We start from the raw sequence: 40,996 nt of genomic DNA, 5'->3' as shown, positions 1-40,996 counted from the left end.
TTCTATTTATAAAGTTTTTATTTACATTTTTATGCATACGCTTAGAAATGTAATAGGGGATGACGCAATGTGTAATCCATTGAATGTGGTTCATACCCAAAAATTTTACCCATGAAAAATGAGTAAAAGGACCACCGCTACAATCTGTGCTACTGTTGTTGTGACAATTCGACGTGTATAGGCATAACTGAAACCTAAAATAAGTTGGCATATGAAGATAAAAAGAACAATCCACCAACGATCAAGGTAAATAAAGAATGAGCTAGATAATATTGCGCTAGTAACAATACCTATCCAAGGTCGTTGTGTTAATAAAGTAAGTTCTTTTTGTAAAATTGTACGTATGTATAATTCATGACATGGCATGACACATAGTAACGTTATCAACATTTGCCATTTGAAATAGACGCCTGTTCGAGACAGTTGCTTAATGAGTGATGTATAGCTGAGATCTGAGGTGATTAAAGCAATAATGACCTGAACAAGTACAAGCAGTACACCGGCTGCTAAACCAATTGCGATTGACGTGAGTAATCGTTTGGAAGCAATATCACGTTGGTAAAAGACGTAGCTAATACCTGCGATAAGCATAATGCCTGTATATAATTGCCAGTAAACATTATATTCTCCCCACATTATGAATAAAATAATGTGAAAACCAATAAAACTTAATATAAACCAAAGTAGCGGTTTGTTTAATTTTTTCATCATAGATTAACCTTCTTGTTCAACAATCTTATATCTTTTATGATTAATGACTGTTTTTTCTGGCAAGTCAAGAGAAGCAAAATTCTCCATTATTGTTAAATCTACTATAACAGAGTTGTCATTGATTTTCTCAACTTTACCTCTAATACCATCGTAAAATTCTACGATGTCTCCAACTTCAGCAATCGTCATGTTTACGCCCCCTTAGAAATTTAACTAGCATATATTGTACTAAAATTTACAATTTAAATAAACAATTTGCGTTAATTTTAATGTTTTTGTCATCTCTAAGTGTAAACAGTAGCTTTTGAAGATGTATCGTGCGATATTTAAATTGTTCAACCTTATTTCAAAGGAGAGAGTTTAAATGAAATTCATTAGCAACAATAATATCACGGATCCTACAATGAATTTAGCAATGGAGGAGTACGTTTTAAATACAGTTCCAATGGATAATGAAGATAGTTATTTCTTATTTTATATTAATAGACCTTCTATCATTGTTGGAAAAAATCAAAATACCATTGAAGAAGTCAACCAACCTTATATCGATGCGCATCATATTGATGTTGTACGTCGTATTTCTGGTGGCGGTGCAGTGTATCATGACTTTGGTAATTTAAATTTTAGTTTTATTACGAAAGATGATGGTCAAAGTTTCCATAACTTTAAGAAATTCACGCAACCGATTGTCGATGTTTTAAATCAATTGGGTGTGGATGCGGCGTTAACGGGTCGTAATGACATACAAGTTGGACAAGCCAAAATATCAGGCAATGCGATGGTTAAAGTGAAAGACCGCATGTTTAGTCATGGCACGCTCATGCTTAACAGTGAATTGGATGAAGTACAAAACGCGTTACGTGTTAATCTAGCTAAAATTCAATCTAAAGGTGTGAAATCCGTGCGCAAGCGTGTGGCTAATATTCAAGAGTTTTTGGATCAACCTTTAGATATTGAAGACTTTAAGCAAATTATTTTAAAACAACTTTTTGGTGAAAATGAAGTAGAAGCATATGTATTAACAGATGAAGACTGGGACAATATTGAAAAGTTGAGTCATGAAAAATACCGCACTTGGGAATGGAATTATGGTAAAAACCCTAAATACAATTTTGAAAGAGAACATAAATTTGAAAAAGGTTTTATTCAAATTAAATTGGACGTTAAAAAAGGACGCATTGAACATGCGAAAATATTCGGTGATTTCTTTGGAGAAGGCAACGTAACCGAACTTGAACATGCTTTGGAAGGCGTGTTACATCAAAAAGAATCAATAAAAGAAGCACTCGTTGATTATGACTTTTATTATTACTTCGGTGATATTTCAAAAGAAGAAATTATTGATTTAATGGTATAAAAATAACAGGTCGCTCATTGTATCCATGCAATGTGTCGACCTGTTTTAATGATGATTATGAAATGATTTCAACTTCAAGCTCCTCCAATTTTAAATATTCAGCAGTATACTTGTTGAAGTTAGCTTCGTTTTTATTTTGTAGCGCTTCATCAATTAAATGTTTGAGTTGTTGCTTACGCTGATATTTTAGCGCGTCTTCAATTACTAATTCTACACCAAGCTGATGAATCATATGCATTGCGTTAGTATTATTATACGTTTTCGTATCAAGTTGATGTTTCATAGCATATCACTCCTTGTATGTTGTTTAAATAGTTATTTATCAGTATAACGAAACATGAATACAAATGCAATGAATATTCTGAATTTTTAAAAGTTTTAAAGGTGGTGTTTTGAGGTGCTTAAAATTAAATTTAATAAAACATCAAATTTAGATTGACATTTAGTTTGGTTTGTATATAATAGGAGGTACATAGAGAAATAAAATAAATCTAAAAAGGGGGAACCGAATGAAAAATTCAGTTAACCAAAACAATTATATTATTATGAAAGGAGACATGTTTTTACGTCCGACAGATGGCCCATATGGCATCAATCAAAGTACGGAAATCCTGAAGTACGATGAACCACCAATCATTGTTCACGAACCATTGATACAAATCATTGAAAACAGTTGTAAATGTTATGGTGAAACGTATCAATCTAGAAAAGCACAAACGCGTCGCATTTCGAACCTCAAAAGTAAACTTCCAATTAATATCACTCCGATATTTCCTTCATTTTATTTTCCATCACATTCCGATCGCGCTACTGAAAACAGCTGGATGAATATGCATTTTGTTGAACGAATTAAAAAATTAAAAGGTGCTAAAGTAAAAATTACTTTTGTAAATGGTCAATCTGTCATTTTAAATGTTTCAGAACACACTATCTCTACGCAGTATCGCAACTGTATTACTTTTTCGTATCTCTTAGACCGTAAAGCGAAAGCACTCACTACGAATCCTGAAAAACCTATCGATTATAATAAAGACAATTTCAATATTTATGAAGCACTTTCGAGATATGCTATTTTAGAAAAACAACGTACTAACTATCAACCTGGCCCTGATGCCTCAAAACCATTTCCAAATCTTCCTGAAGTATAGATCCTTCAAAGTAATATCTTTTTAAATTATCCCAATGTTTATATGATATATCGACTCTTGCACATAACGTGAAATATAAAGGGTATAGTTGAATAACTATTGATTTTAAGGAGGCCCATGATGAGTCGTAACTTTAAAGTTTTCTTTACAACATATTTTCTAATTAATATTTTATTAAAATCCTTAGGTAATTTTTGTAAATGCTCAAATGATAGGATTGAATATGTTGACGCAAATGAAAGTGCGCAATGTAATGGTATTCCGAATGTAATTTAAAATGGATTCATATTTTGATGTATTAACACTTATACTTCTATTAAGTATGCTACTGTAGAAGTATAAGTGTATTTTTATGTTAAAGGGTGTGACCGTCATGTTTGTAGTTATGGATACAATCGAAGAAGCTCCAATGGATTTATTATTACTCGCGGATCCTTCTTATCAGAGAGTAAAGGCGTACTTAAATTCAGGTATATGTGTGGCATACAAAGAAGATGATGGTATTGTAGGAAGTTACATTTTAGTGGCGCTTGATACTGAACGTATCGAATTAGTTAACATTGCTGTTAAAGATTCAAAACAAGGTGTAGGTATTGGGAAAAAGTTACTTAATCATGCAATAGCTTTTGCAACTGAAAACCATTTTAAAGAAATGATTGTCGGTACTGGTAATTCAAGTATCAATCAAATTGCTTTTTATCAAAAAGCAGGTTTTAGATTAGTAGATGTGTTATTTGATTTCTTTAGTCAAGATAATGAAGCACCTATTTATGAAAATGACATTTGGTGCAGAGATATGTTGCGTTTTAAAAGGCAATTATAGTGTGTTAACTCAAAATAGAAGTGGAATATATTATTATTGTAGTGTAAAATAATATATAACACTATTAAATATTAGTCGTTTGACTAATTATAACAAAGATCGTCTTACTATTATTCTGAATATTGTCTAATCATTTTGAGATAGGTATTTTATAACCTCAATGGTTTGTGTGGTATTCAAAAGTGAGTTAAGGGATGGGGGGAGTGTCTTTTGAATAAAAAATTGAAACAGCAACTGTCATTTCTATTAACAGTAGGTGTTTTCGTGATTGCTGCGCTATTGTTTATTATGACGATTATGGGTATTTAATCCGATATTCAACGGTTTGAGCTCTTTTCTTAAGCCGTTTTTTAATTGGTCAAACGTTGAATCTTTAAAAAATCACTTCACAAACACGAACGTATGTTCTATAATGAGTGCGAGGTGATGAATATGTTGGACCGTACACTTCCCCCTAAGTATCAAACAGAAACGGATTATCGGAAAATACCACGTCAATATTTAAATGCACGCATACCGATGGGACGCGGTATTGTTAAATGGGCGCCTTTTGCGACGCTTCCAGAACAGTTCGAAAGAATTAAACAGTTTGAAGCGAATCAACTCAAAATTGACCGTCCTGACTTGAGTGAAGACCAAATCATCGAAATCAATCATATGTTGCATTTTAAAATTTCTAAAAATGAAAGTGCTAAAATCAGTTATTGGCGTTCGGGCTATATTCATACGATAGAGGGATATATTACTTCAATCAATACATTGAATAATGAACTTACAATTGCTAATAAACGCCAAACAGACCGGTTAACGATAGGTTTAAATGAACTTTATGCATTGGAATAGGGAAATAGTGCGATTACATTGTGCAAAACGTAAAGTTGGCGGAATTTCAGCTCCTATAGTGTAAATATTCCGTTAACTTTTTTAATTTTAGCTCTTGATTTCTTCAACCGAATTGATATAATAGTATCTGTGCTTACAAAAAAATAATATGAATCCACAGTAGCTCAGTGGTAGAGCTATCGGCTGTTAACCGATCGGTCGTAGGTTCGAGTCCTACCTGTGGAGCCATTAGGAAACGTACTCAAGTTGGCTGAAGAGGCGCCCCTGCTAAGGGTGTAGGTCGCGAGAGCGGCGCGAGGGTTCGAATCCCTCCGTTTCCGTTTAAAGAACATTGCAATCGCAATGTTCTTTTTTTATACATTAAACGTCGTTGTATTAGTCTGTTATAAAGGGATTTTAATAAATTTAGATACCTTTCTTATAATTGTTTTTGCAAGCTGAACGTCCCCGAAAACGTGGTGTTACTTCTTTTAATGTTCATGTTTATATTTTACTCTATACCTACAGATGTGCATTTATTCCATAAAATGATATATTCCTCTAAAATAAAGTTAAAAGGGGGAATTGTATGATACGAACAGCTACCATAAATGATGCCACAGCCATTGCAGAACTAACATATATGATTTGGAAAGATATGGAACTTGAAATAGTTGAAAACTATGATAAGTCTGAAGTAATTAAAGTAATCGAAGAAAGTGTCGCTTCTGAATCATATCGAAATAGTTATCATCATATTGATGTTTATGATGTTGAAGGGCAAGTAGCGGGTATGATCGTTACGTATGATGGAGATAAAGAGTTATATTACGAAGAAAGTTGGAGCACGATAAAGCGTGCCAAAAGTCTACCTTTATCGACTAAAACCCCTTTACCTGTTAAAGAAGCTGAAGATACGGATAGATATATTGAATCTATCGCGACATTTCCACAATACAGAGGGCGTGGTATTGCGAAAGCATTGATGATACATGTTTTTGAAAAATATAGAGGTCAAACCTTTAGCTTGAATTGTGATCGTGACAATGTACGTGCGAAAAAATTATATGAAAATATGGGTTTCAAACCACATATTGAAAAAACGTTATATGGCCATGTATATGATTATATGATATATACAGAATAAGGAGGGGTGCTATGCTTGATTTAAATAATGTAAGCTATCATGTAGATGATCAACGCATATTAAATCAAATTAATCTTAACGTTAAACAGGGCGAAGCAATTGCAGTTGTAGGGGCATCAGGCAGTGGGAAAAGTACATTGTTACGTGTCATTGCGGATTTAATATCGCCAACAGAAGGAGATATTTTATTTCAAGGGCACTCATACCAGGACTATGAGCCTGAAATATTAAGACAGCGTGTTAGTTATTTACCACAACGATTAGAGCTATTTGGTGAAACGATATATGATAATCTTGCTTTTCCATCATTGGCGCGTCAAGAGACATTTGACAAGGCGCGTGCGAAGGCGTTATTAGAGGCTGTTGGACTTAAAAAGTATAAATTGAATGCGCGAGTACAGCACATGTCAGGTGGGGAACAACAACGTGTGACTATCGCGCGACAATTAATGTATCGACCGGAGTTGTTATTATTAGATGAAGCGACCAGCGCATTAGATGATAAGAACAGTCAATCCATTGAAAAATTAATTTTTGAAATGGTTGAAGCAGGTACAGCAGTGTTATGGATTACTCATAATACGGCGCAAAGTCATCGCCATTTTCAGCGTATTATTACAATACATAACGGTGAACTTGTGAAGGAGGAGGCGATATGACCACAACATCTTTGCTTTTAACTTCACTATTATTGTTGATTCCGATTATTATTTCTTATAAAGAAAAACTACGTATCGCAAAAGATTTAATTATCGCAGCTGTAAGAGCAGTCATTCAATTAGTTTTGATTGGTTATTTGCTTGAATTTGTATTTAAAGTAGAAGATACATGGATTGTACTAGCACTTATTCTTGTGATTATGATTAATGCAGCAGCAAACACTAAAAAGCGTGCATCTACCATTATGCATCATGTCTTTTGGGTTTCATTTGTAGCGATTATGACTGGAGCCGTTTTATCTTTAGGTGGGGTTTTACTGACAGGTGCGATAGATTTTACACCTAACGAAATCATACCTGTCGCAGGGATGGTAGGCAGTAATGGGATGATTGCGATAAATTTAAGTTACCAAAATCTTAACCGTATTTTTACTAAAGAAACGGAATCAATTGAAGCTAAGTTATCATTAGGTGCAGCGCCCTCACTTGCGGCTAAAGAAGCGATACGCGAAAGTATTAAAGTGGCCATTGTGCCAACGATTGACTCGGTAAAAACGTATGGGCTGGTGTCCATACCAGGGATGATGACAGGATTAATTATTGCAGGTGTTCCGCCATTACAAGCGATTAAATTTCAACTTATGGTTGTATTTATTCATACGACGGCAACGATTATTTCAGCACTCGTAGCCACATATTTGAGCTATCGTCAATTTTTCAATTATCGTCATCAACTCATACAAATTAAAAAAGACAAAACAGAACCCACTTAACAGCATAAGCGTTAAGTGGGTTTTCATTTAAATATTACCTAATAGGGCGCTAATATAAATGCCTAATGCGTAAAGTAAGCCGAAAAATGTGTTGGTTTTTCCAGCTGCAATCATCGCTGGCATCATTGTCTCAGGTGTATCATTCTTTTTAAAACGGCGATACACCTTTATAGGCCATGGGAAACTTAATAAGATAAGTAAAAAGAAAATAGAACCGCCTGGAACGAAAAAGACAGTGTAGATAACCCATACATAGGCAAGTACATACATTGCCGCTAAAACAAGTAATGACAAACGTTTACCAAGAAGAATTGGTAATGTACGACGTCCACTGCGTTTATCTTTAACGCGGTCACGAATATTATTTGCCATATTAATTAAGCCGATGGTAATCACAATTGGAATACTCATCCAAACCACGGTACTATTAACATGTCCTGCCTGAATAAAAAAGGCAATTAAAATGATGAACATTCCCATAAAAACACCAGAAAATACTTCACCAAACGGTGTCCAAGAAATTGGGAACGGGCCGCCTGTGTATAAATAGCCAATGGCCATACACAATAAGCCTATAGGGATGAGCCAAAATGACGTTTGTGCTGCGATAAATAACCCTAAAATCGTAGCAACTACATAAAATGCGATGGCCAAATTGAACACGGATTTAGGTGTCATCCCATGACGTACAATGGCACCACCAATTCCCACTGATTCATGATCATCAAGGCCTTTTTTGTAATCGTAGTACTCGTTAAACATATTCGTCGCTGCTTGAATTAAAAGGCAAGCGAGCAACATTGCGATAAACAAGCCCATATTGATATGATCTTCACTACCAAGTTGGAAAATTTTTGCAATAGCTGTACCCACTAAAACTGGTACGATAGCAGCAGTTAACGTGTGAGGTCGCATTAATTGCCAATACTTATGAAAGGTTGAATGTTGCTGAAATTGATTCACCATATAGATCAAAACCTCGATTATTTATATTATTAATACAAAAACAGTATAGAAAAGTTTAGAAATGAAATCAATAACAAACTCTATGATTTAAGCAATGTCTCTCACATTTACTATTAAAAAATGTTAAAATGAATGTTAATGGGATTATGATTATGAGAAAGAAGTGAGAGACAGATGACTGTTGACGTTGGTGAGCAAGAAATCATTGACGCAATATCGAGCACATCTAAAACTTGGATCTCCATAGAGGTGCGTTTACCGCGTACATTGGATCCAGTGACATTATTTAGAAAAACTAATCAAGAAGCGGGTAACCGCTTTTATTTTCGGCTTAATGATAATGAAACAGCTTTTTTTGGATGTCGCATTGCGAAGGAATTTAAAAATAACCATAAAAACAAACGATCTATATTTAAAGATTGGGATCGTTTTAAAGAAGATATTGCACTAATACATCCATCCACGACGAAACATCATTTGCGTATATATGGCGGATTTCAATTTTCTACACAACGTACGAGTGTGGAATGGCGACAATTTGACATGAATCATTTTATTTTACCTGAAATATTAATATCTTATATTGATGGTGACACGTATTTCACATATACAAAACGTAGATCAGATTTTTCATTTGAAGAATTTAAAGCGATTTATACGTGTTTGAGTCAATTTGATTCAACCGCTTACACATCTGATGAAGCGGATTTGTACGTATGTACTCAACGGGATCTGGACATTGATGCGTGGGAACACTTGGTTGATCAAACGATTCAAAACTTAAAGTCTGATGAAAAGGTTGTATTATCGAGACGTCGAGAAATTAAATTTAATACAACCATCGACATTGCTTCTGTATTAGAACGGGCTTTGAAAAATGAAAAGAATAGTTATTTATTTTTAATAGAGTCAGGCGATGATTGTTTTATTTCTCAAACGCCTGAACAACTGTTTAAAGTTCAAGATAATATGCTTTCAACTAAAGCTGTGGCAGGAACAATTAAAAGAACGCAACACGCAGAGCAAGATCAAGCACAAGTTAAAGCTTTCTTACAGGATACTAAAAATTTAGGTGAGCATCACATTGTTGTCGAAAGTATTCTGGAAGATATTAAGCCTTTTGTTGAAGACGTACACTATCATAAGACGCCAAGCATTCTTAAAAATGATCATTTATATCATTTGTACACTGAAATTGGTGGGCATTTGGTGACGCCTAATTATATTGAATTGATTGATGTTATGCATCCAACGCCTGCATTAGGGGGCTATCCAAAAGCGCAAGCGGTGCAATATATTGATACTCATGAATTCAATGCAAGAGGGTTGTATGGGGCACCAGTAGGCATGATAGATATGTATGATGATAGTGAATTTATCGTTGCTATACGCTCAATGTTAATTAATAACGATACGGCACTTCTTTTTGCAGGTGCGGGTATCGTGAAAGATTCAAATGCGAAAGCAGAAGTAGCAGAAACTGCTTTAAAATTCAGTCCTATGATGGACGCTTTAGGAGTGAGCTAAGTTGACGCATGCACAACAACATTTAACTGAACAAGTGTTTCATTTTATATCAGAACTTTACGCCTATGGTGTGAGAGAAGTGGTCATTAGTCCAGGCTCACGTTCTACACCGCTTGCGATTGCTTGTGAATGTCATCCAGAAATTAAAACATGGGTGCATCCAGATGAACGCAGTGCCGCTTTCTTTGCGTTAGGTTTAATTAAAGGAAGCAATCGTCCAGTCGCGATAGTGTGTACATCAGGTACAGCTGCCGCAAACTATGTGCCAGCTGTAGCAGAAAGTCATATTAGTCGATTACCACTTGTCGTATTAACAAGTGATCGCCCACATGAATTGCGAGATGTAGGTGCGCCTCAAGCAATCAATCAAGTGAATATGTTTGAGAATTATGTGCGTTTTCAATTTGATATGCCTCTTGCAGATGGCTCGCAACTAACATTAGAAGCGAACCGTTATCAACTGCAAAAAGCAAGTCAATATTTTGTGGGGCCACATCAAGGACCAGTACATTTTAATTTACCGTTTCGTGAACCGTTAACACCGGATTGGTCGCGAACTGATTTATTAACGGCATATACGTATACATTACCGAAGTATCAAAAAACGATAGACCCTTCACCAATTGCCAATACGCTTAAACAAGTGAAAGGGCTGATTGTAGTAGGGGATATGCAACATCAAGATGTATCACAATTATTAACGTTTGCCACAGAGTATGATTTACCAATATTAGCGGATCCTTTAAATCCGATTCGCCGTACACAGCATCCTAATGTCATTGCAACGTATGATTTATTATTGCGTGCTGGACTCGAAATGGATGCCGATTTCGTCATTAGAGTCGGTAAACCAGTGGTTTCTAAAAAATTAAATCAGTGGCTAAAACAAACGCCTGCAACGCAAATTTTAATTCAAAATAGTAAAGATATAGATGCATTTCCTAAAATGCCTGACTATTTTTACGAAATGTCCGCCAATGATTTCTTTAGATCACTCGACATTTTAGATAGTACATATCGTAAAGTTTGGTTGAGGCATTGGCAAAAAATGGAGTTACAAGCGAGAGAAACCATCACATATCATCAAAAACAAGCGCATGATGAAGCTGGATTTATCTCAAAGTTACTTGATAAATTAGATGCTACAGATCACTTATTTGTAAGTAATAGTATGCCTATTCGAGATATAGACAATTTATATTATGGGCGTGACTTTAGTATTTATGCCAATCGAGGCGCTAATGGTATAGATGGTGTTGTGTCTACCGCGTTAGGTATGGCTGTACACAAGAAGGTAACATTGTTGATTGGCGACATCGCATTTTACCATGATATGAACGGTCTATTGATGTCTAAGTTAAATGATATTCATATGAATATTATTTTAGTGAATAATGATGGTGGTGGTATCTTTTCATATTTACCTCAAAAATCATCTGCAGCACCACATTTTGAACGGTTGTTTGGTACACCGACAGGTCTTGATTTTGAACATGTGGCAAACTTATATCAATTCGGTTATAAACGCTTCACAGATATTCAAACCTTTGACTATGCTCCACTAAATACGATGTCCGCAACGCTTTATGAGATTGTAACGGACCGTGACAGTAATTATGAGGCCCATCAAGCACTTTATGAACAGTTACGTGAGGTCGTCGATGTTACACTATAAAATTCATGATGCAAAGCAACCTTCAGATATCGTGCTCATATTATTACATGGTTTTATCAGTGATAGCAGTACATTTGATCACCATATCAAGCAGCTCTCAGAAACAATGAAAATGGTAACGATTGATTTACCTGGACATGGTCAAGACGATTCGAGCATGGATCAATCTTGGGATTTTGGGTGGATGGGTCATCAACTTCATAACGTTGTACAACGCTTCGCCGATAAACATGTGATATTACATGGGTATTCAATGGGCGCGCGGGTCGCACTTTATTATGCAATTCATCATGAGACGAGGCTTTCTGGATTGATTTTAGAAAGTGGTTCTCCAGGCATTCAAGATGAGGTGATGCGGACAGAACGAATACAAGTCGATCTAGCACGCGCGCGTGTACTTGAACTTGCACCATTAGAAACGTTCGTCAACGACTGGGAACGGTTGCCATTGTTTCAATCACAACGATTTTTATCAGATGTTGAACAACAACGCATAAGGAATATGAGATTACGTCAATCTCCATCTCGATTAGCGAAAGCTTTGCGGGATTATGGCACTGGAGTGATGCCGAATTTATGGAATGATTTAGAAAATCTCCAATTGCCAGTTCAACTCATTGTTGGAGAATGGGATGAAAAATTTGTAGAGATTGCCCATAATATGAAAGACGACCTTCCACATGCCAAACTTGAAGTTGTACCTCAAGTAGGGCATACAGTTCATGTGGAAGATGTTGCAAAATTTGATACAATAACATTAGCTTTTATAAAAGGTTTAATTGAGGAGGCCAACTATGGAAAGACAATGGGAGACACTAAAGGAATATAAAGAAATTAAATATGAATATTTTGAAGGTATCGCTAAAGTGACGATCAATCGTCCAGAGGTTCATAATGCTTTTACTCCAAATACTGTACATGAAATGATAGACGCATTTACACGTGCTCGTGACGATGAACGCGTGGGTGTCATTATCTTAACAGGTGAAGGTGACAAAGCATTTTGTTCTGGCGGCGATCAAAAAGTTCGTGGCCATGGTGGTTATGTAGGTGATGACCAAATTCCACGATTAAACGTACTGGACTTACAACGTTTAATTCGTGTAATTCCAAAACCTGTCATTGCGATGGTTAAAGGATATGCCATCGGTGGTGGAAATGTATTACAAGTTGTATGTGACTTAACTATTGCTGCTGACAACGCTAAGTTTGGTCAAACTGGTCCTAAAGTAGGATCATTTGATGCTGGCTATGGGTCTGGATATTTGGCTCGTATTGTTGGACATAAAAAAGCGCGTGAAATTTGGTATTTATGTCGCCAGTACGATGCGCAACAAGCTTTAGATATGGGTATGGCAAACACAGTTGTACCATTAGATAAAATCGAAGACGAAACAGTACAATGGTGTAAAGAAATTTTACAACATTCACCAACAGCATTACGTTTCTTAAAGGCTGCAATGAACGCGGACACTGACGGATTAGCTGGTTTACAACAATTTGCTGGTGATGCGACATTACTTTACTATACAACGGATGAGGCTAAAGAAGGTCGAGATGCGTTTAAAGAAAAACGTTCACCTGACTTTGATCAATTCCCAAAATTTCCATAAGTTAACGTAATTTGATTGAAAAAATATAATGTAATAATACATGTATTGTAAAACCCTCAAACTCGAATGTGTTTGAGGGTTTTTTGATGTTAATTTTGAGGATAATAGGTTTCTAAGTAGTGTTTCAGACGACGCATACCTTCTTTTAATGCATCCATATGATAGGCGTAAGAAATACGAATGTACCCTTTACCGTAGTCTGTAAAAGAGGATCCGGGCACCATGGCAACGCCTGCTTTTTCCAAAACATCGACACAGAAGTCATAATCGTTATCAGTGAAACGTGTGATTTTTGGGAAAATGTAAAATGCGCCTTGAGGTATGGCTTCTAATTCAAATCCCATATCGTTTAAAGCGCCTATTAAAAAATCACGGCGTTCGATGTAAGCGGCATTCATATGCTGTGGGGCATGTATACCTTCTGTCAGTGCTGCAATTGTTGCTACTTGTGATGGCACATTGGCACAAATACAGTTATACGCATGCATGAATGTTAATTGATTAATAATGTGCGTTGGTCCTGCTAAAAATCCCATACGTATCCCTGTTGCTGCATGTGATTTACTGAGCCCATTTATAAGTAACAATTGATTTTTAATGACATCAAATTGCGCAAATGATGTGTGATGTGTATTGAATGTATTTTCAGCATAAATTTCATCACTAATGACAAAAACATGATGTTTTTTTAGACAATCTGCTAATGCTTTAACTTCATCATAGGTTAATGTCATTCCAGTTGGATTTGAAGGGTAGTTTAATAGTACGACTTTTGTTTGAGGTGTTATATGTGCCTCTATCAATTCGGGTGTGACTTTAAATTGCGTTTTACGTGTATCCATAAACACCGGTTGACCACCTAATGTTTGAATTAGTGGAATGTAACCAGCGTAAACAGGGCCAGGTAAAAGGACTTCATCGCCCGGATTTAAAATGCATCTTAAGCTTGTATCTAATGCTTCAGATGCACCGTTTGTCATTATAATAGATTCAGCATCGTAAGTAACATGAAATTGTTTTTTTAAATAATCTGATACGGCTTGACGTGTTTCAACTAACCCTTTGTTGTGAGAGTATGTCGTTAAATTATTGGTTATAGCATCTACATAGGCTTTTTTAACTGGAGAGGGCATTTCAAAGTCTGGTTGACCGACTGTTAAATTTATCACATCTTTTAATTGATGTATGCGATTCGAAAATTGTCGAATGCTAGGAGCTTTTAAATATTGAGATTGGTTATTGAGTTCAAGTTTCATAACATCACATCCTAAAAAAAGAGAAGTTACACCAAAGCATACCATACTTTAGGTGACTTCTCTTTAATTCTTTAAGAATAAGGTTTAAATTGTGAAGGTTTTTCCAAATGTACAAACGGATTGGTCCATTTGGCTACAAAATCGGTTGACCATAACCAAACGATAAATAGGGAAAGGGTAAAGTTGTAAATAACTCCGGCTAATGGATGATCAATAAACGGAAATAAATTATGGCCTCGAATAATACCTATAAATAAGCCATGTAATAAATAAACGTACATTGTTCTAGAGCCGATATATGTCCACCTTTGTCGTTTTTCAGGGATTAAGTTTAAGAATGCCAACATGGTAGAGAAAATAATGACATATAATGTAAGGCGTTTAATTGGACTTAATAAGACGTTCCATCCGCTAGTTTTTGTATAAGGTGAACTACCTAGCAACCAAGATGAGTCAATCGGATGAATATAGTAAATGATGAAAAACGTTAAAAGCGTTAAAAAAGATAGCGGCGCCAATTTTTTCCATCGAATCAGTTTACTAAAATGATCTCCAAGAATATAGCCTATATAAAATATAGGGAAAAATACTAAAGTGCGAGACCAACTTAAATAACCGTCTATGTTAGTTGAAAAACCCGCTAATATAGCGATTAAAATAGCAATGGGTAATACATATATCCATTTGTAGTTTCTGACGATAACGATAATGACATTAAAAAAGAATAGCGTTAATAAAAACCATAATGCGAATACAGGGTCAAAAGGATCCAAATCAATGGAACTATTTTTTCCAGAAATAAAATAGTAAATTGAGAAAAAGGCAAAGAAAATAAGGTAAGGACCTAATAATTTTTTACCCACTTTTTCAATATAGCCTGCGCGGCCAACATTTTTTGAAAAATAGCCAGAAATAAATAGGAATGCTGGCATATGAAAACTGTATATCGTTAAATACAATGCATTAATAGCTGAATGTGCATCTGTATAAGGTTGTATTAAATGTCCGAAAACAACCAAAAAAATAAGTAGTGCACGTGCATTATCAAAGAATGCATCACGTTTAATCGCATGTGCCATTGAGTTATACTCCTTTAACAATCGTTAATATAAATGTATTACAATCTTAGGGATGAATGCAATTGAAAGGGAAAGATAACGCTATATTATACCCACTTTATTAATAAGAAAATACAAATATAAATCACTTTTAGTAATCAGATAAAAGTATTTTTAAACTTTAATGCCATTACTATCATTTTAATAGTCTTGATTGAGGTTACTGATGACTTCAGTCACTATTATCAACATTTTGAAATAGGGGCAATATCAGTGCTATTCGAAATCTGTGATAGTAAAGATGACATTCCGTTTAATCTATGAGGAAGGCATTATAAAAAGGGACAGAACAATATATGTCCTGACCCTTAAGAATTGATAGGCTGTTATTTTTTATAACGGTCTACATCGAAATATTTACCAGCAGCACCAACTGCATCGTAGAATTGTTTCATACGCGCAGCATTATGATGTGCCCAATTAATATCTGTAGCATATTGGTGCGTACCTGGATTTTCAGGATTCCATCTCATGCGGTAAAGCGTATTTTGACCAATACCGATATAACGGTTTTTGATGAAGCTTGCACCGCCGACTATTGCTTTACTTACAGTATTCCAACCGTAAGCTTCCGCAGTTTTAAAGCCACCGCGAATCGCATCTGTATCTACAGCACCGATACCAAACATATTGTAAAACTTACGTGTAGAATTTGTTACTACTTTATTGTTTGCATCAACATAGCCACCGTTAGCAAGGGTAGATGTACCATTACCCGTTTCAAGTAAAGCATGAGAGATGAGGTAAATTTCATTGATGTTATTTGCTTGAGCAGCTTGTTTGAATGCTTGACCTTGTCCAGCTAAGATGCCTTTACCTACTAACAGTTTGTTAAGTTGTGCAGCATCTAAACCTTGGTATTTATCCAATTTAAGGAATTGATATTTTTGAGTTGGGTCTTTTTCAATTGTAGATGGATTCATTGCGTTTGCTACTTCTGCGCGCGTTGCATCCACCCATTGACCAGGCACTCTTTGGATTTGTGGTTTATATGAAAGGTTAGACTGAATATCAACTGCTTGATTAAATGTATATGGTGAATTGATGTAACGTGTTAATTGTGAACGTAAGTCAGCTGATTTGATCCACGCACGTGTACCATCATTAAATTGACCATAATACCAAGTCACACCATTAACGAGTGCTGAACGTTGAACATTGAATAGACTTTCATAATAGCTTGATAAATATCCTTTAGCTTTAGCATCGCCAACATTTGTGAAGTATTGCCCGTTACGATTATATACGACATAGTCGACTGGCTTCGTTAACGTCTTAATTTGTGTTGGCGTAGGTTTTGGTTGTGCAACTGCTTTTGCAGTTAATTCGTTTTTATTGATCCAACCCATTTTTTGATTAATGTTACCAAATAGATACGTGTCTTTACCAACAAGTACAGATTTAGTTGCATTAAATGTACGATTTGTTAATGCTTTAAGTGTATCAATGCGTTGCTTTGCAGTACCCCAAGGCATTGCATATAAACCTGTAGCATTCGTGTTCACAACATATTGACCAGCAGCAGGTACTTCTTTACCTAATTGACGTGACAACACATCTTCTGTTTTGAACCAACCTAACGGTGTATTATTCGCATTTTGTAATAGCACGAAATTTTGATTGTTCGCTGAAGCTGTTTTAGTGATTTTGTATGTGCGATCAGCGTGACTTGAAGCGTCTTTACCAGTTTGGTCATAAATCGTAGCTCTAACACCTGAGTTAGTTGGTTTTAATTGACCAATCTGAGATACAGCTTGTACGATTTGTTGCGTAGTTTTCGGTAAAGATAGTACTTTTTGGTTCACCCAACCAGAGATGTTATTCGCTGTACCGTAAATGTAAGTAGCATTCGCAATTTGTTTTTGTTGCGTAGCTTTAAATGCTTGTGCACCTGTACCTTTTACAGCGCCAGCCACTTGTACACTTGTACCCCAAGGTACACTATAGAGTGTTGTACCAGCTGGAATTGTAAAGTTTTTACTGATTTTAACAGCAGGTTGACTTGTACAGTAATCGACGTCTGATTGTTTCACCCAACCAATGTTAGTGCCATTATTGTAATCCGAAACAAGGTAGAACTGTTCACCATTTAGTGAAGCTTTTTTAGTTACATTCAATGTTTGGTTTGTTGCGGAAGTTTTCTTACCTGATGCATCATATACTGAAGCATACAGTCCATTATTTTTTGCGTTGATGCGGCCAACACCAGTGTCAGCAGTTACTTTTAATTGATTTGTGTTAGATGGTAACGAAAGTACGCTTTGGTTTACCCAACCCGAAACGTTATTTGCTGTACCATAAATATAAATTGCATTGGCAATTTGTTTTTGTTGTGTAGCTTTAAAGGCTTGCGCGCCTGTACCTTTTACAGCACCAGCCACTTGTGCACTTGTACCCCAAGGCACACTATAGAGTGTTGTACCAGTAGGAATCGTAAAGTTTTTACTGATTTTAACAGCAGGTTGACTTGTACGGTAATCAACGTCCGTTTGCTTCACCCAACCTAAATGAGTACCTGTATTATAGTCAGAAACAAGGTAAAAATTATTACCGTTTAATGAAGCTTTTTTAGTTACATTCAATGTTTGATTTGTTGCGGAAGTTTTCTTTCCAGCATTATCATATACCGTTGTGTATAAACCACTATTAGATGTGTTAATACGGCCGACACCAGTATCATTAGTTACCGATAATGGTGAAGACGGTTTAGTGTCCGGCGTTGACGGAGTAGAAGGTGTAGAACCACCTGGTGTGTATGCTGGAGAAGCTAATCCCATTTTAATCATATATTTTTCATTGATTAAATCATACAACTCATTATATGAATAGCCTCGTGAAGCTAAATAGCCATGTGGGTCTGTATGGTCCGTTCCACCTAAGAATCTTGATACTGCATCATGTGTCCATACAGTTCCTTGACCATCATATTCAGCACTATCTGGACGTAAATTATAATATTGAAGGTTTGTAGCTGCGTAATCAGCAAAGTTATTCATTTGACGCGCAAATTTGTCATATCCATATACGTGAACAAGTTCAATATTGATAAAACGTTCATTCGCATTAGGACCTGCTCCCCAAGAAAGGTAATCAGTAGGTTGTGTTTCAATGATACGTTGATCATTGATGAAACCGTGTACGAAAGCACTTTGGTAGTTACGTTTCATATAACTGATTTCACCCTCAATTGTAGAATTAGGGTTCGCTGTGTCATGTACAACAATACCTTCAGGTTTACCTACACCATTGCGATAGCCATATTTAGGGAAATAACTTGAAAAATCTTCTTCATATTTTGGAACAGTATAATTTTGTTTACGAATATAATCATTTATTTTTGACGCTACTTTAGGTTTATACGTAGCTGCCGCATTAGCACGCAACGCTGTAGTACCCGATGTCGCATTCGAATTTAATGATAATGTCGCTGGACCGCCTTTACCACCAATTCTTGGAGGGGTAGGTCCGTTTGGGTTGGCATTAATATCCGTAGTGTTTGTTTGAACAGAATAAGTTTTTGGTTGTGCTGATAATGATTGTGATGTGTTCGTGTTGTTTTGTGATGATACTTGTGAAGACTGTGTGTGTTGCGTTTGCGCAGATGCTTGTGTAGATTGTGTCGTATTCGTTTGCGCAGTAGATTGTGTTGCAGTTGTGCGATTAGCTTGTGCATAAGCTTCTGGTGAGACTTGCGCCTCGTTGTGTAATTGAATATGACTGTCTGATTTAGGTTGAGCAGTCGATGTTTGAGTTGATGCTTTTGCTGCAGTCGAAGTTACTTGTTTTGATTGCGTTAGAGTAGTTGATGTTGTGCTGTTTGTTGAAACTTTAGTTGGGTCTTGATATGCTTTAGTGCCAGAAACAGTAGTTTGTTGAGACGTTGTAGCAGCTTTGGCTTTTTCAGCTTGTTGTAACGCTTTTTGACTGTCAATAACCTTGTTAGGTGTAGGTTGTGTTGGTTGCGTCGTATTTTCTGCTGCGTCAGCATGATGTGCTGAAATTGCTGTTCCTGCAATCGTCAGTGCAATAATAGAAGGTGTTTTATACCCAATTTTTTTTACCATTTCATTACCCCTTTTTATCTGTAAGATAGTATAAAGTTGATTGATATCATTATATAGTGTCCCAACTCACAAATGGTGTTTTTAATTGTATTGTAATTTAATTTTAATAATCGTTTCACGAGATACATTAGATTCAAACATTTTTATATTTCATTTTTAGCGAATTGTTGATAGAAATATTACAGGATTATTAATTTTTATGATTTAACTTGCTTTTTCATGAAATAATGAGGAATGCCACCATCTAAAAATTGATCGCCATAAGCCGCATACCCTAAAGTCTCATAGAATGGAATGGCGTGTGTTTGCGCCCCTAACTTGAAATGCGTGTAGCCTTGATTTACCGCATGTTTTTCAAGAAATAACATTAGTTGTCTGCCTAATCCCAATCCGCGTGCTTCTTTTAAAACGGCAACCCTTTCTACTTTAACTATTGAATCGACAATGCGATATCTTGCAGTAGCTAGGGCTTTGCCATTGTCATCATATGCAATAAAATGCGTTGCAGTTTGCTCAAATTCATCTATCTCCTCCTCTTTAGGAACGTTCTGCTCATCAACAAACACAGTCATTCGAATTGATAATACATCACGGTACTCCTTATCACTTTCCACTTTTTTTATCAATTAAATCACTCCTATAGTATTTTTCTTTACATTAAAATATTTATACAATGATTTCAATATACTAAAAAAGAGCTTGTAGCATTAAAAGCATACAAACTCTTAGTCATATTGAAACATTATATACACTGGAGTAGCGTAAAATTTGAATTGATAATGCTACATTTTAGTGCATGTCATCATGTTTAAAAATAATGGATTTTATTACATTGATTACTCTGCGTTTTGTCTTACTAAAGCAGTGTATTGCCAAAAAATACGCATTTGAACGAGATTCCAGTTGTTCATTCCCATTGTATATCCTGAAGGCTTGAAAATATTTACATCCGTTACTTCTAAAGCAGCAGCAACCAGATATTGGATAGGAACACTTAAATTTTGCATTTCTGGTGTTAAACCATTTTCATTATACACCCATGAAAATGGAAGTGGTGAATCAAACACATCGATGGCGTCGAAAATTTCAGGTAATGCAACAATATAACAAGCCGCATTAATAACCGGATTCACTTCGCTATCTGAATAATAAACGAGGAGGGCTTCATAATTTTCACGGTGGGCATGGTTTACATAAAAGAGTTCAGAGCGAAAATGCGCCATATCTTTACTATGGATGATTTGTTGCTCCAACATTGTAAACATTCCATTAATTTGATTGATTTTTTCATATGTGTGTCGCGACATGTTGGATACCTCCTTTATTAGTATACGGATTGCGTATTAGGGTCTTGGACATGAGCATTGTCTTGCGTATATGTTTGGTCTTGAACAGGGGCTTGAGCGTCTTGTTGGTTTTGAGCAGGTGGTGTTTCAGAAGATCCAGGATTTTGCGAAACATCACTTTGCTGCGGTGAATTTGACTCCTCTGCATTTTTCTTAGTGTTTGGGTTCAATAAATGATCATCAATGTTAAGAAGGGGTGGGATTTCACCAAAAGCACGTTTCACGCGTTCTATTAGAAACTGTTGATGATCTTTTATAGGTTCTAAACCTAAATCGCTACGTAATCGATTCGCTGTTTTAATTAATGCATCAATATCAGGATTAATATAATAGATACCATTTAAAAGTTCATTTTCACCTTTTAACTGTTCTGTTTTAATTTCAGTATCACTAACAAGATAGTTGGTTGCGAGTGCACGTATTTCATCATACGATAAGTTATGTTGAGAATTGTTTCCTACAATTTTAATGATATCATCTAGTTTATGAAGAGATTGTGTCTCTTGTGCTTTTCGGAATAATATTTTTAAAACTTCCATTTGACGTTGGCCACGTTTTAAATCTGAATCTTGTTTACGTGTTCGCGTCACAGCAAGAACTTCTTCTCCGTTCAAAACTTGTTTCCCTTTTTTTATTTTAATTCGACCTTGATCTGTTCGGTTTGGCTCATTAAGATCATATGGAACATCGTATTCTATGCCGCCGAGTTCGTCGACAGTTTCAGCAAAAGCATCCATATTGATTCGTACATAATAATCGACAGGAATGTTTAATGCTTTTTCAACAGTGTCCATAGATGATTCTGGCCCACCGTAGGCATGTGCATGCGTTATTTTGTCGTAATAGCCTACTTTTGGAATGTAGCTTAAAGTGTCACGAGGAATACTTAACAAACGAATTTGATTTTTATCAGGATTTAATGTTGATAAAATCATTGCATCCGTTCGTGACTGTTCGACACTTTGTCCATTCTCTCTACGTGCATCACTATCATCAATACCTAAAAATAGTATGGATACAGGTTCTTTAGATGGATTGACTTTATGTTGACGCATTACAGATTCTCTTCTATCTTTTTGCGAAAAAGAATCGTCAAAAGCATCTCTTGACGAATTAAATAAAATAAAAGCAAATATTGCAGGAACAATTACGAGTATAAGCACTAGCAAATACAGTACGTATTTGAAAACTTTATTCATTGTAAGTTGCTCCTATAAAAGTGTATTTTATCTCTATGATTCCTTATTGTATAGGAAAATATAACAGTCTTTCAATGATTTTAACACAATTGTGATAAAATAAGCGTTTACATCATTCTATGTTTATGAGTGCGGTACACCTGAACTCAAATCGTATGAGTATCTCGAGTGTGAAATGTAGCATCGCATGTTCCGGGGGTTAAAGTTAATTAAATATAGAGGATTGTTTCACAACACATTTCTCCATCATGTATAATAATGATGTTGTAGTTTATTAAATTATAAATTAAGGATGGTGCACATTTTGAAGGCACAATGGATGTCACGTTTAGAAGAAAGTTTCGTTAAAAGCTTCTATGACCAGCAAAATGAGCAAGAACGTCAAGCCGCATTTGAAGATGCGTTAACTTTTGGTACTGCTGGCATTAGAAGTAAATTTGGGCTAGGGCCAGGTAGATTAAACAAATTTACAGTACGAAAAGTGGCATTAGGTTTAGCGCATTTCCTTCGACGTGATTTAGTAGAACCTTTAGTCGTAATTCATTATGATACACGCTATTTATCGGAAGCTTTTGCTAAAGAAATGGCTAAGGTATTAGCAACAGCGTCGGTATATGTGATTGTGTCAAAAACTTATAAATCAACACCTGAATTATCATTTGCAGTAAGGCATTTAAATGCTGATGCAGGTATTATGATTACTGCAAGCCATAATCCTAGTGATTACAATGGCATTAAAGTGTACGGTCGTGACGGAGGCCAATTATTACCAGAAGCCTCTGAACTATTAAGCGCGTATATTAACGCTATTGACTCACCTTTAAATATTGGTGTTGAATCTTTAGACCTTTTAAAAGAAAAAGGACGCATTCGTGACTTACCTCAATCGGTTACCGAAGACTATATCTCGCATGTAACAAAGCTTTATCAAGGTATTCAAGATCACGGTGCACATGTACTGTTATCAAGTTTACATGGGACGAGTCTACCAATACTTGCACATATATTTAAACGCTTAAGTTTTGAAAATTTTTCAATTGATGAGGCACAATCGATTCCTGACGGCGGTTTTCCTACATGTAAAACTGCCAATCCTGAAGACCCTATAGCGTTTCAACATGCATTAAAATGTGCAGAAAAAGCCAATGCTAAACTGATAGTAGCCACGGATCCTGATGCAGACCGTTTTGGAATGATTGAACGCTATGACGATGGTTCACATTACTTTTTTAATGGCAATGAAATAGGCTTAATGTTAATGAAGTGGCGTGCCCAAGAATTGATGCATAATCATGATCATAAATATGTTGTTAAAACGATTGTCACAGGAGCAACAAGTGAGGCATTGGCACAAAAGCTAGGTTTAGAGTGCATAAATGTCTTAACAGGATTTAAATATATCTCAGACCAACTTCATCAACGTGCTACACACAATCAACAATTGGTGTTAGCCTATGAAGAAAGTCATGGTTATTTAATTCAAGATTTTTCCAGAGATAAAGATGCCATTCAATGCATTCCTTTATTGGTAAAGTATAAACAAGAGTTATATCGTGAAGGTCGAACACTTTATGATGCACTTCAAGAAATTTATAAAGAAGTAGGTCGTTTTGAAGATATGACCCTTTCACCTGTGTATGAAGGAAAAGAAGGTAAAGATAAAATTAGTGCACTGATGACACATTTTAGTAAATATCATGATACGCATTTATGTGGTTTAAAGATAAAGACGATAGAAAATTATCGCACGGCTACAACAACTTATGTTGAAACGGGGCAACAACAAAACATAACTTTGCCTATATCAAATGTGATTCGGTTTACTTTTGATGAAGGGTTTATTGCGCTTCGTCCATCAGGTACTGAACCTAAAATGAAAATCTATTTTTCCCTTAAAGTGGCCAATTTTGATCAAGTCGTTCAAACCTTTAAACAAACGTATTTATAACGCGACGTTTATGGGGAATATAACCCTAGCTATTCAAGCTTCTAACGTTATACAGTATGTCACCTAATGATGTTCACTTATAAGAATGTGACGTCACTGTATAAAGATTTAGAGCAGGAATGTGCTTATAAAAAAACTGTCAACGTAGTTGCGACTATTGTTGACAGTTTTTTATTTATACCAGTATTAGTAAAGTAAAAAAGGGTAGAAGGTGAATAGACAAGTACATCCGTATTTTAATTGCTGTTTGTATTTAATTGAAATAATTACATTTAGAAAGGTTATATTTTAATTATTTATTATTTATTTTGGTGCGCATTTAGGTGTTTAAACGCATAGACAACTTAAAGTGGCGACGATATTTATTAAGAAAGTGTAAAAAATGTTAACTTAAATTTAATTTTAATGTAAGTTAGTGTAAAATTAAGGTAGAATTTAGCTTTAGGATTGAAATCGTGTCGGATTTAATTAAGAATTAATATAGGTTTAATATAGGTTTAATATCTTTTAAGTCTAACGCATAATATTGATTAAACAAGAAGGTGTATGAAATGAAATTAACGACTGTCGGTTTAGGTTATATTGGGTTACCAACATCTATTATGTTCGCAAAACATGGTGTAGATGTTATTGGTGTTGATATTAATGAAAAAGCTGTAAATAGTTTAAATAATGGTCATATTCATATAGAGGAGCCAGGTCTACAAGAAGCTTATGAGGAGGTGTTGGCTACTGGTAAATTTAAAGCCTCACTCACACCTGAAGAAGCAGATGCATTTATCATCGCTGTGCCAACACCAAATAATGATGATGAATACGAATCTTGTGATATTTCCATTGTCATGAGCGCAACAAAAAGTATCGTACCATACCTGAAGAAAGGGAATACAGTCATCGTTGAATCAACAATTGCACCACGCACGATGGATGATCACGTAAAACCATATCTAGAACAACAAGGTTTTACGATCGGGGAAGATTTATATCTCGTGCATTGCCCAGAGCGCGTATTACCAGGGAAAATACTCGAAGAATTAATCAATAACAATCGTATTATCGGTGGTATAACACCTGCATGTATAGAGGCAGGTAAGCGTGTTTATAGTGCGTTTGTAAAAGGTGAAATGATCGAAACAGATGCGCGTACAGCTGAAATGAGTAAGTTAATGGAAAACACATATCGCGATTTAAACATTGCGTTAGCGAATGAGCTTGCTAAAATCAGCAATAATTTAAACATCAATGTGCTTGATGTGATTGAGATGGCGAATAAGCATCCACGTGTCAATATTCATTTACCTGGACCAGGGGTAGGAGGACATTGTTTAGCGGTTGATCCATATTTCATTATTGCTAAAGATCCTGAGCATTCACCATTAATTCAAACAGGTCGTAAAGTGAACCGTTCTATGCCCAATTATGTTGTTGAAAAAGCAAAGCACATGCTTGCCCAACTAAACGGTAAAAAGATTGCTGTATTTGGTTTAACGTATAAAGGGGACGTCGATGATATACGTGAATCACCGGCATTCGATATTTATGAAGTTTTACGTCAAGATTCGTCTTTAGAGGTTGTGACATACGATCCACATGTGGCATTAGATTTTGTAGAAAAAGATTTTGAAAAAGCTGTGCAAAATGCTTCATTAGTTCTAGTACTTAGTGATCACTCAGAATTTAAACATTTAACGGATCAAGACTTTTCATCTATGAAGGATAAAGTTATTTTCGATACGAAAAATGTGATGCAACACGACTTCGAATCCGTTCGTTACTACAATTACGGTAACTTATATGAATTTAATCAACAATCATAAGTTTATTTAGATAGTAGGTTATATTGTGAAAGCATTAATCATCATTCTAAGAGAACAAATTGAAAACTGGCAACAAATTTTGCAACTCGCTGTCTATAATATGAAAAGTCAATACTCAAATCATTACTTGGGTGTTTTTTGGAATATTTTACAACCGATGATGCAAGTCGGAGTCTATTATTTGATTTTTGGATTAGGGCTTAGAGGAGGGGGAGATCGCCTAGTTGATGGCGCTCCCTTTATTGTGCATTTAATATCTGGTTTATTTCCGTGGTTATTTATTTCGCAAAGTATTAATTCAGGTGCAAATGCAATTCAATCCAATTTAAGTCTCGTTACAAAGATGAAGTTCCCATCGTCTGTGTTGTTATCTATTTCATTTACCAATACATTATTTAATCTACTTTTTATGACGAGTATTTTATTTGTAGTATCGGTATTACATGGTTATGTGCCATTTTGGAAGTATAGTCTTTTTATTTATTTTATTATTGCGGCATTCCCTGCCATTTTTGGCATTTCACTCTTGATGAGCTCGTTAGTTATAGTGATACGAGATACAAAAAATGTACTTCAAAATGTTTTGAGACTAGGCTTTTTTATGACGCCTATATTTTGGGGGCTTAGTTCAGCTCAGCCTATATTACAAACGATAGCGCGACTCAATCCATTTACGTATTTAGTTGAAATATATAGAAGCGCTTTTGTACATCATAGCCCGATGTTGTATGGGACAGCGGCTGACCATTTTTATTATTGGTCATTCACGTTACTCGTTTTAACTTTAGGTGCATTAGTACACCATCGTTTTAAAGATCGCTTATTAGATTTCCTATAATATGGAAGAAAGGACTCATTATGAAAGGTAAAATTTTATTAATCAGTCAAAATTTTTATCCTGAATTGGGTTCGGCAGCCAATCGTATGAAACAACTATATAAACAATTTGAAAAAGCTGGATATGAACCTTTAATTGTTACGACTGAACCTTCCTATCCCAATCATGCACTATTTGAAGATGATGCCTATTATGATGATTCAGAATTGAATGCATTAGAAGGGTACCGTATTATCAGAATTCGCATGCATTGCCAAAAGCAACATTCTGACTTAGTACATCGTCTATTTTATTATATTGAACTTATGATAAAAGTACGTATGTATATTGGGAAACTTGGTGACTATGCAAATGTATATGTCTCTAGCCCAAATATCTTCTTAGCATGGGCAACACTTTTTTTTAAACGCAATAAAAAGGCAAAATATTTTTTAGAAATACGAGATTTATGGCCGGATAGTTTTTTATGTTTGAAGAAAATAAAAGTTAAATTTCTACTCCCTTTACTAAAATGGTTAGAAAAACAAATGTATCAACAAGCTGATGAAATTGTTGTCAACAATCCGTATTTTCAATCATATATCAATGCAATGTTGAATGAAAATCGAGAAATGGTCTATTTACCGAACGCTGTATCTCAATCAGAATGCTTAAATCCGATTAAGGAAACAATGTTTTCTGTAGTTTATACAGGTAATATCGGCTATGCCCAAAATGTTGACCAATTGATCGACATTGCGCGTGGATTAAATGAAATAGGCATCCATATGACAGCCATTATTTACGGAGTGCAAGCAGATGTATTTAGAGAGGCTGTTAAGCGTGAGCATTTGTCAACAATTCATTTAGTTCCGCCAATGAAAAGAGATGCGTGTTTAAAAGTGATTTCAAAGCATCATGTCTCTCTGTCTATATTAGAGCCGAGTGACGTGTTTATGAATGTGATGCCAGGTAAAATCGTAGATAGCATCTGTTCTGGTACACCAGTGGTAAGTAATGTAGGTGGCTATACAGGCGAACTGATAAATAGTCAACAATTAGGTTTTGCCAAAGCAGGAGCCTCTACTACAGAGATTATTGATTATATCGAGCAAATTAAAATGAATCCAGAGTTATTAGATCACATCATCTCTCAAACTAAAAACTTAAGAGATAAACAGTTCATTTGGGAAAATAACTTTCCTAGACTTACTGGGAAATTAAGAGGTGTTTAAATGGATGTTGAAATTAAAACTTTTTTAGAATCATTGTCTTATACGCACTGCTACGTTCATATCAATACGCCGGTTTTAAATGGATATAGAGATGAAGCATTGGAGGACGAAATTCGATTACATCAGCATCCGACTTATGCCCAAGTATTATATGAACACGATGATACGCTTGCGCTCCATATTCAGGAACAACGTATTTTCGTGCCGAAATCTGCAGTTTCTCTTATGCTATTTGAAGATTATGATTTTAAATTAAGCCAGTTCACGATTATTCAATTTGAAAAACCTACAGTACGTTTTGATAGCAAAACGAAAGCAACGACACCCATACATATAGATTGTCATTGGAAATACATTGCAAAACATTTATACATAACGCAACAATTACACAACCAACATCAACAACTAGCTGTAAAAAAACTGCTTGGAGATAACATCAAAAAACAAGGTCAAATTGCGCAATTAATTGAAATGAAAGATACAATATTGAATCGTTATTTGAAACTTAGAGAATCTAGGCTCGGACGTATCCAAATTAAACTATGGGAGAGACGTTCATGAACTTAAATACAATTAAAGATATCTTGTTTGGTAAACCTAAACCTTTTCAAATGACGCGTGAAACAATTACTCATGATAACGCAGAATTAAATACTTTAAAACACATTTCAGAAAGCATGAATCAATGTCCAGATAAGGCAATTTATGATATTAATAACGCCTCATTTTTAAACATGTATATTGATTATATTCAAGCTTTTCACCAATACGGTAAAGGCCAACGAGAAGCTTTATTTGAAACACCTCAAGATATGGAATTAGATGCTTATTTATATCAAAAGTTAGATTTAAAAGTAGGTATTATAGCAGACACATTCTTATACGATGCATTAAAAGGGGTGTGTCATCTCACATATTTAAATGATGAATTCATTGATGACGCTTATGATTTAATTATTGTCGCTTCAACTTGGAAAGGCATAGATGGTTATTGGGATGGTGTGACCAATCCCAATAGAGAGAAGTTTGCTGAATTACAAAAAATCATTCATTATTATCAATCTAAAAACATCCCTGTGATCTTTTTCAATAAAGAAGATCCCGTTAATTTTGATGTGTTTTTACCGCATGCACAATTGGCAGATGTCATTGTAACGACTGAAGCAGCGTTAATACCGACATACCAGAAACACGTCAATCATCAACGTGTGTATCATTTGAAATTTCCGATTAACCTACGACAACATAATTCAGTGGGTATTGAATCGTCATTAAACACAAAAGAGGTTGTTTTTGCCGGCTCATGGATTGAAAAGTATACTGAACGCAATCAAGATGCCAGGGTAATTTTTAATGGTATTCTTAAGAGTGCTTATGATTTAACAATTTACGACCGTAACTTATGGTTGAATCAACTTAAATACCAATTCCCGGCAGAATTTATTTCAAATATCGCTGCGCCATTATCACATGATTACACTATGATGATGCATAAAAAACATCCGTTTGCGATTAACCTTAATACGATTAAATATTCAACAACAATGTGTGCCAATCGTATTTTTGAACTACAAGGAATGTCGAATTTTATATTTTCAAATTACAACACATTTATCAATGCAGAGATGCCACAAGTACAAATCATCTTTGATGAAAAAGATGTGGCAGCCACTTTAAATTTAGACACTGCATTATTACAACGCGCTCGTAAAATTGGTGAGCACCAGGTTGTGAAACACTATAATCAATTTGAATGGTTAAAACAAATTGCACAATGGTGTGACCTCACTTGTAAACCGACGCAATGGCCGCAAATATCAGTGATTATAGATGCTGAAGATAAACGTGCACATCAAATGTTTGCACAACAATACTATCCAAATAAAGTGTGTGTTCATGACATAGATGATGTTAAAACGCCATTTTACACATATTTTGAAGGAACACAAGATTATCAACCAGAATATTTAGATAACTTAGTGTTACCTTTAGCATTCACGAATACATCATTTATTACGAAATCATCAAAAGGTAATCAATATGTTTCAAAGTATGAGCATAAAGCACATACTTTATTTAAAAGAGATACAGCAATGCATGAAGGCTATGCACAAGATATGACGTTTTTGAACCAAGCGCCAAAATCATTAACGTATTCAGAACCAGTATTGAGTGTCATTGTTCCTATTTATAATAATGGGGCGCATCTTGAACATAAAGCATTAAGATCAATCATCCGTAATCCCCAATTTCATCAATTTGAAGTCATTTTAGTGGATGATGGATCGACAGATCTTTTGACTCGAAATACAATCGCACGTTATGAAAAATGGTATGACAATATTAAAGTAGTCACTCTAGAAGCCGCTTCAGGCAGTGCTTCAACACCAAGGAACATTGGAATGACCCATGCACGTGCGCCATACATGACTTTCCTCGATCCAGATAATGAGTGGGTTGGAGAGGGCATCAACCAACTTTTAGATGCGATTCAAGCAGATGATAATTTGGACGTCGTGGTAGGGAATATGATTAAAGTAGACAATGAGAAAACGCGAGTTCATGCATATTATCAACAATTTGTTAATACGATGCACCAGGATATGACACAGGATACTGTGACATTACTTAAGCAATCTAAACTTAAGACTGCAAGCATTCAAGCGTTAGTGGCACGAACGTCATTTATTCGTCAGCATGGCATTCAAATGGTTGCAGGAGCACTCGGCCAGGATTCATTATTTTTTCTTAATGTGATGCACTTTGCGCGTAAAGTAAAAGTCGTTGATGCAATCATTCATACGTATTACGCAGCAATAGCACAATCTATGACAAATTCAATTTCAGCATCATTTTTTAAGAAGTATTACAAGCTAGAAATAGAAAAAATTAAATTTTTAAAACAGCATGGTTATTTAGAGACGTATATGCAATATCGTTTTAATTTTTATATGAAACATTGGTATATCGCACGTATCAATCGTGCATCTTACGTCGACAAGCCAGTGGTAGTAGCATTTTTAGATATTTATCACTTATATGATTCAATGAAACGACCAGATGATGATGAACTGAAATCAGCAATAAAAAAGTTACAAAGCGAGGTTAAATGATGGGTTATTTATTAGTTACAAATGCGTATCCCAACAAAGATAAAATTTACGCTAATGCTTTTATTCATAGAAGAGTGAAAGGGTATCAACAACATGGTTTAGATATCACTATCGTTGTTTTTACAACTAAGATTAAACGTGATGAATATTATGATGGTGTGAAAATAATGTATATGAATGAAGCACAATTATACAACCACCTATTATATAACCAATATGACAAACTATTATTTCATTTTATTAATTATAAAATGTTTCAAGCGATTGAACGCCTAGAACACAAACCTAAGGTGGCAGTATGGATACATGGTTTTGAGGCAGAAGCTTGGTACACAAGATATTACAATTATTTAGCATCCGCGAAAACGCTAAATGAACAATTAAGAAAAAAAGATGCACATTATCCGTATCAACGTGCATTTTTTGAAAAATTAATGACACGCCAAGATATGAATGTTCAGTTTGTATATGTTTCGAGAGGTTTGAAAGAATATTACGTCGATCCATTTGTAGGCGTTTCACCTCAAACGTACAAAATAATACCAAATATTATTGATAAGCATATGTTTCCGTATAAAGAGAAAAATGAGGATGCGCGTTTTCACATTTTATCGATTCGACCTTATACGGCTAAAAACTATGCTAACGATTTAACGGTGGAAGTTATCTTAAAACTTTCTCAAAAGAAATGGTTTAAAAAACTACAATTCTCATTGTATGGCGATGGACCTTTATTTGATACGTTGACGGCGCCATTGCGGAATTTTAATAATGTGAGTTTAAATAAAATGTTTGTACCGCAACATGAAATTTCAGGCTTGCATGCACATCACGGTATTTACCTTGGTCCGAGCCGACATGATTCACAAGGGGTGTCACTCAATGAAGCAATGAGTTCGGGTTTAGTACCTATTTCAAATGCGATTGGTGGTATACCAGATTTTGTAGAACATGGTGTTTCAGGATTTCTAGCTGAACGCAATAACGTTGACCAAATGGTTGAAGCGATTACTTATTTAGTGGAAAATCCAACACAATTTAAAAAAATGAGTCGCGCTGCTTCTTCTAAGATTCAAGCATTAACTGGCAATGATATTGTCATCCAAAAAGAGTTAGAGGTGATTTTAAATGACTAATGTTGATTATAAAAAAGCATATGAATATTTAGAGAGTCAACTAGAGGACATAATGCTAGAGACGTCTATTTTATTAGACCATAATCCAGCTACTTTAAGAATTGATGAAATCATAGCGGATCAAACTGAAGAAGGAAAGGTTACGATTACCATTTGTAGTTCAGGTGAACAGATGAAATATGCATTATACATTTATAAGAAAGGGCAATCGATTCCCGAAGAAAAATTAATGTATCAAGCGCAAAATGTATTTCAACTGTCATTAGAACCAGGAAAATATAGAATTAAAGCTTTTGTGCAACAAAATAACACACAAAAAGTAGCGGAAACCAAAGAGATAAAAGTCTTTTAAGAGAGGAGGATCGACTTGGTCAATAATGAATTTATCATTTCTAAACATTTATCAAAAGGGGAAAAAGTATTAGATGTGTGGTTTAAAAGTAGTGAAAATGATGTCGAACTATTAAAACGCGTTGTCAATCACATGCCACACTTACAAAAGGTTAACTTTTATTTTGATGAAACCATCAATCATGTACAAATGATGATTTATCAAGAAATTGTAAATCATCTAAAAAGCCATGTAACAGTTAAACTCATTTTTCAATCCCTCCATGTGCAATTTGAACATGTAGAAGCTATCATTGGAAAACTTATAAATGACTATACAATTAATATTTACTATTACAGTAAAGGCGCATTGCATATCGAATTTTTTGGCAATGATATCGTCCCGTTTGACAATAAACATAATCGCTATTTGTATGAGCAACTTAAATCAGAATTTAGAGAAGCACGTGAGCGTCCAGTGATGAATGATATGCGTTTGAAGCAAGAGTTACTGACAGTTAAAAACGACTATGACGATCTTTATCAAACGTATTTGGCAACACATAAACGTATGCAGTATGCATTTCGTGAATTACATAAATTTAAAAGAAGTGCTTGGAAATACAAGAAAAAGTATTTAGACAATGAAATTTTCATTAATAATATGGAGCGTATTGCGTATTATAAGAAAAAAGTCAATAAACGCAATATATATAAATTAGTCAAATTGATGTTGAAAAGGGTGAGAGTAAGATGAATGTGCAGGAAGAAACATATAGTCCCGAACAATTAGAAGCAATGCAGAAACCTAAACGTAGACAAGCGCATACGTTCATTAATGAAGCATTGAAATCCATCCAATCATTTCAACCACACCATCTTCAAAAAGGTATCAGTTATATATTGTTTTTAGATGAATGCGACATTCAATTTCTACAACCCATAGTGGACCAATTTGAGCAAGTCATTGTCGTTTTTGAAACACAGGATGCGTTGGCTGAGTTTGTACGTTCACCATTAAAAGATGAACAGCATGTGTTTTACTATTTTGATGATAGGGCATTCCAATACTCATTTAAATTTGTGACACAACGTATTAATCAATCGCATTGTTGTTTTTATTTTAAAAACGACGCACGCATTGAAACGCGAATTAAAACGGAACAATTAGCACAATCTGTTGTGTATGGTGCGGGTAGTCAAAAAATATATCCTACCTACATGATAAAAAAATTAAATTTACATTATCGCCTACATCAATATATGCGTCATTATATCGATGAAGTCGTGAATCATACGTATCATGTATCTTATGCGATTAAGGGGCACCATAATGAGGTGCAGAAAGTGCCTAAAATACAATCATCTAACGATGTCATCCAAGCACTTGAAACGATTAAAGCAATATATAATGAAACTATGATGATGCATTCAAATGTGATGCAAAAACCTGAAGCGAATATACTTATAGAAGGTATCCGTCATTATTTAGATCAGCAAGATAAAGTGACACGCGACAAACTCTATGCCTATATCTATCAATCAATGGATCAATTTAATTATCATTTGTTAAATAAAGATAAAGCAGAAACGTTAGTAATTGCCTATTGTTTCCCACCATATATTGATACGAGTGGCAACGTGATGGCAAAGCGTATTCGTGATAAAAACGAAATTGTGGATGTGATATCTAACAATATGGCACGTCTACGTCAAACGGATGAAAAATTAACATCACTCTCGCATCATCTTATTGATCGTCACTACCAATTAGATGCTAAGCAAGCATTCTCTAGTTGGGAAAGTATTAGCGGATTTGTTGAACAAGGCTTAGAGGTTTTACGACAAAACTCTAAAACATATCAGCATTTATATTCACGTGCAATGTTTCCACAATCGCACTTTTTAGCTTATGAAATCAAACAAAAGTACCCAGATATATTTTGGCGTGCGGAATTTTCAGATCCGCTGCATTCCACAGTGACAAGTGATTTGCGGTTTGCGCCGATTGAGGATACTCAGTATATTGAGACAATTAAATCTCAACTTAAACCAGAACTTAAAACGTTGGTTGATGATAATGTGTTCAATGTATGTGAACTGTTAGCTTTATCTGATGCAAACGAACTTATCTTTACAAACGAAAATCAATTAGAATATATGATTGCGCGTTTTGACGATACGTTAAAACATTCTATTCGTCAAAGAGCAGTAATTTCACGCCATCCTATCCCTTTAAAATCAGACTATCGTAAAGAAATGACGCATTACACTGTTGATCCAGATGTCATTAATTTAGGCTATTTCGGTAATTTTTATGAAACACGTGGTTTTAACGAAATAGAATTAGTTTGTAAATATTTAGAAGCGAAAGGTGAAACGAATTTCAAAATTCATTGTTTTACAAATGTGAAAGGAAATGTCAAAGCACTGCATCGTAACAGTGATTTCAATGATTATATCGTCTTACATTCTTTAGTCGGTTATTTTGAATTCTTAAACATTACTACACTTTTAGATGGACTATTATTATTTGATGCACATACTAAAGGCATTAAATCTATTAATCCGTACATTCCTTCAAAATTAAGTGACTATAAAGGAAGCGGTAAAGCGATATGGGCATTTACTGAAGAAAAGAGTATTATGGATCAAGATGAAGATATCATACGTACGCATCTGGAAGATTTTGAACATTATATCGATGGGTTTAATCGTATAAAAAACAATGTAGCACGTTTTAACTCGGAAAAATAACATAAACAAGGTGATGACATGACGTACAAAGTTAAAGTAGACCATGTATCGAAAATTTATGATTTGAATAACAATAAATTAAGTAAAATCATTTCACTCTTATCATTTGGATATTTTTATAAGCCGAAGCCTTATTATGCGTTATATGATATTTCTTTTGAAGTTGAAGAAGGGACATCAGTGGGCTTAATAGGTTTGAATGGTTCAGGTAAATCGACACTTTCCAATATCCTTGCTGAAGTGTTAATGCCTTCAAGAGGCTCTGTGGATATTAATGGGAAATCATCACTTATTGCAATATCAGCAGGGTTAAAAAATGATTTTACAGGTGAAGAAAACATTCGATATAAATGTTTAATGCATGGGATGTCATCCAAAGAGATTAATGATGTATTTGATGATATTGTGGCGTTTTCAGAGTTAGATGAGTTTATCTATCAACCTATCAAAAGTTATTCTAGCGGTATGAAAGCACGTTTAGGATTTTCTATTGCGATTCATACCAATCCAGATGTTTTAATTGTCGATGAAGCGTTGTCAGTCGGGGATGAAACATTTGCGAATAAATGTATTTCAAAAATGAAAGATTTACAACAACAAGGTAAAACAATATTTTTTGTCTCACACTCAGCAGCGCAAATTAAAAATATGTGTGATAAAGCCATATGGATACATTATGGTGAAATGATTGAGTATGGTGAAGTCAACCACGTTGTGAACCGTTATAATACATTAATTCGTGGATTTAAAGCACGCGATAAACAAGGTCAATTAGCATATAAAAAGAAAATGCTGCGTTTACAACAACAACGTAGCGATACCATTGATGAGTCTCAATTAGAAAAAGTACATTGGACTACATTTATTCCTGCTTTTGCGAGTTTAGGTTTATTTATTGCAGGGATATTTTGGCAGATTGTAAGTTAAGCAACCTATAAAATTACGATTGTTAAAAAATGATTAGTAGGTAGGGGATGAATACAGCAATTGTATGTATCATTACTAATGCTGTGCAATGAATGCCTTATCACACGAAAAACTATTGATAGAATTTAAATGATGAGCATGCGTATGAAACATCGAACAGTGATATGTTTCATAATTTATAAGTAATGACAGAATATAAATCGATACATAGGAGGGGTGTATATGAAAAAAGTAGGCATGTTTGTTTGGAACCATTTTACAAATGATGCCCGTGTCAATCGTGAATGTACAACGCTGGCAGAGGCGGGATATGATGTGGATTTAATTGCCATCAATGATCCTAAAAATCCAGCCATTCAGGCTTTTGAAAAAATGAATGAGCGGTTTCGTGTCCATCGTGTAAAACGATACCCGGCGTTGCTTCAAGCATATTCTGATTTTGGAAAACCCTTTATACTTGTAGTAGGAGGGGTTGCTTCAACCATCGCAATAGGATTATATTTCGTTAATGTTATGGTTTTAACGAGTTATCTGATTATGCTTTTAGCGAGCGCAATTGTAATGAAACAACGTAAAGCGAGAAAAATTTTTATTAATAGTGCCATCATTGCACGCATGATTGTTAAAGGGTACATGACTAAAGCGGATATCTACCATTCGAATGATTTGAACACATTACCGCAAGGCATTATATGTGCAAAATTGCGTTTGAAACCTAAACCACTCGTATATGATAGTCATGAAGTACAATCCGATCGTACTGGGTATGATAAAAGAAAAATTAAAATGATTGAACGTTTTCTTTTACGCTTTGTTGATGAAATGATGGTTGAAAATCATACGCGTGCAAAGCACAATGAAAAGCTTTATGGCTTTTATCCTCAAACACTTTACAATTATTCGGAACTCTATAATATTAATACGCGACCAAAAGTGAATCTACATCAGAAATTAGGGCTTTCAGAAAATGAGAAGATTTTACTTTACCAAGGTGGATTACAACAAGGAAGAGGATTAGAAAAGCTTATTGATGCGATGCCTCTGATTAAAGAAGGGGTACTTGTTTTTATAGGTGCAGGCAAATTAACAGCACAATTAAAAGAACAAGCGAAACAATCATCTGAAAAGGAACGTATTTTCTTTCTTGAAAAAGTACCATTCCAAGAATTACCTAGTATTACGAGAGAAGCGTATTTAGGTTTTCAAGTTTTACAAAATGTGTGTTTTAATCACTATTCAGCGAGCTCAAATAAATTATTTGAATACATGATGGCACATGTGCCTGTAGTAAGTTGTGATTTCCCAGAAATCGCAAAAGTCGTCAATGAACAAGAGGTAGGCATTGCCATAGATGCACACGACCATCACAATATTGCATATGCAGTCAATGAATTGCTTACAAATCAAGCATTATATGAACATGTTAAAGCCAATACGCAAAAAGCTAAAATGATTTATAACTGGCAAAATGAAAAAGGAAAATTGTTAGCACTCTATGAACGTATCGAAATGAAAGCAACATTTTTAGGCAAATTAAAACAACAAATACGTCGAGAAGAAGCAAAATCATAAGATGTAATATAACTTGATGTAGAAAGCGTGTTAAGAAATAGTAAAGCCATCTCAATGTGTAACGAATACAATGAGATGGCTCTTATAATGCGCTTTAAAATAGGGGGAATGGACTTAGCACTCATGATTAAGCATTATCTAATATAACCTATTCCAAAGAAAAGAGGCCTACACCAATGTGTAAGCCTCTTTTTATATGCTTTTATTTTATAAGTGAGAACCGTGTCCACCTTGCATAACCCAGAATGTACCAATAACGATACATAATGTAATGATGATTGCGAAGATAACTTTTGCAAGTTGTACGCGTCCATCTTTACCTTCAGTTAAGTGCATGAACATTAAGAGTTGTAAAAATGCTTGGATAAAAGCAAATCCAAATATGATAGTTACTTTTGCTTCAAAAGACAATGATGTGTAAAGAGTTACGAAAACTGCTAGTAACGTTAGAATGATTGAGGCAATAAAGCCTATTGTATGTTTGACTACTGTACTCATCCGCTAAACACCATCCCTATCATGTATACGGCAGTGAAGATGAAGATCCATACAACATCTAAGAAATGCCAGTATAAACTTACAATGAAAATTTTAGGTGCATTGTATTTATTAAGTCCGCGCATTGCAACTTGGATTAATAAACAGATTATCCAGAAGATACCTAGTGTAACGTGAGCACCGTGTGTTCCTAATAGTAAGAAGAAACTAGACCAATATGATCCTGCTTGCGGTACTGCACCTTCATGTGCGTAGTGCGCGAATTCAAAAATCTCAAATCCAACGAATCCTACACCAAGAAGTACTGTAATCGCCATCCAGACCATAAATAATGTTTTCTTTTCTTTACGCATGTAGTAAATTGCAATCCCACATGTATAAGAACTTGCTAAAAGCAAGAATGTCATAATTAAAACAAGCGGTAACTCGAATAAATCTGTAGTCATCATGCCACCGTATCCGCCACCATGTTGTAGCGTTAACAGTGTTGCGAAAAGTGTACCAAAAAGGGCAAATTCAGCTGTAAGGAAGATCCAGAAACCGAGTTTATTTAATTCACCTTCATGCGTACGTGCATCAATAGTATCAACCTTATGACTCATGATTCATAGCCTCCCTTTCTTTTTGGCGTGCTCTTCTTAAGCGCGCTTCGTTTTCTGCAACTTCACTTGCAGGGATGTAATAACCATGATCTTGTTGGAAACTTCTCCAAATCATTAAACCAAAAATACCTAATAAACTTAAGATAGCAGGTAAGATTGTTTCGAATACTAAGAAGAATCCACCGATAAAGAATAGGATACCCATCCAGAAACCAATATGCGTGTTATTTGGCATATGAATATCTTTGTAATCGTGATCATCTAAATAATGACGACCTTGTGCTTTCATCTCAACGAATGAATCTAAGTCATCCCAATGAGGTGTTTTCGCAAAGTTGTAATGTGGTGGGATTGCAGAAGCTGTAGACCATTCAAGTCCACGACCTAAGCCGCCCCAGTTGTCGCCAGTAGCTTCACGTGGTGCTTTTAAGTGACTGTATACGATGTTACCAACAAAAATCAAGAATGCAATAGACATCATTGCTGCACCAATTGAAGAAATAACGTTAAGTAAGAACCAACCATCTTCTGGTAAATATTTGTATAAACGACGTGGCATACCATCTAAACCTAAAACGAATTGAGGTAAGAATGTCACGTTGAAACCAATCATAAAGATCCAGAAGAACCATTTGTTTGGTTTCTCGAATAATTTGTATCCCATTGCTTTTGGATACCAGAAAATCATAGCTGCAAAACATGCAAATACAACACCAGCAACAATTGTATAGTGGAAGTGTGCCACTAAGAAGTATGTGTTGTGATATTGGAAGTCAGCAGATGCCATTGCAAGCATAACACCTGTAACCCCACCAATTGTAAAGTTAGGAATAAATGCTAATGAGAATAGCATTGGTGATTCAAATGTAATACGACCTTGGTAAAGTGTAAATAACCAGTTGAAGATTTTTACACCTGTAGGTACAGCAATCAACATTGTAGTGATTGAGAAGAATGAGTTCACTAATGCACCATTACCCATTGTGTAGAAATGGTGAACCCAAACGATGAAACTCAAAAATGCGATACCAGCTGTTGCCCACACCATACTTTGGTGACCGAACAAACGTTTACGCGCAAACGTTGGAATGATTTCAGAGTAGATACCAAATGCTGGCAATACTAAGATGTATACCTCAGGGTGCCCCCATACCCAGAAGAAGTTCGCCCAAAGCATTGGCATACCGCCGCCTGCAACGGTAAAGAATGAAAAGTCAAAGACTCTGTCTACAGTCATTAATGCAAGTGCTACTGTTAATACAGGGAATGCTAAGATGATGATTAACATTGTGATGAATGTTGTAACAACAAACATTGGCATTTGCATGAACGTCATACTTGGCGTTTTAAGTTTAATGATTGTAACAAAGAAGTTAATACCCGTTGCTAAAGTACCAATACCAGAGATTTGGATAGCAATTAAATAGTAGTTAACCCCAGGTCCAGGACTGAATTCACCAGCAAGTGGTGCATAGTTAGTCCAACCTGCAGCAGGTGAACCACCGATAATAAATGAAATGTTGAATAGTAGCATACCGGCAACGAACAACCAGAAACTAATGTTGTTAAGAAGTGGGAATGCAACGTCACGCGCACCTATTTGTAATGGAATGATAATGTTCATTAAACCAATTACAAGTGGCATCGCCATGAAGATAATCATGATAACACCGTGCGTTGTGAAGATTTCATTATAGTGATTTGATTCTAAGAATGGATTGTTCGGTACTGTTAATTGAATACGTAAAAGGATAGCATCTATACCACCACGTACAAACATTAAAACAGCACAAATCAAGTACATTAAACCAATTTTCTTGTGGTCGACTGACATGAACCATTCCTTGTATAAGTATCCCCAAAGCTTAAAGTATGTTAGGGCAGCGATGACACCAATTACTAAGAATGGTGCACCAATTTGAGCCATTGTGATCATCCAGTTCCCATTTACGATAAGCTCATGCCATGGAAAGTCCATCATTAATGTCCACCTCCACTTTTATCGTTTGATTCTGTTTTAGCACCTTTATGCATAGATTC

General features: G+C 35.2%; 37 protein-coding genes and 2 tRNA genes (1 of these 39 running past the window's edge). 25 read left to right on the top strand and 14 right to left on the bottom strand.

Going from position 1 to position 40,996, the window contains the following annotated elements:
- Positions 1-105: 105 nt before the first annotated feature.
- Together G8Y85_RS03650 and G8Y85_RS03645 are read right to left on the bottom strand one after the other, a co-directional pair.
- Positions 106-708, bottom strand: a complete 603-nt coding sequence (locus G8Y85_RS03650) for a CPBP family glutamic-type intramembrane protease (protein ID WP_103345496.1) — start codon at positions 706-708, stop codon at positions 106-108.
- 6 nt (positions 709-714) lie between these two features.
- Positions 715-900: a YkvS family protein gene (locus G8Y85_RS03645; RefSeq protein ID WP_037565940.1), complete on the bottom strand. Its 186-nt coding sequence runs from the start codon at positions 898-900 to the stop codon at positions 715-717.
- 175 nt (positions 901-1,075) lie between these two features.
- On the opposite strand from G8Y85_RS03645, the gene lplA reads away from it, so the two are divergent.
- On the top strand, positions 1,076-2,068 hold the full coding sequence (gene lplA, locus G8Y85_RS03640) for a lipoate--protein ligase (RefSeq protein ID WP_165805430.1): 993 nt from the start codon (positions 1,076-1,078) through the stop codon (positions 2,066-2,068).
- Between the two features lie 55 nt (positions 2,069-2,123).
- Here lplA and G8Y85_RS03635 read toward each other — a convergent pair whose 3' ends face one another.
- Positions 2,124-2,351: an IDEAL domain-containing protein gene (locus G8Y85_RS03635; RefSeq protein ID WP_165805429.1), complete on the bottom strand. Its 228-nt coding sequence runs from the start codon at positions 2,349-2,351 to the stop codon at positions 2,124-2,126.
- A 226-nt stretch (positions 2,352-2,577) separates the two neighbouring features.
- Here G8Y85_RS03635 and G8Y85_RS03630 point away from each other — a divergent pair, with 226 nt between their 5' ends.
- The 8 genes from G8Y85_RS03630 to G8Y85_RS03595 all read left to right on the top strand — a co-directional run bounded on the left by G8Y85_RS03630 (position 2,578) and on the right by G8Y85_RS03595 (position 7,440).
- Complete coding sequence (locus G8Y85_RS03630; RefSeq protein ID WP_060550703.1) at positions 2,578-3,216, top strand: competence protein ComK; 639 nt, start codon at positions 2,578-2,580, stop codon at positions 3,214-3,216.
- Between the two features lie 373 nt (positions 3,217-3,589).
- A complete protein-coding gene (locus G8Y85_RS03625) occupies positions 3,590-4,039 on the top strand; it encodes a GNAT family N-acetyltransferase (RefSeq protein ID WP_107401500.1) in 450 nt (149 codons plus the stop codon).
- A 432-nt stretch (positions 4,040-4,471) separates the two neighbouring features.
- Complete coding sequence (locus G8Y85_RS03620; protein ID WP_103345470.1) at positions 4,472-4,882, top strand: YolD-like family protein; 411 nt, start codon at positions 4,472-4,474, stop codon at positions 4,880-4,882.
- A gap of 153 nt (positions 4,883-5,035) precedes the next feature.
- Positions 5,036-5,110: transfer RNA gene (locus G8Y85_RS03615), tRNA-Asn, on the top strand.
- A gap of 3 nt (positions 5,111-5,113) precedes the next feature.
- Positions 5,114-5,202, top strand: a tRNA-Ser gene (locus tag G8Y85_RS03610).
- A 248-nt stretch (positions 5,203-5,450) separates the two neighbouring features.
- Positions 5,451-6,008, top strand: coding sequence for a GNAT family N-acetyltransferase (locus G8Y85_RS03605; protein WP_060550763.1), 558 nt, complete (start codon positions 5,451-5,453; stop codon positions 6,006-6,008).
- Positions 6,009-6,019: 11 nt separating this feature from the next.
- A complete protein-coding gene (locus tag G8Y85_RS03600) occupies positions 6,020-6,667 on the top strand; it encodes an ABC transporter ATP-binding protein (RefSeq protein WP_037565949.1) in 648 nt (215 codons plus the stop codon).
- The gene (locus tag G8Y85_RS03595) at positions 6,664-7,440 is read left to right on the top strand and encodes an ABC transporter permease (protein WP_060550764.1); all 777 of its coding nucleotides are present in this window, start codon (positions 6,664-6,666) and stop codon (positions 7,438-7,440) included. The genes G8Y85_RS03600 and G8Y85_RS03595 overlap by 4 nt, the downstream gene beginning before the upstream one ends.
- Before the next feature lie 27 nt (positions 7,441-7,467).
- On the opposite strand, the gene G8Y85_RS03590 is transcribed toward G8Y85_RS03595, so the two are convergent.
- The gene (locus G8Y85_RS03590) at positions 7,468-8,406 is read right to left on the bottom strand and encodes a 1,4-dihydroxy-2-naphthoate polyprenyltransferase (protein WP_060550765.1); all 939 of its coding nucleotides are present in this window, start codon (positions 8,404-8,406) and stop codon (positions 7,468-7,470) included.
- Positions 8,407-8,580: 174 nt separating this feature from the next.
- Between G8Y85_RS03590 and G8Y85_RS03585 the strand changes: the two genes are divergently transcribed.
- Genes G8Y85_RS03585 through menB form a run of 4 tightly spaced genes read left to right on the top strand, consistent with a single transcriptional unit; the run spans position 8,581 to position 13,221 of the window.
- Positions 8,581-9,933, top strand: a complete 1,353-nt coding sequence (locus G8Y85_RS03585; protein WP_103345471.1) for an isochorismate synthase — start codon at positions 8,581-8,583, stop codon at positions 9,931-9,933.
- Position 9,934: 1 nt separating this feature from the next.
- A complete protein-coding gene (menD, locus tag G8Y85_RS03580; protein ID WP_103345472.1) occupies positions 9,935-11,608 on the top strand; it encodes a 2-succinyl-5-enolpyruvyl-6-hydroxy-3-cyclohexene-1-carboxylic-acid synthase in 1,674 nt (557 codons plus the stop codon).
- Positions 11,595-12,437: a 2-succinyl-6-hydroxy-2,4-cyclohexadiene-1-carboxylate synthase gene (gene menH / locus G8Y85_RS03575; protein ID WP_165805428.1), complete on the top strand. Its 843-nt coding sequence runs from the start codon at positions 11,595-11,597 to the stop codon at positions 12,435-12,437. Before menD ends, menH begins: the two co-directional genes overlap by 14 nt.
- Entirely contained in the window at positions 12,403-13,221 is an 819-nt protein-coding gene (gene menB / locus G8Y85_RS03570; protein ID WP_037565961.1) for a 1,4-dihydroxy-2-naphthoyl-CoA synthase, read from the top strand. Before menH ends, menB begins: the two co-directional genes overlap by 35 nt.
- 89 nt (positions 13,222-13,310) lie before the next feature.
- Here the strand turns inward: menB and G8Y85_RS03565 are convergent, their stop codons facing one another.
- The 6 genes from G8Y85_RS03565 to G8Y85_RS03540 form a co-directional block, all read right to left on the bottom strand.
- Positions 13,311-14,477 (bottom strand): aminotransferase class I/II-fold pyridoxal phosphate-dependent enzyme, encoded by a 1,167-nt coding sequence (locus tag G8Y85_RS03565; protein WP_165805427.1) that lies wholly within the window; start codon positions 14,475-14,477, stop codon positions 13,311-13,313.
- A 71-nt stretch (positions 14,478-14,548) separates the two neighbouring features.
- Positions 14,549-15,556, bottom strand: a complete 1,008-nt coding sequence (locus tag G8Y85_RS03560) for an acyltransferase family protein (RefSeq protein WP_103345474.1) — start codon at positions 15,554-15,556, stop codon at positions 14,549-14,551.
- A 365-nt stretch (positions 15,557-15,921) separates the two neighbouring features.
- Positions 15,922-19,659: an N-acetylmuramoyl-L-alanine amidase gene (locus G8Y85_RS03555; protein ID WP_165805426.1), complete on the bottom strand. Its 3,738-nt coding sequence runs from the start codon at positions 19,657-19,659 to the stop codon at positions 15,922-15,924.
- A gap of 197 nt (positions 19,660-19,856) precedes the next feature.
- Positions 19,857-20,285, bottom strand: coding sequence for a GNAT family N-acetyltransferase (locus tag G8Y85_RS03550; RefSeq protein ID WP_103345476.1), 429 nt, complete (start codon positions 20,283-20,285; stop codon positions 19,857-19,859).
- A 210-nt stretch (positions 20,286-20,495) separates the two neighbouring features.
- Positions 20,496-20,966 carry a DUF2538 family protein gene (locus tag G8Y85_RS03545; protein WP_037565969.1) on the bottom strand — a complete coding sequence of 157 codons (471 nt, stop codon included), beginning with the start codon at positions 20,964-20,966 and terminating at the stop codon, positions 20,496-20,498.
- 17 nt (positions 20,967-20,983) lie between these two features.
- Positions 20,984-22,204, bottom strand: coding sequence for an LCP family protein (locus G8Y85_RS03540; RefSeq protein ID WP_103345478.1), 1,221 nt, complete (start codon positions 22,202-22,204; stop codon positions 20,984-20,986).
- Positions 22,205-22,508: 304 nt separating this feature from the next.
- On the opposite strand from G8Y85_RS03540, the gene G8Y85_RS03535 reads away from it, so the two are divergent.
- From G8Y85_RS03535 to G8Y85_RS03480, 12 genes are all read left to right on the top strand, one after another.
- On the top strand, positions 22,509-24,152 hold the full coding sequence (locus G8Y85_RS03535) for a phospho-sugar mutase (RefSeq protein WP_103345479.1): 1,644 nt from the start codon (positions 22,509-22,511) through the stop codon (positions 24,150-24,152).
- A 551-nt stretch (positions 24,153-24,703) separates the two neighbouring features.
- Positions 24,704-25,969 carry a nucleotide sugar dehydrogenase gene (locus tag G8Y85_RS03530; RefSeq protein ID WP_107401203.1) on the top strand — a complete coding sequence of 422 codons (1,266 nt, stop codon included), beginning with the start codon at positions 24,704-24,706 and terminating at the stop codon, positions 25,967-25,969.
- A 25-nt stretch (positions 25,970-25,994) separates the two neighbouring features.
- Positions 25,995-26,807 carry an ABC transporter permease gene (locus tag G8Y85_RS03525; protein ID WP_103345481.1) on the top strand — a complete coding sequence of 271 codons (813 nt, stop codon included), beginning with the start codon at positions 25,995-25,997 and terminating at the stop codon, positions 26,805-26,807.
- 20 nt (positions 26,808-26,827) lie between these two features.
- Positions 26,828-28,021: a glycosyltransferase family 4 protein gene (locus tag G8Y85_RS03520; RefSeq protein ID WP_103345482.1), complete on the top strand. Its 1,194-nt coding sequence runs from the start codon at positions 26,828-26,830 to the stop codon at positions 28,019-28,021.
- Positions 28,022-28,582, top strand: a complete 561-nt coding sequence (locus tag G8Y85_RS03515; protein ID WP_103345483.1) for a hypothetical protein — start codon at positions 28,022-28,024, stop codon at positions 28,580-28,582.
- Positions 28,579-31,134: a glycosyltransferase family 2 protein gene (locus G8Y85_RS03510; RefSeq protein ID WP_165805425.1), complete on the top strand. Its 2,556-nt coding sequence runs from the start codon at positions 28,579-28,581 to the stop codon at positions 31,132-31,134. Before G8Y85_RS03515 ends, G8Y85_RS03510 begins: the two co-directional genes overlap by 4 nt.
- Entirely contained in the window at positions 31,134-32,270 is a 1,137-nt protein-coding gene (locus G8Y85_RS03505; protein ID WP_060550779.1) for a glycosyltransferase family 4 protein, read from the top strand. The genes G8Y85_RS03510 and G8Y85_RS03505 overlap by 1 nt, the downstream gene beginning before the upstream one ends.
- Positions 32,263-32,622: a hypothetical protein gene (locus G8Y85_RS03500; RefSeq protein ID WP_103345485.1), complete on the top strand. Its 360-nt coding sequence runs from the start codon at positions 32,263-32,265 to the stop codon at positions 32,620-32,622. Before G8Y85_RS03505 ends, G8Y85_RS03500 begins: the two co-directional genes overlap by 8 nt.
- Before the next feature lie 15 nt (positions 32,623-32,637).
- Positions 32,638-33,357 carry a hypothetical protein gene (locus G8Y85_RS03495; RefSeq protein WP_037565984.1) on the top strand — a complete coding sequence of 240 codons (720 nt, stop codon included), beginning with the start codon at positions 32,638-32,640 and terminating at the stop codon, positions 33,355-33,357.
- Positions 33,354-35,357, top strand: coding sequence for a hypothetical protein (locus tag G8Y85_RS03490; RefSeq protein ID WP_165805424.1), 2,004 nt, complete (start codon positions 33,354-33,356; stop codon positions 35,355-35,357). Before G8Y85_RS03495 ends, G8Y85_RS03490 begins: the two co-directional genes overlap by 4 nt.
- Before the next feature lie 18 nt (positions 35,358-35,375).
- A complete protein-coding gene (locus tag G8Y85_RS03485; protein ID WP_107401198.1) occupies positions 35,376-36,284 on the top strand; it encodes an ABC transporter ATP-binding protein in 909 nt (302 codons plus the stop codon).
- Positions 36,285-36,506: 222 nt separating this feature from the next.
- Positions 36,507-37,856, top strand: a complete 1,350-nt coding sequence (locus tag G8Y85_RS03480) for a glycosyltransferase (RefSeq protein ID WP_165805423.1) — start codon at positions 36,507-36,509, stop codon at positions 37,854-37,856.
- A gap of 207 nt (positions 37,857-38,063) precedes the next feature.
- Here G8Y85_RS03480 and qoxD read toward each other — a convergent pair whose 3' ends face one another.
- The 4 genes in view from qoxD to qoxA are tightly spaced (at most 2 nt apart) and all read right to left on the bottom strand, a layout consistent with a single transcriptional unit that may run on beyond the window.
- On the bottom strand, positions 38,064-38,354 hold the full coding sequence (gene qoxD, locus G8Y85_RS03475) for a cytochrome aa3 quinol oxidase subunit IV (RefSeq protein ID WP_037565991.1): 291 nt from the start codon (positions 38,352-38,354) through the stop codon (positions 38,064-38,066).
- Positions 38,351-38,956 (bottom strand): cytochrome aa3 quinol oxidase subunit III, encoded by a 606-nt coding sequence (qoxC, locus tag G8Y85_RS03470; protein ID WP_060550783.1) that lies wholly within the window; start codon positions 38,954-38,956, stop codon positions 38,351-38,353. The genes qoxD and qoxC overlap by 4 nt, the downstream gene beginning before the upstream one ends.
- Positions 38,946-40,934, bottom strand: a complete 1,989-nt coding sequence (gene qoxB / locus G8Y85_RS03465) for a cytochrome aa3 quinol oxidase subunit I (protein ID WP_060552465.1) — start codon at positions 40,932-40,934, stop codon at positions 38,946-38,948. Before qoxB ends, qoxC begins: the two co-directional genes overlap by 11 nt.
- Positions 40,935-40,936: 2 nt before the next feature.
- A protein-coding gene (gene qoxA / locus G8Y85_RS03460; protein WP_037565993.1) for a cytochrome aa3 quinol oxidase subunit II crosses the window boundary here: on the bottom strand, positions 40,937-40,996 show its 3' end. It continues 1,032 nt past the right edge of the window; the window shows 60 of its 1,092 coding nt (coding positions 1,033-1,092); its start codon lies off the right edge, out of view; the stop codon is at positions 40,937-40,939.

It is taken from the genome of Staphylococcus sp. 11007852 (assembly GCF_011394325.1).
Lineage (GTDB): Bacteria > Bacillota > Bacilli > Staphylococcales > Staphylococcaceae > Staphylococcus > Staphylococcus agnetis.
The sequence above is the reverse complement of the archived record's forward strand: the minus strand, read 5'-3'. Positions and strand labels throughout refer to the sequence as shown.

Bases quoted from the DNA above. Each gene is read 5' to 3' on its own strand.
- G8Y85_RS03545 (WP_037565969.1), bottom strand. From the start codon at position 20,966: ATGTCGCGACACACATATGAAAAAATCAATCAAATTAATGGAATGTTT.
- G8Y85_RS03515 (WP_103345483.1), top strand. From the start codon at position 28,022: ATGGATGTTGAAATTAAAACTTTTTTAGAATCATTGTCTTATACGCAC.
- G8Y85_RS03635 (WP_165805429.1), bottom strand. From the start codon at position 2,351: ATGAAACATCAACTTGATACGAAAACGTATAATAATACTAACGCAATG.
- G8Y85_RS03590 (WP_060550765.1), bottom strand. From the start codon at position 8,406: ATGGTGAATCAATTTCAGCAACATTCAACCTTTCATAAGTATTGGCAA.
- G8Y85_RS03650 (WP_103345496.1), bottom strand. From the start codon at position 708: ATGAAAAAATTAAACAAACCGCTACTTTGGTTTATATTAAGTTTTATT.
- G8Y85_RS03625 (WP_107401500.1), top strand. From the start codon at position 3,590: ATGTTTGTAGTTATGGATACAATCGAAGAAGCTCCAATGGATTTATTA.
- menH (WP_165805428.1), top strand. From the start codon at position 11,595: ATGTTACACTATAAAATTCATGATGCAAAGCAACCTTCAGATATCGTG.
- G8Y85_RS03630 (WP_060550703.1), top strand. From the start codon at position 2,578: ATGAAAAATTCAGTTAACCAAAACAATTATATTATTATGAAAGGAGAC.
- G8Y85_RS03485 (WP_107401198.1), top strand. From the start codon at position 35,376: ATGACGTACAAAGTTAAAGTAGACCATGTATCGAAAATTTATGATTTG.
- G8Y85_RS03585 (WP_103345471.1), top strand. From the start codon at position 8,581: ATGACTGTTGACGTTGGTGAGCAAGAAATCATTGACGCAATATCGAGC.
- G8Y85_RS03565 (WP_165805427.1), bottom strand. From the start codon at position 14,477: ATGAAACTTGAACTCAATAACCAATCTCAATATTTAAAAGCTCCTAGC.
- G8Y85_RS03500 (WP_103345485.1), top strand. From the start codon at position 32,263: ATGACTAATGTTGATTATAAAAAAGCATATGAATATTTAGAGAGTCAA.
- G8Y85_RS03645 (WP_037565940.1), bottom strand. From the start codon at position 900: ATGACGATTGCTGAAGTTGGAGACATCGTAGAATTTTACGATGGTATT.
- G8Y85_RS03555 (WP_165805426.1), bottom strand. From the start codon at position 19,659: ATGGTAAAAAAAATTGGGTATAAAACACCTTCTATTATTGCACTGACG.
- G8Y85_RS03530 (WP_107401203.1), top strand. From the start codon at position 24,704: ATGAAATTAACGACTGTCGGTTTAGGTTATATTGGGTTACCAACATCT.
- G8Y85_RS03505 (WP_060550779.1), top strand. From the start codon at position 31,134: ATGGGTTATTTATTAGTTACAAATGCGTATCCCAACAAAGATAAAATT.
- qoxD (WP_037565991.1), bottom strand. From the start codon at position 38,354: ATGAGTACAGTAGTCAAACATACAATAGGCTTTATTGCCTCAATCATT.
- G8Y85_RS03620 (WP_103345470.1), top strand. From the start codon at position 4,472: ATGTTGGACCGTACACTTCCCCCTAAGTATCAAACAGAAACGGATTAT.
- G8Y85_RS03520 (WP_103345482.1), top strand. From the start codon at position 26,828: ATGAAAGGTAAAATTTTATTAATCAGTCAAAATTTTTATCCTGAATTG.
- G8Y85_RS03480 (WP_165805423.1), top strand. From the start codon at position 36,507: ATGAAAAAAGTAGGCATGTTTGTTTGGAACCATTTTACAAATGATGCC.
- G8Y85_RS03490 (WP_165805424.1), top strand. From the start codon at position 33,354: ATGAATGTGCAGGAAGAAACATATAGTCCCGAACAATTAGAAGCAATG.
- G8Y85_RS03595 (WP_060550764.1), top strand. From the start codon at position 6,664: ATGACCACAACATCTTTGCTTTTAACTTCACTATTATTGTTGATTCCG.
- G8Y85_RS03600 (WP_037565949.1), top strand. From the start codon at position 6,020: ATGCTTGATTTAAATAATGTAAGCTATCATGTAGATGATCAACGCATA.
- qoxB (WP_060552465.1), bottom strand. From the start codon at position 40,934: ATGGACTTTCCATGGCATGAGCTTATCGTAAATGGGAACTGGATGATC.
- menB (WP_037565961.1), top strand. From the start codon at position 12,403: ATGGAAAGACAATGGGAGACACTAAAGGAATATAAAGAAATTAAATAT.
- G8Y85_RS03540 (WP_103345478.1), bottom strand. From the start codon at position 22,204: ATGAATAAAGTTTTCAAATACGTACTGTATTTGCTAGTGCTTATACTC.
- G8Y85_RS03560 (WP_103345474.1), bottom strand. From the start codon at position 15,556: ATGGCACATGCGATTAAACGTGATGCATTCTTTGATAATGCACGTGCA.
- lplA (WP_165805430.1), top strand. From the start codon at position 1,076: ATGAAATTCATTAGCAACAATAATATCACGGATCCTACAATGAATTTA.
- qoxC (WP_060550783.1), bottom strand. From the start codon at position 38,956: ATGAGTCATAAGGTTGATACTATTGATGCACGTACGCATGAAGGTGAA.
- G8Y85_RS03605 (WP_060550763.1), top strand. From the start codon at position 5,451: ATGATACGAACAGCTACCATAAATGATGCCACAGCCATTGCAGAACTA.
- G8Y85_RS03510 (WP_165805425.1), top strand. From the start codon at position 28,579: ATGAACTTAAATACAATTAAAGATATCTTGTTTGGTAAACCTAAACCT.